General features: G+C 68.1%; 53 protein-coding genes and 2 pseudogenes (1 of these 55 running past the window's edge). 29 read left to right on the plus strand and 26 right to left on the minus strand.

Translation table 11 applies throughout. The features are described from left to right. Positions 1–97: 97 nt before the first annotated feature. The gene (locus ACLQ2W_RS00040; protein ID WP_425784697.1) at positions 98–2,368 is read right to left on the minus strand and encodes a glycoside hydrolase family 44 protein; all 2,271 of its coding nucleotides are present in this window, start codon (positions 2,366–2,368) and stop codon (positions 98–100) included. A gap of 207 nt (positions 2,369–2,575) precedes the next feature. Here ACLQ2W_RS00040 and ACLQ2W_RS00045 point away from each other — a divergent pair, with 207 nt between their 5' ends. The 5 genes from ACLQ2W_RS00045 to ACLQ2W_RS00065 all read left to right on the plus strand — a co-directional run bounded on the left by ACLQ2W_RS00045 (position 2,576) and on the right by ACLQ2W_RS00065 (position 6,203). Beyond that, positions 2,576–3,295 (plus strand): VanZ family protein, encoded by a 720-nt coding sequence (locus tag ACLQ2W_RS00045; protein WP_425784698.1) that lies wholly within the window; start codon positions 2,576–2,578, stop codon positions 3,293–3,295. Positions 3,296–3,300: 5 nt separating this feature from the next. Continuing rightward, entirely contained in the window at positions 3,301–3,987 is a 687-nt protein-coding gene (locus ACLQ2W_RS00050; protein WP_405091631.1) for a response regulator transcription factor, read from the plus strand. Continuing rightward, entirely contained in the window at positions 3,980–5,086 is a 1,107-nt protein-coding gene (locus ACLQ2W_RS00055) for a sensor histidine kinase (protein ID WP_425784699.1), read from the plus strand. Before ACLQ2W_RS00050 ends, ACLQ2W_RS00055 begins: the two co-directional genes overlap by 8 nt. 158 nt (positions 5,087–5,244) lie before the next feature. Further along, entirely contained in the window at positions 5,245–5,811 is a 567-nt protein-coding gene (locus tag ACLQ2W_RS00060; protein WP_425784700.1) for a hypothetical protein, read from the plus strand. Continuing rightward, positions 5,715–6,203: a helix-turn-helix transcriptional regulator gene (locus tag ACLQ2W_RS00065; RefSeq protein ID WP_425784701.1), complete on the plus strand. Its 489-nt coding sequence runs from the start codon at positions 5,715–5,717 to the stop codon at positions 6,201–6,203. The genes ACLQ2W_RS00060 and ACLQ2W_RS00065 overlap by 97 nt, the downstream gene beginning before the upstream one ends. A gap of 78 nt (positions 6,204–6,281) precedes the next feature. Here the strand turns inward: ACLQ2W_RS00065 and ACLQ2W_RS00070 are convergent, their stop codons facing one another. Both ACLQ2W_RS00070 and ACLQ2W_RS00075 read right to left on the minus strand, forming a co-directional pair. Beyond that, positions 6,282–7,955 carry a cellulose-binding protein gene (locus ACLQ2W_RS00070; protein WP_425784702.1) on the minus strand — a complete coding sequence of 558 codons (1,674 nt, stop codon included), beginning with the start codon at positions 7,953–7,955 and terminating at the stop codon, positions 6,282–6,284. 431 nt (positions 7,956–8,386) lie between these two features. After that, positions 8,387–8,797 (minus strand): annotated as a pseudogene (locus ACLQ2W_RS00075) (helix-turn-helix domain-containing protein); the annotation flags it as partial. A gap of 306 nt (positions 8,798–9,103) precedes the next feature. Here ACLQ2W_RS00075 and ACLQ2W_RS00080 point away from each other — a divergent pair. Both ACLQ2W_RS00080 and ACLQ2W_RS00085 read left to right on the plus strand, forming a co-directional pair. Further along, positions 9,104–11,071, plus strand: a complete 1,968-nt coding sequence (locus tag ACLQ2W_RS00080) for an ATP-binding cassette domain-containing protein (RefSeq protein ID WP_425784703.1) — start codon at positions 9,104–9,106, stop codon at positions 11,069–11,071. A 390-nt stretch (positions 11,072–11,461) separates the two neighbouring features. After that, positions 11,462–12,442: an alpha/beta fold hydrolase gene (locus ACLQ2W_RS00085; protein WP_405091636.1), complete on the plus strand. Its 981-nt coding sequence runs from the start codon at positions 11,462–11,464 to the stop codon at positions 12,440–12,442. A gap of 74 nt (positions 12,443–12,516) precedes the next feature. Here the strand turns inward: ACLQ2W_RS00085 and ACLQ2W_RS00090 are convergent, their stop codons facing one another. Together ACLQ2W_RS00090 and ACLQ2W_RS00095 are read right to left on the minus strand one after the other, a co-directional pair. Next, complete coding sequence (locus ACLQ2W_RS00090) at positions 12,517–14,016, minus strand: cellulase family glycosylhydrolase (RefSeq protein ID WP_425784704.1); 1,500 nt, start codon at positions 14,014–14,016, stop codon at positions 12,517–12,519. A gap of 361 nt (positions 14,017–14,377) precedes the next feature. After that, a complete protein-coding gene (locus tag ACLQ2W_RS00095; RefSeq protein ID WP_425784705.1) occupies positions 14,378–15,430 on the minus strand; it encodes a polysaccharide deacetylase family protein in 1,053 nt (350 codons plus the stop codon). A gap of 529 nt (positions 15,431–15,959) precedes the next feature. Between ACLQ2W_RS00095 and ACLQ2W_RS00100 the strand changes: the two genes are divergently transcribed. The 5 genes from ACLQ2W_RS00100 to ACLQ2W_RS00120 all read left to right on the plus strand — a co-directional run bounded on the left by ACLQ2W_RS00100 (position 15,960) and on the right by ACLQ2W_RS00120 (position 18,986). Then, on the plus strand, positions 15,960–16,754 hold the full coding sequence (locus ACLQ2W_RS00100; protein ID WP_425784706.1) for a hypothetical protein: 795 nt from the start codon (positions 15,960–15,962) through the stop codon (positions 16,752–16,754). 54 nt (positions 16,755–16,808) lie between these two features. Then, a complete protein-coding gene (locus ACLQ2W_RS00105) occupies positions 16,809–17,030 on the plus strand; it encodes a hypothetical protein (RefSeq protein ID WP_425784707.1) in 222 nt (73 codons plus the stop codon). 69 nt (positions 17,031–17,099) lie between these two features. After that, positions 17,100–17,312, plus strand: a complete 213-nt coding sequence (locus ACLQ2W_RS00110) for a TIGR02391 family protein (RefSeq protein ID WP_425784708.1) — start codon at positions 17,100–17,102, stop codon at positions 17,310–17,312. Between the two features lie 118 nt (positions 17,313–17,430). Further along, positions 17,431–18,030 (plus strand): RNA polymerase sigma factor, encoded by a 600-nt coding sequence (locus ACLQ2W_RS00115; RefSeq protein ID WP_425784709.1) that lies wholly within the window; start codon positions 17,431–17,433, stop codon positions 18,028–18,030. Next, a complete protein-coding gene (locus tag ACLQ2W_RS00120) occupies positions 18,027–18,986 on the plus strand; it encodes a CU044_5270 family protein (protein ID WP_425784710.1) in 960 nt (319 codons plus the stop codon). The genes ACLQ2W_RS00115 and ACLQ2W_RS00120 overlap by 4 nt, the downstream gene beginning before the upstream one ends. A 61-nt stretch (positions 18,987–19,047) precedes the next feature. On the opposite strand, the gene ACLQ2W_RS00125 is transcribed toward ACLQ2W_RS00120, so the two are convergent. Together ACLQ2W_RS00125 and ACLQ2W_RS00130 are read right to left on the minus strand one after the other, a co-directional pair. Further along, the gene (locus ACLQ2W_RS00125) at positions 19,048–19,560 is read right to left on the minus strand and encodes a hypothetical protein (RefSeq protein ID WP_425784711.1); all 513 of its coding nucleotides are present in this window, start codon (positions 19,558–19,560) and stop codon (positions 19,048–19,050) included. Positions 19,561–20,414: 854 nt separating this feature from the next. Then, positions 20,415–20,945 carry a hypothetical protein gene (locus ACLQ2W_RS00130; RefSeq protein WP_425784712.1) on the minus strand — a complete coding sequence of 177 codons (531 nt, stop codon included), beginning with the start codon at positions 20,943–20,945 and terminating at the stop codon, positions 20,415–20,417. Positions 20,946–21,150: 205 nt separating this feature from the next. Here ACLQ2W_RS00130 and ACLQ2W_RS00135 point away from each other — a divergent pair. After that, positions 21,151–21,759 (plus strand): annotated as a pseudogene (locus ACLQ2W_RS00135) (IS256 family transposase); the annotation flags it as partial. 115 nt (positions 21,760–21,874) lie between these two features. Here ACLQ2W_RS00135 and ACLQ2W_RS00140 read toward each other — a convergent pair. From ACLQ2W_RS00140 to ACLQ2W_RS00155, 4 genes are all read right to left on the minus strand, one after another. Further along, a complete protein-coding gene (locus ACLQ2W_RS00140; RefSeq protein WP_425784713.1) occupies positions 21,875–22,201 on the minus strand; it encodes a YrhB domain-containing protein in 327 nt (108 codons plus the stop codon). Positions 22,202–22,477: 276 nt separating this feature from the next. Continuing rightward, positions 22,478–23,314, minus strand: coding sequence for a hypothetical protein (locus ACLQ2W_RS00145; RefSeq protein ID WP_425784714.1), 837 nt, complete (start codon positions 23,312–23,314; stop codon positions 22,478–22,480). 684 nt (positions 23,315–23,998) lie between these two features. Further along, the gene (locus ACLQ2W_RS00150) at positions 23,999–24,289 is read right to left on the minus strand and encodes a hypothetical protein (RefSeq protein WP_425784715.1); all 291 of its coding nucleotides are present in this window, start codon (positions 24,287–24,289) and stop codon (positions 23,999–24,001) included. Next, complete coding sequence (locus tag ACLQ2W_RS00155) at positions 24,286–24,606, minus strand: hypothetical protein (protein WP_425784716.1); 321 nt, start codon at positions 24,604–24,606, stop codon at positions 24,286–24,288. Before ACLQ2W_RS00155 ends, ACLQ2W_RS00150 begins: the two co-directional genes overlap by 4 nt. 878 nt (positions 24,607–25,484) lie before the next feature. On the opposite strand from ACLQ2W_RS00155, the gene ACLQ2W_RS00160 reads away from it, so the two are divergent. From ACLQ2W_RS00160 to ACLQ2W_RS00170, 3 genes are all read left to right on the plus strand, one after another. Beyond that, complete coding sequence (locus tag ACLQ2W_RS00160; RefSeq protein WP_425784717.1) at positions 25,485–26,249, plus strand: hypothetical protein; 765 nt, start codon at positions 25,485–25,487, stop codon at positions 26,247–26,249. Then, positions 26,239–29,742, plus strand: a complete 3,504-nt coding sequence (locus tag ACLQ2W_RS00165; protein ID WP_425784718.1) for a DEAD/DEAH box helicase — start codon at positions 26,239–26,241, stop codon at positions 29,740–29,742. The genes ACLQ2W_RS00160 and ACLQ2W_RS00165 overlap by 11 nt, the downstream gene beginning before the upstream one ends. Positions 29,743–29,852: 110 nt before the next feature. Further along, entirely contained in the window at positions 29,853–31,616 is a 1,764-nt protein-coding gene (locus ACLQ2W_RS00170; RefSeq protein WP_425784719.1) for a hypothetical protein, read from the plus strand. 596 nt (positions 31,617–32,212) lie between these two features. On the opposite strand, the gene ACLQ2W_RS00175 is transcribed toward ACLQ2W_RS00170, so the two are convergent. Continuing rightward, positions 32,213–33,124: a hypothetical protein gene (locus ACLQ2W_RS00175; protein WP_425784720.1), complete on the minus strand. Its 912-nt coding sequence runs from the start codon at positions 33,122–33,124 to the stop codon at positions 32,213–32,215. A 762-nt stretch (positions 33,125–33,886) separates the two neighbouring features. Between ACLQ2W_RS00175 and ACLQ2W_RS00180 the strand changes: the two genes are divergently transcribed. The 4 genes from ACLQ2W_RS00180 to ACLQ2W_RS00195 all read left to right on the plus strand — a co-directional run bounded on the left by ACLQ2W_RS00180 (position 33,887) and on the right by ACLQ2W_RS00195 (position 36,101). Then, entirely contained in the window at positions 33,887–34,285 is a 399-nt protein-coding gene (locus tag ACLQ2W_RS00180) for a tetratricopeptide repeat protein (protein ID WP_425784721.1), read from the plus strand. A 132-nt stretch (positions 34,286–34,417) separates the two neighbouring features. Next, positions 34,418–34,717, plus strand: coding sequence for a hypothetical protein (locus ACLQ2W_RS00185; RefSeq protein ID WP_425784722.1), 300 nt, complete (start codon positions 34,418–34,420; stop codon positions 34,715–34,717). Continuing rightward, complete coding sequence (locus tag ACLQ2W_RS00190) at positions 34,717–35,229, plus strand: hypothetical protein (RefSeq protein ID WP_425784723.1); 513 nt, start codon at positions 34,717–34,719, stop codon at positions 35,227–35,229. The genes ACLQ2W_RS00185 and ACLQ2W_RS00190 overlap by 1 nt, the downstream gene beginning before the upstream one ends. A gap of 371 nt (positions 35,230–35,600) precedes the next feature. Further along, positions 35,601–36,101 (plus strand): GNAT family N-acetyltransferase, encoded by a 501-nt coding sequence (locus tag ACLQ2W_RS00195; protein WP_425784724.1) that lies wholly within the window; start codon positions 35,601–35,603, stop codon positions 36,099–36,101. Between the two features lie 416 nt (positions 36,102–36,517). Here the strand turns inward: ACLQ2W_RS00195 and ACLQ2W_RS00200 are convergent, their stop codons facing one another. From ACLQ2W_RS00200 to ACLQ2W_RS00210, 3 genes are all read right to left on the minus strand, one after another. Beyond that, a complete protein-coding gene (locus tag ACLQ2W_RS00200) occupies positions 36,518–36,694 on the minus strand; it encodes a hypothetical protein (RefSeq protein WP_425784725.1) in 177 nt (58 codons plus the stop codon). Between the two features lie 43 nt (positions 36,695–36,737). Further along, entirely contained in the window at positions 36,738–37,127 is a 390-nt protein-coding gene (locus ACLQ2W_RS00205; protein ID WP_425784726.1) for a hypothetical protein, read from the minus strand. Between the two features lie 79 nt (positions 37,128–37,206). After that, positions 37,207–40,149, minus strand: coding sequence for a tetratricopeptide repeat protein (locus ACLQ2W_RS00210; protein ID WP_425784727.1), 2,943 nt, complete (start codon positions 40,147–40,149; stop codon positions 37,207–37,209). 519 nt (positions 40,150–40,668) lie between these two features. Here ACLQ2W_RS00210 and ACLQ2W_RS00215 point away from each other — a divergent pair. Further along, positions 40,669–41,160: a hypothetical protein gene (locus ACLQ2W_RS00215; RefSeq protein WP_425784728.1), complete on the plus strand. Its 492-nt coding sequence runs from the start codon at positions 40,669–40,671 to the stop codon at positions 41,158–41,160. A 51-nt stretch (positions 41,161–41,211) separates the two neighbouring features. On the opposite strand, the gene ACLQ2W_RS00220 is transcribed toward ACLQ2W_RS00215, so the two are convergent. The 3 genes from ACLQ2W_RS00220 to ACLQ2W_RS00230 form a co-directional block, all read right to left on the minus strand. Continuing rightward, positions 41,212–41,643 (minus strand): hypothetical protein, encoded by a 432-nt coding sequence (locus ACLQ2W_RS00220; protein WP_425784729.1) that lies wholly within the window; start codon positions 41,641–41,643, stop codon positions 41,212–41,214. Continuing rightward, positions 41,640–43,712 carry a GNAT family N-acetyltransferase gene (locus tag ACLQ2W_RS00225; protein WP_425784730.1) on the minus strand — a complete coding sequence of 691 codons (2,073 nt, stop codon included), beginning with the start codon at positions 43,710–43,712 and terminating at the stop codon, positions 41,640–41,642. Before ACLQ2W_RS00225 ends, ACLQ2W_RS00220 begins: the two co-directional genes overlap by 4 nt. Before the next feature lie 158 nt (positions 43,713–43,870). Beyond that, complete coding sequence (locus ACLQ2W_RS00230; protein ID WP_425784731.1) at positions 43,871–44,362, minus strand: GbsR/MarR family transcriptional regulator; 492 nt, start codon at positions 44,360–44,362, stop codon at positions 43,871–43,873. A 45-nt stretch (positions 44,363–44,407) separates the two neighbouring features. Between ACLQ2W_RS00230 and ACLQ2W_RS00235 the strand changes: the two genes are divergently transcribed. The 3 genes from ACLQ2W_RS00235 (at position 44,408) to ACLQ2W_RS00245 (ending at position 47,913) form a co-directional block, all read left to right on the plus strand. Further along, positions 44,408–45,322: an ABC transporter ATP-binding protein gene (locus ACLQ2W_RS00235; protein WP_425784732.1), complete on the plus strand. Its 915-nt coding sequence runs from the start codon at positions 44,408–44,410 to the stop codon at positions 45,320–45,322. Beyond that, entirely contained in the window at positions 45,315–46,103 is a 789-nt protein-coding gene (locus ACLQ2W_RS00240; protein ID WP_425784733.1) for an ABC transporter permease subunit, read from the plus strand. Before ACLQ2W_RS00235 ends, ACLQ2W_RS00240 begins: the two co-directional genes overlap by 8 nt. 310 nt (positions 46,104–46,413) lie before the next feature. Further along, complete coding sequence (locus ACLQ2W_RS00245) at positions 46,414–47,913, plus strand: tyrosine-type recombinase/integrase (protein ID WP_425785974.1); 1,500 nt, start codon at positions 46,414–46,416, stop codon at positions 47,911–47,913. 288 nt (positions 47,914–48,201) lie between these two features. On the opposite strand, the gene ACLQ2W_RS00250 is transcribed toward ACLQ2W_RS00245, so the two are convergent. Next, positions 48,202–48,573, minus strand: coding sequence for an ArsR/SmtB family transcription factor (locus ACLQ2W_RS00250; RefSeq protein ID WP_425784734.1), 372 nt, complete (start codon positions 48,571–48,573; stop codon positions 48,202–48,204). Here ACLQ2W_RS00250 and ACLQ2W_RS00255 point away from each other — a divergent pair. Then, complete coding sequence (locus ACLQ2W_RS00255) at positions 48,533–48,823, plus strand: FAD-dependent oxidoreductase (RefSeq protein WP_425784735.1); 291 nt, start codon at positions 48,533–48,535, stop codon at positions 48,821–48,823. The genes ACLQ2W_RS00250 and ACLQ2W_RS00255 overlap by 41 nt on opposite strands. Positions 48,824–49,002: 179 nt before the next feature. Here ACLQ2W_RS00255 and ACLQ2W_RS00260 read toward each other — a convergent pair whose 3' ends face one another. The 4 genes from ACLQ2W_RS00260 to ACLQ2W_RS00275 form a co-directional block, all read right to left on the minus strand. Further along, positions 49,003–49,725: a cation transporter gene (locus tag ACLQ2W_RS00260; RefSeq protein ID WP_425784736.1), complete on the minus strand. Its 723-nt coding sequence runs from the start codon at positions 49,723–49,725 to the stop codon at positions 49,003–49,005. Beyond that, positions 49,725–50,054: an ArsR/SmtB family transcription factor gene (locus ACLQ2W_RS00265; RefSeq protein ID WP_425784737.1), complete on the minus strand. Its 330-nt coding sequence runs from the start codon at positions 50,052–50,054 to the stop codon at positions 49,725–49,727. Before ACLQ2W_RS00265 ends, ACLQ2W_RS00260 begins: the two co-directional genes overlap by 1 nt. 208 nt (positions 50,055–50,262) lie before the next feature. After that, positions 50,263–50,544, minus strand: a complete 282-nt coding sequence (locus tag ACLQ2W_RS00270; RefSeq protein WP_425784738.1) for a hypothetical protein — start codon at positions 50,542–50,544, stop codon at positions 50,263–50,265. Between the two features lie 69 nt (positions 50,545–50,613). Next, positions 50,614–50,991 carry an ArsR/SmtB family transcription factor gene (locus ACLQ2W_RS00275; RefSeq protein WP_425784739.1) on the minus strand — a complete coding sequence of 126 codons (378 nt, stop codon included), beginning with the start codon at positions 50,989–50,991 and terminating at the stop codon, positions 50,614–50,616. Between the two features lie 57 nt (positions 50,992–51,048). Between ACLQ2W_RS00275 and ACLQ2W_RS00280 the strand changes: the two genes are divergently transcribed. After that, entirely contained in the window at positions 51,049–51,951 is a 903-nt protein-coding gene (locus tag ACLQ2W_RS00280; protein ID WP_425784740.1) for an HAD-IC family P-type ATPase, read from the plus strand. A gap of 2 nt (positions 51,952–51,953) precedes the next feature. On the opposite strand, the gene ACLQ2W_RS00285 is transcribed toward ACLQ2W_RS00280, so the two are convergent. Further along, positions 51,954–52,685: a sulfite exporter TauE/SafE family protein gene (locus ACLQ2W_RS00285; RefSeq protein WP_425784741.1), complete on the minus strand. Its 732-nt coding sequence runs from the start codon at positions 52,683–52,685 to the stop codon at positions 51,954–51,956. Between the two features lie 224 nt (positions 52,686–52,909). On the opposite strand from ACLQ2W_RS00285, the gene ACLQ2W_RS00290 reads away from it, so the two are divergent. Together ACLQ2W_RS00290 and ACLQ2W_RS00295 are read left to right on the plus strand one after the other, a co-directional pair. After that, a complete protein-coding gene (locus ACLQ2W_RS00290) occupies positions 52,910–53,239 on the plus strand; it encodes a hypothetical protein (protein ID WP_425784742.1) in 330 nt (109 codons plus the stop codon). Beyond that, positions 53,170–53,622 (plus strand): ZIP family metal transporter, encoded by a 453-nt coding sequence (locus tag ACLQ2W_RS00295; RefSeq protein ID WP_425784743.1) that lies wholly within the window; start codon positions 53,170–53,172, stop codon positions 53,620–53,622. The genes ACLQ2W_RS00290 and ACLQ2W_RS00295 overlap by 70 nt, the downstream gene beginning before the upstream one ends. A gap of 164 nt (positions 53,623–53,786) precedes the next feature. Here the strand turns inward: ACLQ2W_RS00295 and ACLQ2W_RS00300 are convergent, their stop codons facing one another. Then, positions 53,787–54,146 carry an ArsR/SmtB family transcription factor gene (locus ACLQ2W_RS00300; RefSeq protein WP_425784744.1) on the minus strand — a complete coding sequence of 120 codons (360 nt, stop codon included), beginning with the start codon at positions 54,144–54,146 and terminating at the stop codon, positions 53,787–53,789. 28 nt (positions 54,147–54,174) lie between these two features. Between ACLQ2W_RS00300 and ACLQ2W_RS00305 the strand changes: the two genes are divergently transcribed. Beyond that, positions 54,175–55,272: a cation diffusion facilitator family transporter gene (locus ACLQ2W_RS00305; protein ID WP_425785975.1), complete on the plus strand. Its 1,098-nt coding sequence runs from the start codon at positions 54,175–54,177 to the stop codon at positions 55,270–55,272. Positions 55,273–55,552: 280 nt separating this feature from the next. Here the strand turns inward: ACLQ2W_RS00305 and ACLQ2W_RS00310 are convergent, their stop codons facing one another. Then, a protein-coding gene (locus ACLQ2W_RS00310) for an IS701 family transposase (protein ID WP_425785976.1) crosses the window boundary here: on the minus strand, positions 55,553–56,028 show its end. The gene runs 661 nt beyond the window's last position; only the last 476 of its 1,137 coding nucleotides appear in the window; its start codon lies off the right edge, out of view — the gene reads right to left on this strand; its stop codon occupies positions 55,553–55,555.

Consider the following 56,028-nt stretch of genomic DNA (forward strand, 5'->3'; position numbering starts at 1 on the left):
TTTCTTTTTTTCATCCCCCCCCCCCCCCCCCCCCCCCCGGGCGGCGCCGCCCCCCCCCCCCCCCCCCCCCCCGGCCCTCGCTCGGAAGGTGGCGCGGTCAGCCGCAGCGTTGACCGTTGAGCGTGAAGGCGGTCGGCGCCGGGTTGGTGCCGCTCCAGGTGCCGTTGAAGCCGATGCTGGTGGACGCGCCGGGGGCGAGTCTGCCGTTCCAGCCCAGGTTCTCGGCGGTGACGCCCGTTCCGCTCTGCTTCCAGGTGGCCGACCAGCCCTGGCCGACCTTCTGGCCGGTGGTGGGGAAGTCGAAGGCGAGCTTCCAGCCGTCGATCGCGGTGGTGCCGGTGTTCTTGACGGTGACGGTGGCGGTGAAGCCGCCCGGCCAACTGTTCGCCGCGTAGCCGACCGTGCAGCCGCCGGTCGGGGTGGTGGGCGCGGTCCGCACGGCCAGGCCGGGCGAGGCCGCCGAGACGTTGCCCGCCGCGTCCCGGGCGGTCACCACGAAGGTGTACGGGGTGTCCGGCGTCAACCCGGTCACCGTGTACGCGGTGCTCGTGGTGCTGCCCACCTTCACGGTGCCGGTGGTGTCGACCCGGTGCACGTCGTAGCCGGTGACGCCGACGTTGTCGGTGGACGGCGTCCAGCTCAGCGCCACGCTGGCGCCGGTGACCGTGCCGGCGACCGGCTTGCCCGGGGCGGTCGGCGGCTGGGTGTCGCCGGGCGTGGTGCCGCGCGGCAGCACCAGGTGGGTGATCGAGTTGGCCGGGAAGGTGGCGGTGAAGCCGCCGGCGGTCACCGGCTGGTCGGCCTCCCGGACCACACCGGCGAGGTTCGCCCCGCTGTAGCGGTAGACCTGGGCGCTACCGGCGGTGGCACCGGTCAGGGCCACCGGGCTGGTCAGGTCGTCGCCGGTCTTGTTGACCACGACCAGGGTCAGCGCCTTGTCGGCGGTCCGCTCGGCCGCGTACACGGCCAGCTTGTCCTGGTCGGCGCTGGTGGCCCGGACGGACGTCTCGCCGAACGCGCCACCCTTGCCGTCATAGTTGCGGTAGATCCGGAACGCGTCGGCCACCGGCTGGTCGGCGGTCGGCGCGGTCCAGAGGCTGGCCAGGTCGAGCCCCTCCCGGCCGAAGATGCCGAGCACGTCCGCCTGGGCCAGCGCGCCGTTCAGCGAGCCGTACCCGCCCCAGCTGTACTCGGTCATCGCGATCTTCGTGCCCGGGTAGTGCTTGTCGACCAGCTCGCGCATCCGCGGGATGAACCGGACCGGCTGGTTGATCCAGCTCTCGTCCACGTACGTCGGGTCCCAGAGCTGGCGGGTCGAGCGCAGTCGCAGCGCCTGGGTGGCGGCGTCCCCGGCACCGGACCCGCTGACGCCGGACTGCTGCGGGTAGAGGTGCACGTCGAAGTAGTCGAGGACGCGGGTGCCGTGCTGCTGCTCGTACTCCCGCATCCGGTCCAGGTACCACGGGCCGAGGTCCTGGCCGCCGTGGGCGGCCTTGTCCGGCGGGTTCGACCAGCAGCCGGTCCGGGAGCAGGTGTCCTGGTCCAGCCCCGAGTAGAAGATCGAGTTCAGGCCCCAGCCGACCGGGCCCAGCGTCTTCGCCCCCGGGTCGGCCGCCTTGATCGCCGCGCCGTACGCGTAGGTGCGGTCGCGCAGCTCGTCGTAGCCGAGCCCGACCGGGCGGACGTCGCGGTGGGTCGAGTGCCACAGGTCCGGCTCGTTGTCCAGGTTGTAGAACCGCACCCCGCCGCTGCCGGCGGCGCCGAACCGCTCCTTGAGATGGGTGACGAAGTCGGTGGCGTACTCCGGACCGACGGCGACGCTGGTGTCCTCCGGGTCGTTGCCGGTGATCAGGCTGCCGTCCGGCTTCTTGCCGTTGCCGCAGTCGGGCGCCCACTGGTCGGTGGACTCCTGCGGGCCGTACTTCGCCACGCTGAAGCCGCACGCCTTGGCCCGATCCTTGGCGATCCAGCCGATCATCGGCATCGTCATGATCGTGTCGGTGCCGGTGGCCTTGTTCCGTGCCACGAACCGGTCGCTCTCCGAGCCGTCGGGCAGGCTGTCCGGATCGGTGTTGTCGTTCGGGATGTTCTCGAAGTACCAGTCCGCGGCCCGGTTGGTGGTGTCGGCGCGGAAGTTGTAGCGGGTGGTGGCGTTGCCGCCGTACCGGTGCACCGGTAGCCGCAGCTCCCGGGCGAGCGCCTCGTCGGCGAAGTTCATCCCGTAGACGTACGGGCTGATCGCGTGCCGGTCGGCGGTGGTGTCGACGGCCAGCGCCGGGCCGGCGGCGGCCTGGGCGGGCCCTGGTAGGGCCAGGCCGCCGAGCGTGGCGGCCAGCACGACCGGGAGCAGTGCTGTGGTGGGACGCACGAGCTTTTCCTTCCTGAGGAAATCGAAGCTCGCCGTTGGGAGCGCCCCCACAGCCTGGCCCGGTTCGCCGCCCGCGTCAACACGTCGGCGTCCGGCGGATCAACGCCGCAGGGAAACGCATACGCCCGCGCAACAGCCCGGCGTCTTCACTTCGGGGGACGGGCCGGGAGGCCGTCCGCCCGGTCCGCCACCGGAGAGGAGCACGGCATGGGTTCGACACGGGGCATCGACCGGCGAGGAGAGGTGGGGGTCGCGCCACCCCGGCGTACGCGAAGGGTCGTGCTCGTCGGCGCGGCGGTCCTCGGCCTGGCGGTCGCCGCGTCCGTGGTGCGGCGCCCGCTGCTGATGGCCGCTCCGGCGTGCCGGGCCGGGCGATGGCACGGCTGTTACGACACGGAGAACGGCGTCCTGCTCATGACGCTGGTCGGGCTGCCGGTGGCCGCGCTGGTGGTGGGCGCCCTGGTGGTGGGCGCCCTGGTGGTGGGTCGACGGGCCGCCGGTGCGTGGCGGCTGTCGCTGGCCGAGGTGGGCATGGTCTACGGAACAGTGCCGTTCGTCTGGATGACGCTGATGCCGGGCCCGGGGGCCGGCGTCGTGCCGGGCCGGGTGAGCCTGGTGCCGCTGCGGGACCTGGCCACGATGGGGCCGCTCGGGATCGGTGGCAACCTGCTGGTCCTCGCGGCACTGGGTTTCTTCGCGCCGATGCGGTTCGCGGCGCTGGCGTCCGTGCCGCGGCTCCTGGCGCTCGGGGCGGGCTGCTCGGCCGTGATCGAGACCCTTCAGTACGCGCTGCGGCTGGACCGGGTGTCGTCGGTGGACGACGTGCTGGTCAACGCCGCCGGCGCGGTGCTGTTCGGGCTGGCGTCCCGCCGCTGGTGGCGTGCCCCGGCGCAACGACGTCATCCGGTGCCGGCGGCGGCAGACTGAGTCGCATGCGGGTACTGATCGTGGAGGACGAGCCCTACCTGGCCGAAGCCGTCCGGGACGGTCTGCGGCTGGCGGCGATCGCCGCCGACGTCGCCGGCGACGGTGACACGGCTCTGGAACTGCTCGGCGTCAACGCCTACGACCTGGCGGTGCTCGACCGGGACATCCCCGGGCCCTCCGGCGACGAGGTCGCCCGGCACATCGTCGCCTCCGGCAGCGGCATCCCGATCCTCATGCTCACCGCCGCCGACCGGATCGACGACAAGGCGTCCGGGTTCGAGCTGGGCGCCGACGACTACCTCACCAAGCCGTTCGAGATGCGCGAGCTGGTTCTGCGGCTGCGGTCGCTGGACCGCCGGCGCGGGCACGCCCGGCCCCCGGTGCGCCGGATCGCGGGCCTCCGGCTCGACCCGTTCCGCCGGGAGGTCTTCCGCGACGGGCGCTACGTCCCGCTGACCCGCAAGCAGTTCGCCGTGCTGGAGGTGCTCGTCGCCGCCGAGGGTGGCGTGGTCAGCGCCGAGGAACTCCTGGAACGGGCCTGGGACGCGCACGCGGACCCGTTCACCAACGCGGTGCGCATCACCGTCTCCGCGCTGCGCAAGCGGCTCGGCGAACCCTGGGTCATCGCCACCGTGCCCGGGGTCGGCTACCGCATCGGGACGCCGCCGGTGACCGGGGACGAGCGTGGGTAGGAAACCGGGGCTGAGCGTGCGCGCCAAGCTCACCCTCAGCTACGCCGGGTTCCTCGTGCTGGCCGGCGCCCTGCTGCTCACCGCCATGTGGGTGTTCCTCCTGCGGTACGTCCCCGACCGGGCCATGCTGATCGTCCCCGGTTCCGCCGACACGCTCACGCCCGGCGTCTTTCCGGTCCGGTCCAACCTGCTGCGCGTCTTCGCGCCGCGGGCGGCCGAGACACTGGCGTTCCTGCTGGCGTTCGGGCTCCTCGGCGGCTGGATCCTCGCCGGCCGGATGCTCGCGCCGCTGACCCGGATCACGGAGGCGGCCCGGACGGCCGGGACCGGTTCGCTGTCCCGACGGATCCGCATGCCGGGCCGGCGGGACGAGCTGCGGGAGCTGTCCGACGCGTTCGACACGATGCTCGACCAGCTCGAGTCCCACGTCGCCGAGCAGCAGAGGTTCGCCGCGAACGCCTCGCACGAGCTGCGTACCCCGTTGGCGATCTCGCGGGCGCTGCTCGACGTCGCCCGCGACGACCCGACGCGGGACCGGGACGAACTCGTCGCCCGTTTGCACGAGGTCAACCGGCGGGCGATCGACCTCACCGAGGCCCTGCTGCTGCTCAGTCGCGGCGACCGCGCCGTGGTGACCCGCGAGCGGGTCGACCTCTCCCTGCTCGCCGAGGAGGCCGCCGAGACGCTGCTCCCGGTCGCCGAGCGACGCCGGGTCACGCTCGACGTCACCGGCGGCGCGGCCCCGACCAGCGGCTCCGCCGAGCTGCTGCGGCGGATGGTGACCAACCTCGTCCAGAACGCCGTCGTCCACAACCTGCCCGAGGGCGGCACGGTGACGGTCCGTACCGCGACGTCCGGTGGGGCCAGCGTGCTGCGGGTGGCGAACACCGGGCCTCCGCTCCCACCGGACCTGGTCCCGACGCTCACCGAGCCGTTCCGGCGCGGGACGCAACGGGTACGCGTCGACGAGCACGCCGGCGCCGGCCTCGGCCTGGCCATCGTGCGCAGCGTCGTCCGCGCCCACGGCGGGACGCTCACCCTGGTCCCCGGGCCGGACGGCGGACTCGTCGTCACGGTGCGCCTCCCCGGCCCGCCCTGACGACGTGCACCGGGCCATGCCGCTCGCACGCCACACCGAGGAAACGCTCCCGGCCGGCGAATGCCCCCGTCTGCCGCATAATGGATTCGGGTCGCCACGGGAAAAGGGCGTGCCGTCGTCGCTGAGCGCCGCATGCCGGGTGCCCCTGAGGAGCACGCATGAGCCAGGTCTTCAAGACGACGGACGTCAATCTCGCCGCGCAGATCCTCCACGACAACTACGGCGGAAACATCTGCATCGACGCCGGCAGTTCTTTCGACTCCCTGCGGCTGGAAGCCACCGTGATCACTCCGTCGGCACGACTCGACCAGATCACCTTCGGCCTCAGCTTCCACGTACAGGCCGATGCGCTCGGCCGGCTGGTCGTCTGCCGCATGAGCTCCGGCGGGCTGGCGTACCACCCGGCGGGCGGGGTCGCCACCGCCTACGGCCCGGGTGACGCGTTCATTCCGATCCGGCCGGAGCGTGGCTTCACCGCCGACTGCGCGGAGGCCGACTTCCGCACGACGGTCCTCGACCCGGTCCTGCTGGGGAGCGTCGCGGAGACCGCGCCCGGCCGTCGCCCCGAGCCGGTCCGGTTCACCAGCCACCAGCCGTCTCCGCAGCCGCCGCCGAGAGGTGGGACACGGTGTACGGATACGCCCGCGAGGCGATCGACCTCGGGGTGGCCGGCGAGCCGCTGCTGGCCGGGAGCGTGGCCCGGCTGCTGGCCGCCACCGCCCTGACCGTCTTCCCGAACAACACGCTCAGCGATCCGACGTTCTCCGACCGCCGCGACGCCCATCCCCGGACGCTGCGTCGCGCGATCACGTTCATCGAGGAGAACGCGGACCGGGACATCACGCTCGCCGACATCGCTGCCGCGGCCCACGTGACCATCCGCGCCGTGCAGTTGGCGTTCCGCAGGCATCTCGACAGCACCCCGATCGCCTACCTGCGATGGGTCCGGCTCGAACACGCCGATCAGGAGTTGCGCCGGGCGGATGCGACCGACGACGGCACCGTCACCGAGACGGCCCGGCGCTGGGGGTGGGCCGACGCCGACCGGTTCACCGCCGCCTACCGGAAACGCTTCGGTTCGCCACCGACCGGGCCGCCGCACGACCGCGCGCCGTGAGCGCCGGGACGCGTACCCGATCGCTGACCGGCGGACGCCGGTGTCACCGTCGCGGGTGACACCGGCGTCGCCCGGTCGTTACGGGGTGACCACCTTGCCGCCGAACGTCACGACGAGGCGGCCGTCGGAGGCGAAGGACCAGCCGAGGGCGCCCGAGTACTGGGCGCAGCGGGACCCGTTGCTGCCGGAGAAGAACTGGTTCGAGCTGTCGGAGTTGCCGACGATCCGGTCGTTCGTGCCACCGTCGCACGAGGTGTTGTTCCGGAACACCGAGGAGCCGCCGTCGAAGTTGAAGTTGCGCTCGGTGTTGCCGATGCCGGCGTTGTTCGACACCGTCATCGAGCCGACGTTGCGGTTGTAGGTGAACCCGTGCTGGCCGTTGTCGTACGCGATGTTGCCGCGCACGACGTGGTTCACGCCGATGTCCTCGCCGCCGAGCTTGAAGCCGTTGCGGTCGCCGTTGCCGGCCTGGCCGCCGTTGCTCAGCGTGCCGTTGCCGTAGGCCAGGGAGGACTCGATGGTCACCGGACCGATGGGCCCGGTGTCGCTCTTGGTGTAGAGGTCGTACCCGTCGTCGATGTTGTTGTGGGACACGGTGTAGCGGAAGACGTTGCCGGTGCCGACCGTCAGCTTCGGGGCGAAGCCGTCGGCGTCCTCACCGTCGGAGTCGGCGTTGTCGTGCGACTCGGTGCTCACCACCAGGTTGTTCGCGGGCCACTGGTCGCGGGGCGCGTTGGCGACCAGCCGCGAGAGCTGGAGCCCGGAGTCCCGGTTGAAGCGGGTCACCACGCGCTCGATGATGTTGTTGTTGCCGGCGAGCAGGATGCCGTTGTCCCCGGCCCGCTCGACGACGATGCCACGGATGTGCCAGTACGACCCGCCGACCTGGAGCCCGCGGTTCGCCGGGTCCTCGCTCTGCGCCGAGAAGTTCAGCACCGGCGTCTCGCCCGGGTAGGCGAAGATGTTCTTACGCGCGCTCGACGTGCCGTTGTTGCCCTGGCCGATGGTGACGGTCTGCGTGTAACGGTAGGTGCCGCCGCGCAGGTAGATGGTGCCCCCGGCCGCGACCCGGGTGATCGCCGAGGCGAGCGTGGTCGGGTTCGCCTGCGTGCCGGCCGCGCCGTCGGTGCCGGTCGGCGCCACGTACAGCGTGCCGCTCGACGGTGGCGGGGTGGTCGGTGGCGGCGTGGTCGGCCCGGTGGTGGGCGGCGGGGTGGTGGGCCCGGTGGTCGGCGGCGGCGTGGTCGCGCCCGAGGCGTACGTCTCGAACTCGGCGATCCGCGGGGTGGCGGTCGAGCTGGTGATCTCAAAATTGATCTTACGAAGCGAGGTGGCCGCGAACGTGACGGCGCCCGCCCCGGTGCCGCTGGCCAGCGTGGCGCCGGTGTCGTTGTTGACCACCCGCCAGGAGCCGACCGCCCCGACCGCGCCGGCCGCCTCCCGGATGTTGATCGAGGCGACCGTGGTGGCGGAACCCCACTTCACCGAGATGCGGCCGGTCGAGCCGGCCGGCGACCAGTAGGTGCTCATGTCGCCGTCGATCGCGCTTCCGTAGCTGGTGCCGTCGGCCTTGCTGGAACCGTCCGCGCCGGCCCCGAGACTGAGGTTTGTGGCATTGGCGTTGATCGATGTTAAATCGAGGTCGCCGAATGCCCCTGACGCCTGGCTCACCGGTATCGTCGCGACGACCGCCACGGCGGCGACCACGGCGATCCCGCCGGTAAGGAGCTTGTGTCGCACTGCGGTTCTCACAGGTGGACTCCTCGGGAGTAGACACGGTGCGGGCACGACTCTCACCGCCCCGACACCGCATGTGGCTTCGTGTGCGCACCCTCAGCCCGGATCGAAACATCGATGAAACACAGGCTAAGAAAGCGCTTACCGGCGAGGCAATAGCAAAGACGTGCAGGTTTGTTGCATACGGGAAGGGCGTCCCGTCCGCCGTCGGCCGCTCAGGTCGGTGGGCGTGCGCCCGACCGGGACGCGCCGCCGGCCGGCCGCCGGTCGTCGGGCGAGGCCGCGACGGGCCACGGCCCCCAGTGGTGACCGGAGGGTCCCGCCGCGCCGAGGAACTGTCGGGCGCGCCGACGCACCGACTCGACGCCGCAGTCGGCGGCCAGCGCGAGCGCCCGGACGGCCAACCCGGTGGCCTGTTCGAGATCGCCGACGCGCAGGTGGGCGGTGGCCAGGTCGAACGCCTCGGCGGCGTACGCCCGGGCGATGCGCAAGGCCCGCAGGTCCGGGGCGAGCGTGGCGAGCAGGCCCGACAGGTGGACGGCGACGCGTCCGCCGGGCTCCCCGCGCCCCGCACCATCGGGCCGGTCGATGCCCACACGTCGGCGGCGCAGGCCCAGCTCGGCGATGCGGTCGTAGTCGGCGGTCAGCGTGCCGCCGGTGCGCAGCACGGTGTCGCACCGGCACCAGAACGCCCGGTCGGGGTGCTGCCGGCCGGTTTCCGTGCTGGCGATGGAGCTGCGGGCGTACCGCACGAGCGGGGCGAGGCGGTGCTGGGTGAGGCCGGCGGCCCGGCGCAGGTGGGCGAGCCGACGGCCGAGCGCGCGGCGCGCGGCGACGATCTCGTCGCGGTCGTCCATCAGCCACCACCCCGGCGTCGAGCGGTCACGGTGAGGGGTGACCCTAGCGACCCGCTGTGACATTTTCCGCGTCGGGGCACCGGCGGGCAGCGACCACCGGTGGTTGCCGGCCCGGGTGGCGGTGTCGGAGGCGATGTCGGCAGAGACCGACATTGTCGGCGGGCGGTGTCACGGGCGTGTCGGCCGGTCGGAGTCCTACGGTGCCTGCATACGCGCCGACCGGCCCTGATCCCGACCCGCCGGTCTCCCGCGCCGCCGCACGTCCACGCCACCGGCCCCGCCCGCCCGTCGTTGGGAGGATCCGTCATGCCCGAAACCGACCGTTCCGATTCCGCGTCGCCCGCTCCCGCGTCGGGGGTCGACCCGGTGTTGCCGGAACTGCGGGAGATGTGGTGGGAGACCGGCGTCCGCGCCCGCGCCCAGGCCGGGCTGTTCGCCGTGTTCACCGAGCTGCCCCGCCTGGTCCGGGCCGCCCTCGTGGTGAGCTGGCGCGCCGATCGGCTGCGCACGTCCATCGTGGCGGCCTCGACCGTGGGCGCGGGGGTGATGGCGGCGTTCGGGCTCCTCGCCACGCAGCGGGTGCTCGTGGAGCTGTTCGCCGGCGGACCCACCGGCGACAAGGTACGCGCCGCGCTGCCCGCGCTGACCGCGCTCGCGGCGGCGACCGCGCTGCGCGCCGGGATGGCCACCGCGATGGGGTACGCGCAGAACGGGCTGACCCCCAAGGTGGACCGGGAGGTGGAACGCGGCCTGTTCGAGGTCTCCACGGCGGTCCGGCTGGAAGCCTTCGACGCCGACGCGTTCGCCGACGACATGGAGCGCGCCTCCCGGGGCGCGGACTCGACCACCGGGTTGGTGCAGGCGGCGATGAACCTGCTCGCCGGGCTCGCCGGCGTGGTGGCCGTCGCGGTCGCCGTCGTGGTGGTCCACCCGTTGCTGCTGCTCGCGTTGCTGGTCGCGACCGTGCCGAACGGGTGGGCGTCGCTGCGCGCCGGGCACCTCCGCTACCAGACGTACGCCGCCGGCTCGGTGCGACGGCGACGGTTGTGGCTGCTGCACCGGCTGATGGCCGAACGCGACTCCGCCCCCGAGCTGCGCTCCTACGGCCTGCGGCAGTTCCTGCTCGACCAGTACGACCGGGTGATGGCGGTGGAGACCCGCATCCAGCTCGCGCTCGCCCGCCGGGTCACCACGACCACCACCGTCGGGGCGATGATCGGCGGGATCGCCACCACGGCGGTCTACGTCCTGCTCGGGTTGCTGCTGGTCGACGGGCAGATCCCCCTCGCCGCGGCGGCCACCTGCGTCATCGCCGTGCAGGCCGCGCAGCGGTCGCTGGCCGTGGTCACCTTCCAGGTCGACCGGGTCTACACCGAGGGACAGCACTTCCGCGACTACAGCGGCTTCATGACGCGAGCCGCCGACCACCTCCCCGCGCCCCGGGACCCGGCCGCGCCTCCCACCGCACCGCGACGACTGCGGACGATAAGCGTCGAGAAGGTCAGCCTGCGCTACCCCGACCGCGACACCGCCGCCGTCGACGAGGTGACCCTGAGCATCGGGTCCGGCGAGACGGTGGCGTTCGTCGGGGAGAACGGCTCCGGCAAGTCCACCCTCGCCACCATGATCGCCACTCTGCGTACGCCCACCGCCGGCACCATCCGCTACGACGACCGGCCGCGCGACGACTGGGACACCGACGCGCTGCGGTCCCGGATCGCGGTCGTCACGCAGGAGTACCACAAGTGGCCGTTCACCGCCGCCACGAACATCGCCATCGGCGACGTCACCACCGCCGCGGACCAGGACCGCATCACCGCCGCCGCGGCCCGGGCCGTCGCCCACGACATGATCAGCGAGCTGCCCCACGGGTACGAGACGCTGCTCGACCGTACGTTCGCCGGCGGGCAGGACCTCTCCGGCGGGCAGTGGCAGCGCATCACCGCCGCGCGCGGGTTCCTGCGCGACGCCGACGTGCTCATCATGGACGAGCCGTCCTCCGCGCTCGACCCCCGCGCCGAGGACGCGTTGTTCCAGGCCATCCGCGACCGGCAGGGACACGCCATCACCATCCTGATCACCCACCGGCTGGCCAACGTCCGGCATGCCGACCGCATCTACGTCCTGCACCACGGGCGCCTCGTCGAGGCCGGTACGCACCGGGACCTGATGACCGCCGGTGGACGCTACGCCGAGCTGTTCAGCCTCCAGGCCGCCGGTTACGACACCACCACGCCGGCCACGACGCTGCCCCGCCAGCCCTCCTCCGCCTGACGGGTCCCGCCGACGCGACGTGGCACGGAATGGGCCTGACCCGCCTCCACCACAATCGCCGACCCGGGAAGTGACCACTTACGCACTGACCTGCGCCGATGCTTGGTTTACCCAACGGCGGGCCGGCTACAACCGAACAACATCAACTCGGTGAATCACGAGATCAACTCGAAGCACGTCCACGGATGTGGTTAAGATCGTCGTCTGTCCCGTTGACGGCATTCCCGTTGATGGCAGTCCCGACCATCGGACGCAGGCGCAGGAAATTAGGTCTCATCGGTCATTTCCCATCGACCATCGGGCATGAGTGGCGTTGTCACGAGCCTGCATTTACCGAAGTCGGTAAAGATCCTTGGCACCGTCTAGAGAACTGGAGCATGCGTGTCTTCCATGAACAGAAGGAAGCTGATCGCGCTCGGGGCCGGCGCGGTCGCCGCGGCGGCGACCGGCACCGCGGCACAGGCCGCACCGTCCACCGACGGTGCGCGGATCGCCGCTCCGTCCGCCGCCGACCTCGCAGCCTCCCTTCCCGGGGGGTTCACGAGCAGGTACGCGGACGTCAACGGAATCCGGCTGCACTACGTCGCCGGCGGGCGCGGGGAACCCCTGATCCTGCTGCACGGCTGGCCGCAGACGTGGTGGGAGTACCACAAGGTGATGCCCGCGCTGGCCACCCGGTACCGCGTGATCGCCGTCGACCTGCGCGGCGCCGGCAATTCCAGCAAGCCCGCGTCCGGGTACGACAAGAAGACCATGGCGGCGGACATCGCGGCGCTGGCCGGGGCCCTGGGCTACGCCAAGGTGAACGTCGTGGGTCACGACATGGGCTCGATGGTCGCCTACAGCATGGCGGCGAACCACCCCTCGGTCATCAACAAGATCGCCATGCTGGACGTGGACCACCCGAACAGCAGCTACTACGAGTTCCGCATGCTGCCGGCACCGGGCGCCCCGTTCCACCCCTGGTGGTTCGCCTTCAACCAGGTGTCGCAACTGCCGGAGCAGCTCATCACCGGCCGGTCCCGGTTCCTCGTCGACTGGATGTTCGACAATCTCCTGGTCAACAAGGCCGCGATCAACGATTTCGACCGGGCCGTCTACGCCCTGGCCTATTCGACCCCGGACGCCATTCGGGGCGGCAACGGCTGGTACAAGGCGCTGGGTCAGGACATCCTCGACAACGAGACGTACGCGCCGATCACCGTTCCGGTCCTGGGCATCGCCCACCCCATCTTCTACCCGAGCTTCGCTGCGACGCTGACCCAGCAGGCCACCAACGTGCAGCTGGTCCAGATCGACAACACCGGGCACTACTTCGTGGACGAGCAGCCCCAGGTGCTCGTCCAGCACCTGCGGGCGTTCTTCGGCTGAGCAGGTCGAGCTGAGCCGGGCTGAGGCTCCGGACGGGTGGGCGACGGACAGCGTGCCGTCGCCCACCCGGCCTGTCAGCTCGCCGCGCAGGTCAACGACGGTACGCCGTTGGTGCCGCTCGACGAGCCCAGGAACCCGAAGGTCGTGCTACCGCCGGCACTGAGCGAGCCGTTGTAGCTGACGTTGCGGGCGGTGACGGTCGAGCCGCTGCTGGTCACCGTCGCGCTCCACGCCTGCGTCACCTGCTGCCCGTTCGCGAACGTCCAGGTCACCGTCCAACCGCTGATCGCCGAGCCACCGGCGGTCACCCGCACCTCGGCCTGGAAGCCGCCCTGCCACGAACCGGTCACCGTGTACGACGCCGCACAGGACCGTCCGTTCGACGGCGGCGGGGTCGTCGGCGGCGCGGTCGTCGGCGGCGTCGTGGTCGGCGGCGTCGTCGGGGTGGTACCGACAGCGCTCATGATGGCGTCGATGATGCCCTGCTGGGTGACCGCACCGCTGCTGCGGTTGAACAGCCCGAACCCGTACGCGCCGTTGTAGCCGTTGTCCCAGTAGGCGGTGGCCGCACCGTACTTCTTGGCGGTGGACACCAGCGTGCGCGCGTAGTCCGCGCGGTACCTGTTGTTCGTCGAGTCGGCCGACGTCTTGTCGACCGAACCGTATTCACCGACGAACACCGGGTACCCACGCGCGACGAACGTGTCGCGCATCTTCTTCAGCTGGGTGTCCATGAAGTCCTGCTGGCCCCAGGTCGACTTCCGGGCCGGATTGGTGGCGGCCGGCCCCCACTGCGTGATGGTGCCGTTCTCCTCGCCGGCGAAGTCCCAGGGGTCGTAGTAGTGCACCGAGATCATGAGCCGCTGCTCGTTGGCGGGCACGGACGACGACCGGTACTGGTCCGTCGGCAGCACGAAGCCGTAGTTGCCCGCGGTGTAGTCGATGTTGGTGTTCCAGCCGGGGACGAGCAGCCAGCGCGAGGTGTTGTTCCCACCGGTCCGACGGACCGTGTCCACGAAGATCTGGTTGTAGGCGTTGATGTTCGAGTAGCACGGCTGGGTGGGATTGCCGTACTGGCCGTCGAACTCCTCGTTCATGGACTCGAGGACGAGGCGCTCACCGTAGCTCTGGAACCTGGTCGCGACCTGCTGCCAGACCTTCTGGTACTTCTCCCTGATCGTCGTCTGGTTCGACGAGTCGCAGATAAACCACGAGCCGGTGACGGTCTTGTAGCCGTCGCCGTGCATGTTGATCAGCACGTACAGGCCGCGACCGTAGGCGTAGTCGACGATCTCCTGGATCCGGTTCAGCCAGGCGGAGCTGATCGTGTAGTTCGGGGCGGCCCCGATGTTCCCCAGGTAGGAGACCGGGATGCGGATCGTCTTGAATCCGGCCGCCTTCACCCGGTCGATGAAGGCCTGCGTCACGACCGGGTTGCCCCAGGCCGTCTCGCTGGGGATCCCGTTGGCGTTGGCCTCCAGGGTGTTCCCCAGGTTCCAGCCCGCCCCCATGTCGGCGACGAGTTGGGTGGCGTTCAGCTGGGCGATGTTGTCCGCCGACGCGGAACTCGTCATCACGGCTGCGGATCCGGCCAGCGCCAGTACGCCGGATACCAGGGCGAACTGAACCTTTCTGAATGTGGATTTCACGAGAATCTCCTGTCTTCGAATCAACCGTCACGCTGGGTTGTCGAAGCGATTCGACGATATTCGATTGCCTACGCTGGCAGTCGATGGGCCGCCAAAGGATAGATGCATGTGCATGGATGGAGCAAGGACTCAGCCAGCCATGAGGCCGTCCCCCCTGCTTCGCCCTCTCCTGACGGACACATCGACTCAGCCGGTGGAACCGCGCCCGGGACGAGGGGCGCGGTTCCACCGGCTGGTCGACCACGTCTGTCGCAGCCGTTTTCGGTGGCCTGGGAGACCTTCGGGATCAGCCCGTGGTGCAGGAGCGGATCTGGGCTCTGGCGCCGCTGTTGCCGTTCATCATCGTGGTGAAGCCGAAGGTGTTGCCGCTGCCGTTGGACCGCATCGTCATCACGTAACCGGTGCTGTCCCAACTGGGGGAGCCGTTCCAGGTAGTGGAGATCCGCTGCGGCGCGGTCACCGCCACGACCACGGTCCAGTTGCTGGCCCCCTGAACCGTCACCGAGGTGTTGTACCGGTCACCCCAGACATTGGGGGTCGTCGCCGTTGCGGTGCACCCGCCGGTGGGCGGTGGAGTGGTCGGCGTGCCGGTCGGCGGCGGAGTGGTCGGCGGCGGAGTGCCGTCCGGGGCCACCGCTCGGCCGGTGCTCGGCGAGATCATGCCCGGACAGAGGTTACGGCTGCTCAGGTTGGCCACGATCTGCGGAATCGCGTCGCGGGTGTTCTGAATGCCGTCATGCATCAGGATCACCTGGCCGGCCTGGAGGCGACTGGCGTTGGAGACGATCTGGCTGACGCTGGCGCCGTTCCAGTCCTGGGAGTCGACGTCCCAGATCACCTGGCGCAGGCCAAGCGACGAGGCGACCGACTGGAGGGTCGAGTTGGTCTCCCCGTAGGGCGGGCGGAACAACTGCGGCCGGACGCCGGTCGCCGACTGGATCGCCGAGTTGGTCTGGGAGAGGTCCGACTGCATCTGGCTCTGGCTCATCGAGGTCATGTGCGCGTGGTTCCAACTGTGGTTGCCCACCCACATGCCGGCGTCGACCTGGGCCCGCGCGGCGGACTGATTGCTCTGCACGTTCTGCCCGACGTTGAACATGGTCGCCCGTACGCCGTTCGCGCGCAGCACGGACAGCAGTGCGCTGGTGTTGCCGGTCGGCCCGTCATCGAAGGTCAGGCCGACGTACCCGTTGCAGGTGGCGGCGCTGGACGGGGTGGCGGCGACCGCGAGACCGACGGCACTCAGCGCCACGGTGGAGGCGAGCACGGCCAACCGGACGGTGAGACGCGATGTTCGGGGGGCGGACGGACGGCGGGAGCCGCCGATGCTGGCGTTCATGCGCAGGTCCTCCTTGAACGGGTGACACCTGACGACGCATGACTTCAATCGACAGAGACAAATGCCACCGCGATCGGAGTATTGCAGCGGCGTTTCGAACAGGTCAATGATTTTTCCGGAAGTTTTCCGGAGACTTTCCGGAAGACCGGCTGGTCGACCGCCACCACCCCGACCGGCACGCGTTCGGTGGTGTTGACGCGGTCCTACAGCGCCATCGGGTCTGAGCAGTTGGCGACCAGCGAGCCGGCCGGGTGCGGCGCCGCCGCTGGCCGCGAGCACAGCGGCGGGTAGCGGTTGGTGGGCCAGGTGCGCGAATTAGCTGGCCGTCGCTGGGCTGGCATCTCGGGGTCAGTCCCCGCATCGGTCTGGCCGACCAGCCGGACGCGTCTGCGCGGTGGGCATGAAATCGACCTCGACCAAGAGACGATCGACGGCTTTGCCGCAACAGAACTCGTGACCGAGGCCGGGATGTCGGGTCGTCCGGTGTGGCGCGTCGGGGCAGGTGCAGCTGTGGCCCATCCTGCTATCCATGAGTACGGTCTCCACCCTGCTGTCCGGTGTCGTCGATGTGCTGCCCCAGATCGTCACCGGCGGGTGCACCCTCGGCGCGGCGTGGCTGACCTACCGGTTCGGTGAACGGCAGCGCGCCCGCGAGCGTGCCCGCGACCAGATCGCGAGCACGAACAAGAAGATCGAGGAGCTGGGCCAGGAGCTGTTCGAGGCGGTAGGCGCCCTGCACCTGGCGCTGAAGGCCTACGTGCCGGCGCACAACTCGTGGCAGCCGAAGCTAATGACGCTGGGCAGTGCGTTCCTCGAGTACATGGCGGCGAAGACCACCAGCGGTCACGCGCTCGGCGCGGCCCAACTCGGCCGGGTGGCAACCGAGGCCAACCAACGGGAGCTGGCCGCCGCGATGGGTCTGCAGGCGCCGCTGCAGCGGGTCCTCGCGGTCGCCGGCCGGGCGGCGATGCTGGCCGATGGCGAGGTCCGCGAAGCCGCGTTGAAGCTCGGGCAGGTCGCGGCCGAATCCGGCCAGGCGTACGGCCAGGACAATCTGTGGCGGCCGAAAAAGGCCAAGGCCGCCCGGGACCAGGCCGACACCGAGCTGTACGAGGCGATGGACGTTCTGTTGACCGCAGTGAAAGCCCACCTGTCCCCAGCGGTCGAGACACCGCGGCGATCGTGGCGTCCGCGGCTGCGCCGCCCGGCCGTGGTCGCACCCGCGGCCGCCGCCATCCAGGCGACAGTGCCCCAGCCCCGTGCCGGTGACCACTACGAACACGCGACATCGTCGCTGCCTACCAGGCACGCTGACCCGCGATGACCTGAGCTGGTTCTGTCGTCCGGAGGGAACCCGCCACGCTCATAGACTCACCCAATGGACGCAACCCGGGCTGCCGATCAACTCAACGAATTCGCTCGAGTAATCGACCGGCTGTCCGAGTTGGAGATGAGGTCGCGCAGCGACACCCAAGAGGAGCGCGACGACCTTGACCGCGAGGTACGGCGCCTAGAGCCGCTCATGCAGCTGGCCGAGAACGCGATCCGACCGGGCTTGGGTAACTACTCGTCGGAGTACGACGAGTGGCGTGCGCGGTGATGGAACGCACGCCATGCGGCGCTGCAGGCCGCGGGGCTATACCAGTATGGCGAGGAAGCTTGCCGCCGCTTGCGGCCCGACGCACCAGACCTGGTCGCCGACCAGTCCCATCCGTGGGTCTGGGGGGCCGCGCGTCCGTTCTGGGTGAGCGATAACCGGACCGAGGCCGTTTGGGTAGCCGCGCGGGCCGTCAATGGCCGGCTTCAGCAGAAGCTCGGCCGGCACGACCTCGGGGAAACGAGGCTTTTCCGCAGCGGGGTCTTCGAGAGCGGCTCGGTATGAGGGAGTCGCAGGCATGGCCAGCCGTGAACTCGTGGCGGCGCTGGTGGCGATACATGGATGAGGACGAGGTGTCGATCTACGAGGATCTCGTGCAGGGTGTCTAGGTTGCGGAGTGGGAATGCTGGTTGACCAGCAGGTTGCTGTCGAGAGGCGGGTCGACGCCTGGTTCGTGGCGGCGTCGGTGTCGGATCATGCGATGTTCTCGGTGCTGTACGACCGGCACGCCGCCGTTCTGTACCGGTATGCGTGTGCCCGAGTGGGCGCTGAGTTCGCAGATGACGTGGTGTCCGAGACGTTCCTCGCCGCCTTCCGTAGGCGCCGGCGCTACGACACCTCCCGCCCTGACGCCAGACCCTGGCTCTTCGGGATTCTGACAAAGGAGATTTCGCATCACCGGCGTCGGGAGCGAGCGCATTACCGGGCCGTAGCTCGTTCCTGTACCAGTGACGCTGATCAGGACTCGTCCGAGCGGGCGCTGGCCCGAGCCTCGGCACACGAGATCCGCGTCCCCTTGGCGAAGGCACTGGCGACGCTAGCGGCAAGAGACCGCGACGTGCTGCTTCTCATCGCTTGGGGCGAGCTCAGCTACGAGGAAACCGCTCAAGCTGTCGGGATACCTGTAGGAACAGTTCGATCCCGTCTTCACCGCGCCCGCCGCAAGCTAGCTGCCGAACTGGGCGGCGAGGATCCGACACGAGTGACCGAGGGAGCGTCATGAACGAGCAAAGGATGATCGAGGAGGTTCGGACTTTGCTGGACCCGGTTGCGCCGCCACCGGGTCTACGCCGGCAGGTTACCTCGACGATTGCTGCCGCCGCGCAGGGTCCTATTCGGTCCCTGTGGGCTCGCCATTGGCGTATCGCCACGGTCGGCGCTACCGCTGCTGCGGGTGCGTTGGCGCTTGTTGTCGGTCAGGTAGTCAGCATCGGAGGTCAGCCTCCGGCCACCAGCGCACAAGCGGCGGAGATTTTGCATCACGCCGCCGAGTCCGCCCTTAGCAACGGTGAACGAGTCCCACGCGCTGACCAGTTCGTGTTCACCGAGACCAAGACACTCGTTCCGGTCGTCGGACAGGCACAGCCGAGAAACGAGATCTCGCGGTCGTGGAGATCCATTGATGGTACTCGCGATGGTTTGCTGTGGTTCAGCGCCCCGAAGGAGGGCGGTCGACAGACGGTCGTCGTTCCGGGGTGCCGAGATGGACGCGCCGCGCAGTGGACCTCCGACGGTGGCTTGCGGACCGACGAGACACAGCCCTGCATCCCTTCGCCGGCGTACCTGCCGGGTCTGCCCGGCAACGCCGGTGACATGCTCACCCACCTGAAGAAGATGAGCGGAAACACTAATCCTGGGCCTGACGAGATGTTCGGCAACATCGGTAACTTGATCCGTAGCGGCTATCTGCCGCCGCGAGCTCGCGCCGCCCTGTACGAGGCTGCTGCCAAGATCCCCGGGGTGGTGGCCTCCGTGGGCCTCACCGACGCTGCGGGCCGCACGGGCGCTGCGGTTTCCTTGTCTGGCGAACTAGCTCGTTACGACTTGCTCTTCGAGCCGAAGACCTACGAATTCCTGGGCTGGCAGGTTCAGTCGACGCCCGCCGCGCCGGCAGAGCAGGTACGGCGCGAGGTCGTTCTCAACGTCGTGGTTGTTGACCGGTCGGGGCAGCTGCCTTAGGCGGTCAGCCGTGGGGGGAGGTGACGCCGGAGCGTTCGTCACCTCCGCTCACGTCAGGCCGTCACGGCCAGTACTGGTAAGGGCTGTCGGCGCTCATGATGAGACTCCCACTCGAGTTGTAGAAGTCCACCGTCGTGTAGCCGAGCCCGCTGCCCGACGTGCCGTCGTACGCCACAGGGTAGTGGCCGGTGTGGTCAGTCACAGCGGTGTACTTGTAGTGGTAGCCACCCGTGACGCTGTTGTAGATGAACACACGCGCTGTCCCGGTGCTGGAGATTCCGTAGAAGGAGTTTACGTAGAAGTCGCCGGCCAGCCGGTTGTTGGACTTTTGCCAACTGATGCAGACGCCAGCACCCTGAGTGTTGGCGCACCCACCGCCACTTGCCATTGGCGTGACGTCACCTTCCGGGATGCGCTTGCGCGTCAGCGCCGAAGGTGCTGGAGGGTTCTTCTCCACCCAGATCTTCGCCTTCGGCGTCGGCGTCGCGTTGCTAGCGGTGGCGTTCCCTGGCGCTACCGCCAGAGATAGCGCTGCGGTCAACGTCAGAACCAGGAACGTACGTACTTTGCGCAAGATGAAGCCTCCCGTGAGTTGATCAGCGCTCCGGCGCGTACAACATATCGAAACCTCTCCCTCCGCGCCGACCCGACTACCTAGAGTGGGGAGTGTTGCGGTTGTCTATCCTTCCGGGGGTGTTGGCGTAGCGGATCCGCGGGTGACACGCCGGCAAGTACTCGCGTCTGCTGCAACCTGATAGGTGACATCTGAGATGGCTTGCCCTATGGACGGGCTGAAAGGGGGTGCCGACCTGGCAGCCTTCGCCGACCATCGGCAGCACGCCGACGCGGCACGCTGCTGTGTTGCCTCCACCACTACGAGGGGCGTTCCCGTGAAGGCATGAAGATCGCCATGGTCCGTGGACCTTGGTCCGGTTCGAGGGAAGCGGCGCTCTGGCGGATCGGGCCTAGAAGATGGCCTGTCGGCTGGCCAAGGGGCTAACCTAGCGTATGCCAGTTATTGACCTGGATGCGCCGCCGCCCAGCTCGCCGCCTCTTCGACGCCCGCCGGCTCGGTTTGTCGTTGCCGCCGGCGTAATACTGGGTCTTGGCTTTCTCACCGGCGAGCCGGCGGACCGACCCTTGCAGGTTGATACGTTCTCGGCTTGCGGGCCTCCTACGGTTCAAGCAGACACCACGGGAACTTCAACAATCCTGTGGCCGAGCGCCGAGATCACCATCGATTCTGGCCGCATCTCTTCGGTGCAGTGCGGCACTCCGTAGCGTGCTTCGACACAACCCGCGCATGCGGGGAAGCCTTGGGACCACTCCGGTGGACCGTCATCGACAGGTCGCGTGGCCGGCAGGACCCGGACACCCCGGCAGGACCCGGACACCCGGGCCCTGCCGGCCTCCGCTCATTGGATGAGTTCAGTATCGAGCGATGTAGGTGATCGTCTCGGGGGTCGGGAGGTTCACGGTCGTGTTGGGGTTATGCGTCCAGTCGACACCGTTGAAGCGAAACGTACCGACCCTGTCGCCGGTCATGTACCGGTAGACGCTCGACCACGTGCCATTCAGGGAACCAGTGCCAATGTAGCCGTTCGGGACGCTGTTTAGCATGCAGAGACTGGTCGTCGAACATCCCGGGCCGAGGCGGGTGAGCGCGGTCGGAGTGAACGTGCTCTCGGTGTCGATTGCCGCGAGGATCTTGCCGGCCTTGGGGTCGAGAAGCAACTGGACCTTGTGACCGGAATTCGCGATCCTGTCGATCTGCTCCTCACTCTGCGACCCAACGAGAGACCACAAAATCTCCGTGTAGTCGGGCACAATGATCACCTTGCTGGATGGGCGAAGGCCGCTGTCGGCGCTTGCGCCGGTAGCGCCGAGCCCGAGAGTGAGGGCGATTGCAGCCAGGGCTGTCATCAGCATTCGGCTGGGCGAGAGGAAGGTGCGCTTCATGCCGCCTCCTGTTCGGGGGCAGGCAGATTTTAGCTACACCCATGGCCCCCGTAGTCATCATGAGTTAGCTCAGCGATACTCTCAGCAACCGAACGCCCTGTCTATCTATACATGGAAGTGTGTGATGCCCCACTCTGTGGCGTAAGCCTATGGTCAGACCGCTCAACGGTTCGTCCTGGCTGACCCGGGCGTGGTGACGGCCCGGTTGGCGTTCCTGCGCAGCCTGACCGCCCGGGGCCTGTCCGGTGTCCGCCTGGTCATCTCCGACGCGCACGCCGGCCTGGTGCAGGCCATCGGGGCGGCCCTGCCCGGCGCATCCTGGCAGCGGTGCCGCACCCACTACCTGCGCAACCTGCTGACGAAGGTGCTGAAATCCGCGCAGCCGTGGATCGGCACCCTCGTGCGCACGATCTTCGACCAGCCTGATGCCGACGCAGTCCGGGCCCAGTTCGACCGGGTCGTGGCCACGATCGAGGCGAAGTTCCCGGCCGCGGCCGAACATCTCGACGCCGCCCGCGACGACCTGCTCGCCTTCACCGGCTTCCCGCGCGAGATCTGGCGCCAGATCTGGTCAAACAGCCCGCAGGAACGCCTGAACAAGGAGATCCGCCGCCGCACCGACGTCGTCGGGATCTTCCCCAACCGGCCGGCGATCATCCGTCTCGTCGGCGCTGTCCTGGCCGAGCAGACCGACGAGTGGACCGAAGGACGCCGCTACATGGGCCTGGAACTACTGGCCAAAGCCCGCCTGATCACCGTCGACACCAGCCAACACGACACCGACCAGCCCGACGCGGCACCGATCACCGCATAGCATCAGACCGGATCACGCGATGGCCGTCTCTTACACCACCAGCGCGGACGTGACCCTCAGGGGTGGGGCGGTTGCTGTACTCCGTTGCTGTACCAGCAAGGACTGAACCCTGCACCTAGAACTGCGGCGTGAAGCTCGGCGGGCGACAGAGTTCGCACGTGTGCCGGCCCTCCGCAAGCTCCGCGAGGTAGTACGCCGTCGACCGGGCGGTTCCGGTCACATGAGGCTGCCCCGTGTTCCGATCGACGATGATCGGCGCGTTACCCGCGACCGAGTCGAGGAAGGACCCGGTCTGGAGGTAACGGGCCGACTGGTAGTAGAAGACCCAACAGCCAGGGCGTTCCTCCACCTCCGTGATCGCGAGCGGGGGTACACCAGACACCGAGGACATCGTCCGAAGCGCCCCTTCCGCCACTCCACGGGCCTCATGCTGGTTGATCACTCGCACATCATGCCCGTCGTCGGGCAGTCGTGATAGCCCGGCTTTGCAAAGATCAAGCCGACTGTCGGCCAGCGTCGGAAACTGCCGTTGACCTGCTCATCATGTTGGCTTCCGTAGCCCTCGGACGGCGTCCATCGGTCGGCTTGGCTGTACCGATGGCTGTACAGCTACCAGCCCTCGTCGATGATGAGGAGCTTCGAGGCGTCGGGCGTTCGTTCACCCGTTAGCTTGTTCTCCCGTTATACGACCGGGCCGACAGACACGGCGAAAGTTGTCTCAAGGGGTCGGGGCGGGGAAGTTGCGTTGCGGGCAGTTCGTCGGGGTGCTGGGGTCGACCCGGTGCAGGGCGTATGCCGTGCCCTGGGGTGGGGTGTGCGTCGTCGGCGCCCGGTTGCCGATCATGACGAGCGCGTGCCAGCCGGTGCGCTGTGCGGTGTAGAGCGTGCAGCCGTCGAGCACCTGGGTGTGCTGGCGTGCGGTCGCGGTGGCCCGGCCCTGGGCGAAGGTGGTCGGGACCGACAGGTCGCTCTCGATCAGGAGCAGCGTGGACCAGGCGGTGGTCGTGTTGGCCCAGAACTGCTCACCGGCACTCAGGTGGATGTCGGCGATCGAGACGACGTCGTTGTCGGCGAGGCTGACGAATGCCAGGTCCGGATCGCTCGGGCCGGTGACGCCGTGGTGGGTGATGGCGGGGATGGTGATCGTGTCGGCGCCGGTGCGCTGTTGGATCCAGTAGACGCCGGGCGTGTACTGGGTCACCGTTGCCGTGTAGGAGCCGAACGGGCGGCGTCCGATGTTGGAGTCGACCGCGACGAAGTCGGTCTGACCGACACCGTACAGGCTGCTCGCCACGGTCGTGCCGGAGCTGTCGCGCAGGGCAAGGTCCCAGTCGGCTGTTGCGGCTGGCTGGACCGCGACGACCGACCAGTGCCGGTTGTAGGTGCGGTAGCTGAAGTCCTGGGCGGTCCGGGCGATCTGCACGTCGCCGTCGCCCAGACCGGTGCTTGCCCGAGCGGTGCCCGGATTCAGCATGGCACCGAGGATGACGACGGTGACGGCGGCGGCGATGCGCAGCATCGCAGTCCGCCGCTTGGTGAGGCTACGGCAGATCACGATTCCTGCTCCGGCGAAGTAGTAGTGGTAACTAGTTCCACACAAGGCGGTTCCTAGCGAAGTCGGGTACCCGAACCCTAAGTGCCCTGTGCCAGTCGAGCGGCTGGTGCCCGGCGCCGCCGGGAAGAAGCGGCCCTGGGTGGCCGCTTCCCGGCAGGCGGAAGCCCAGACCCCTCGACCGTGTCCGTCCAGCCGGCACGGCCACTCGTGGCCATCGATAAATCTGGTCGAAGACCGGATCGTGATGATCAACGGGTCAGGTGCCGTCGGACCTCGCCGAGGGTGATGAGTCATCGTCAAATTCGGCGCTGCCGTGTCGGTCCCGGCGAGGTAGGCGTGGGTGCACGCGTGCGCGATCGCCGGCCTGCTGTCGGACCACCAACACACCGACCGCACCGAGAACGCCACCAAGCCAATCAAAGCGCTACCAGCCGCACCTCACCGCCGATGAGGCGGCCGGCCCTCCCGACAACCGTGCACGAGGTCGTTAGGGGGAGCAGATTTAGCGCCCTGAGGGCTTCGGCTGGCAGGGCCCAGGGGCTATCGGCTTCGTGTTCATGGCCGAGCTCGATCGCGGCGGCGAGTGCTCCCGCGATGAGGGGTAGTCCGAACCGGAAGGCATCGCCAGTGACGGTGATCGCTCACGGCCCGATCAGGACACCCCTGACCCGTCAGCAGGTACGGTCAGCAGAACCAGCCGTCCTGCACCCAGCCGCGCCGGTTGATGTGACCGTAGGCAAACCCGTAGACGTAGCCGCCGCTGCGGGGACCCTCGACCAGGAACGTCTGACCCTGATAGAGGGTGCCCATCCAGGCGCCGACGGGCTGAGTGCGGACGAACAGGTCACTCGCGCACACCGTTTCCCGCTCCCCGATCGTGCCGTTGGCGGCCTGCGCCGGGGTCGGCATGGCGAGTGTCGCGGCGACGACTGCGACCAGCAGGCCGGCGGCCACCCGGGTGCTACGTCGGCTCACCACGAGTCGTACCCACCGATGCACTCGGCGCGCAGGTAGCCCCAGTCGTTGGGGCCGAAGTCGAAGGAAGCCGCCCACCCGTTGTAGACCGGGTGCGCCCCCGGCGTGTGGCCGATCTTGTTGCCGTAGGCCAGGGTGCGCTTCAGGCCGGTCGGACCGCCGGCGGAGTCGTAGTTGGCGTAGAAGCTGGCGCTCTGGCAGATCACGATGGCGTGCCGTGGCACCACCGGGTCGGCCTGGGCCGGCGTGGCGCCCAGGGCGATCGTTGTCGCTCCGATGGCCAACGCGGCGGCAATCGCGCGCTTTCGTCGGGGCATGCCCACCTCCCGTACGGCGAAACTTTCCTACCGAAGACCCTATCGACGGGGTCGATAAATGTCGATGGGGAGGTGGTGGTCGAGCGGGCTCCCGAGGACGCCACCGCCGCCCACCGGACGGGACCGGACGCGAGGGACGCTCGTCGCACGAGCACCCACCGAGCACCCAACCGACCACAAGGGACAGATGCAATGAGGGGCCTGACGGCCGTTACGGCAGGTCAGACCCCTCATGATCTTGTGCGCCCGAAGGGACTCGAACCCCTAACCTTCTGATCCGTAGTCCGATGCCCTTACGCAGAGCGATGGAGTACGGCTGCGTCCGGCCCTGTCCGCGTCAATCCCGCCACATCCCGCCAGGTCTGGTATTTGATCGAAGCCCATCTATGACTGACCAAGGGTCCGTCGAGGCCGGGAATCCCGCTGGGTCCCGGAACGTCCGCGTCAGTTCCCCGACGTCCGAGCACCCACGGAGCACCCAGGAGCATCGCCGGCTCGCTATCACCCGCAGCACATTGTCACTCAGAGTTACCGTCGCTACATCTTTAGGCATGCGAAATCTGGTCTGCAGAGACGCCGAGTCGTCAGGCGGCCGGGTCGCGGAACGCGGCGATCAAGGCGCCGCTGGTTACGTGTAAGCAAGGGTCCGGCGGATGCTCACGGCGATCGGGCTTCGCGCTTGCGGGCCGGGCGGGTGCCCGGCTGGCCACATCGTTGGGTACGCCGACCGGCCGCGATCGCCTGTGCGGCCCGCTGTGGGAGGCGCATGCCAGGGCAGTCGCAATACGTACAGCCACAAGGGGACACGGCGCCCCGTCGGCTCGATACAGTCTGTCCCCTGAAGCTTGGAGACGGACAGGATGCGTGAACGTCGAGACATGTCGGATTTTCGGCGATGGTGCACGGTTAGTGCACCGGTACCAACCGGCGGCCACCTTGCCGGCCTCATCGAGTCCCACGACGACGCCACGGGTGTCACCACGATCGCAGCCGGTCTACCCGACACGTACGCCAAGTCCGGCTCGCTCGCGCGCATCGCCGAGCGCTTGGGCAAGAACGCCGTCGCAGAGTTCCTTCGCAAGAAACTTCCTACCTCGGCCAGCGCCCGATCCGGCGACATGGGCGAGATCCTTGCGACGGCCTACCTTCACGAGGAGCGAGGGTGCGTGGTCGGGCCGAGCCGGCTCATCGACCGAGACCACCAGGAATGGGCCATGAGGGGTGACGACGCGCTCGGAGCCAAGTTCGGTTCTGACGGCAAGCTACGCATCATCAAGGCGGAGGCCAAGAGCCGCGCCAGGCTGTATAAGGACACAGTCGCCGAGGCGCGCGACGGTTTGTCGCGCAACGGAGAGTTGCCGTCACCGCAGTCTCTCGCCCAGTTTGCCGAACGGCTACTGTCCACGGCCGACAGCGACGTCGGGGACGCTGTGCTCGCGTTGCAGTTGGGCGAGGGCGTCCGCCCCGAGGACGTCGATCATCTGATGTTCCTCTTCACGAGCAACAACCCGGGCGAGTACGTGACGGCGGACCTCGAATCCTACCGGGGTTCCGTGTCGCAGCTGACGATTACGTTCCGGGTTCAGGGCCACCAGCAGTTCATCCGGGAAGCCTACGAGAAGGTGTCCGCCGGTGGCTCGTGAGGCGCAGGAACTGGTAGAAATCCTGACCTCGGCCACCGATGCCGGCTTCCGTAACCGGCTTTTGGCTCAAGGCCAGGCCCAGTCGATGATCCGCCGTGACGGCATCCTGCCCCCGGATGCACCGAACTTCAGTTCCTTTCTGGACGCCGACCTTCTCAACTACGGGTACGCGCTGCTATCGACCAGCCTTGAGCTGCTGGAGATCGCGCAGAACGACTCGCCCGAGCAGGTTGCCCTCGCGCAGCAGGGATTCCGCCAGAGTTCCTATGCCCTGGAAGCAGCGATCCGGAACGCGGCCTCTGGGGCAGATCTAGCGTTTCATGGTCTTGTTGCTGGCGCGGCCAGTCACCTTGGTGGCTTCGCCGCGCGAGCGTTCTCGCTGATCCAGAAGAGCCGGCAGTCGGAACGGCTGACTCAGATGGAGGAGACGCTGGCGGACCTGCTCATGCGCAACCTGGGCTCCATCGAGCGGCGGACGCTGTCACTGCGATCGTCGGATCAAGTTTCCGACGGGGCGTTGCTGGCAGCTCTGAACCCGGTGGGTAGCGAGGTGGATGACGAGACACCACCCGAGCAGATCGGCCCCGTTGTCCTCCTACTGAGCGAGAACTACCTGTCGGCAGTCGCGGCCGGGCTCTTCGCGATCGAGATCGGCAACCGAGCCCTGCTGGAGAATGCTCTCGCCGAGTTACGAGACGGTGAGCAGGCGTCCTCGGACGTGAGCGCCCCCGGGCCATGGTGGGTTTACCGGCTCACCCGGCATCTAATGGGTGGCCTGTTCGATACCAGCCTAGAGACGAACATTCCGAGCGATCCGCCGCCTGGGGCTGCTGACCGTGTCGAGCGGTGGCGGTATCTGCGTCGGACCTTCGTTGCGTCGTTGCTGGCACGGGAGCGCGCAGAGATCGACTTATGGCCCTCGCAACTGCACGTCGTCGACCGGCTCTTCCAGGACGTACGGGATCTCGTCGTCTCGCTGCCGACCAGCGCGGGCAAGACCCGCATCGCGGAGCTGTCGATCTTGGCGTGTCTCGCGCAACAGCGGCGTACGGTCTACGTCACCCCGCTGCGAGCGCTCTCCGCGCAAACTGAGCAAATCCTCGCCCGGACGTTTACTCCGCTGGGCATCCGGGTCTCGTCTCTCTACGGGAGCATGGGAACCAGCGACGTCGACGAGGACACCCTGCGCTCCAGCGAGATCGTCGTGGCGACCCCCGAGAAGCTAGACTTCGCCCTTCGATCGGACCCATCCTTGCTCGACGACATCGGCCTGGTCGTGTTGGACGAGGGGCACATGATTGGGGCCTCCGAGCGTGAGGTCCGCTACGAAGCCCAGATCCAACGGCTGCTGCGCCGCCCAGACGCCTCAGAACGTCGCATTCTCTGCCTATCGGCCGTATTTCCCTCCGGGCCCGAGCTGGACGACTTCGTTGCGTGGATCACCGACGACGAGGCGGACGGTCTGCACCACGAGTTGTGGCGCCCAACGCAGCAGCGCTTCGGCCTTGTCGAGTGGCGCAGAGACCATGCACGGCTGTCCATCACTCTCGGCACGGAGCAGCCGTTCATCGAACACTACTTCGAGGAGAAAAAGCCAAGCGGGCGGCGCAGGAAGATGTTCCCGAGCGACCAGCGTGAACACGTCATCGCCACCGGGTGGCGGCTGGTCGAGGAAGGGCAGACCGTCCTGGTCTTCTGTCCCCTGCGTAAATCCGTCGAGCCCTACGCCCGCGCGATCGTCGATCTTCACGCACGGGGCCTCGTGAGGTCCATGCTGCCGCCCGACGTCGACCTGAGCGATGCGCTAGCCGTGGGCGCCGAGTGGTTCGGCGGCGACCACCCCATCCTGAAGTGTCTTGAGCTCGGCGTGGCCGTTCACCACGGCGCGTTGCCCGGCCCCTTCCGCCGCGAGATCGAACGTCTCTTGCAGCGCGGCATCCTGAAGGTCACCATCGCCTCGCCCACTCTCGCCCAAGGACTCAACCTGTCCGCCTCCGCAGTGCTCTTTCACGGGCTACACCGCGGCCAGGATCTGATCAGAAGCTCCGAGTTCGCGAACGTGATCGGCCGCGCCGGCCGCGCGTTCGTCGATACGGAAGGACTCGTCCTCTACCCGATCTTCGCTCCGACACCGGGACGCCGCCGTGAGTGGTTCCGACTGACGCAAGGGGACGGCGAAAAGGATCTCCAGTCAGGACTGATCACAATCGGTCGCGCCCTGCTGAGCAGGATGTACCGCTCGCAAGGGCTAACCGCGGTTGAGCCTTTACTCGAATACCTCACCGGCGGCCCCGACTGGGCTCTGCCCGTAGTGACGAACGAGACCGCTGACATGCAGGAGACCGCAGCCGCAAGCTGGCGAGAAGACCTCAAACTTCTCGACATCGGAATCCTCAGCATCGTCGGGGACGGCGACCAGGACGTTATCGCCGACGCCGCGACCCAGATCGTCGCCGACGCACTCCGCGACTCATTATGGGACCGCCAACTCCGCCGCAACGAGAACCCCACCACGGCAGCCGTGCGTGAGCTCGTCTACAGCCGGACCAGGCACCTATGGCGGACAGCCACACCGTCCCAGCGCCGCGGATGGTTCTTGGCGGGATTGGGGGCAGAGGGCGGTTCCGAACTCTCCCAGGTATCCGGTCGCATCATCGCCCTCGCGGGCCGGACCGAAACCGCCATCCTCGAAAAAGATCATGCAACAGCCGCTGACCTGATCGTGCTGATCGCCGACACCGTATTCGCGATCGAGGTCTTCGAGCCGAAGACGAATCTCGCCAACTGGGACGACGTACTACGGCACTGGGTACGCGGATCGGCCCTGAGCGAGGTTCGCGGCGACCGTGTCGAGGTGGCCCAGTTCATCGAGGACGACGTCATCTACCGGTTGGTCTGGGGAATGGAGGCCGCCAAGGTGTACGAAGCGGCCCAGAGTAACGCCGATGCCGACATCTTGTCGGGCTCGGCGGTGGCCACGATCGAGACGGGAACCTTCAACCAGGCCGCCTCGATCCTCATCCGCACGGGCTTCGACCACCGTCTCGCAGCCATATCGGCGGTCACGAGCACCGAAGCCACGTTCGATTCGACGGACGGCATGCGCCGGTGGATCGATAACCTCGACCCAGAGCACGCTCTCAACCCGGATTGGCCAACACCCGAGTCACGGTCAGCATGGGAAGCATTCGTCAATCCCTCGCGAACACGCGGCGCCCGCCGCTGGAGTCAGCAGACCAAGGACGTGCAGGAAGTCACCTGGTACGGGGCAGCCCCCGAGCCAGACACATGGCTGCGGATTACCGACGCCACCCCAGGAAAGATCAACATTTGGTCTACAGGCTTCGACCTCCTCGGCGAAGCAACCATTTTCCTCGATCACGAACGGCAAGGCGTCCTGCGCGCCCGCCGGCGCCGCACTGACACTGGCATCCGTCTGCGCTATCGTGGCCCAGGAGATCTATTGCCGAAGGCACCCAGCACTGGCGCATAAACAGGCGCCGCGTCGGGCCTGCCTGACGGCCGGAACCGGCGACATCTCCGCTGGCGCGTTCGGACGTGGGGTGTTGTGACCCCTCGAACGCTTGAGTCCATGATGGTCTGGTGATGCACGAGTTGAACCGGCTGGGCGAGCGTCCCTTCGAGGCGATGTGCCGCGCGCTGGCTTTCCATGTCCTCGGAGTCGGTATCCAGGCGTTCGGGGACGGCCCGGACGGAGGGCGCGAGGCCACTTTCGAGGGCCCACTCGCCTACACCGGAGCGAGCGGTCCGTGGAGCGGGTACGGCGTGCTGCAGGCGAAGTATCGCCGTAGCGGGATCGGTGTCAAGGACGCCGAGTGGCTCCGCCAGCAGGTCGCATCTGAGCTCGACGCATGGCTCGACCCGGGTCGCCAGCGCGTGATCGCGGGTCGGCGACCGGAATATTTGATCATTGCCACGAACGTGCGGCTGTCGAGCGTGCCTTCCACGGGCGGCATCGACCGTGTGAACACGGTGCTGCGCGGGTACGCCGATCGGCTCGGCCTCGAGGACATCGCCCTGTGGGACGGCAACTCACTGTCGATGTACCTCGATGCCTACCCCGAGGTGCGGCAGGGCTTCTCCCATCTCATCTCGTCAGCGGACGTGCTCGCGAAGACCTTCAGCACCTTGGATCGCATCGATGATGCCCTCCGCTTGCCCACCATTCAGGTCGGCCAGGGGCCGCCGGGCAATCAGCGGGCGTTCCGTGCGGCCTACCAGGCAGCCGGCGGCCAGCAGGTTCTCGGCAATCCCACCAGTGAGGTCTACGACGACGGCCCCGGCTGGGTACAGCACTTTGAAGGCGGCCCCGGTCAGCCCGAGGCGGTGATCTGCGCCCAGGCAAGACACGACCCGGTCGCGATGGACGCGACCATCTGGGACGGGCTGCGGGCGTCGAGCCCGGGGCAGCTCACCGACGTTGGCTACCCGGTCCGGTCCGCGTCGGCTCCGTTCATCGACGCAGCTTCTCGCAACATCGTCCTCGACGGAGGCCAGTGGGGGCCGGGCGAACTGGTGCGCGGCGACGACGGGCTCTGGCGCTGGCAACCGCAGCTGCGCTTCAGCTTCGAGACGCGCGAGCTGGGCCGGTGGGCCTCCACCGGCGACCGTATGGACCTACGGCTGCGGTGCGCGGTGCGAATGCTATGGCAGCATGCCGAGCGTGCTATCGACGGAGCAGGCCGTAAGCGTCTGCTTGCTGCCCTGGCTGCCGGTCCGCTTCCCGCGCTCGCGACAGCGATGGCCCGGCGCATGGGCCTGTCCACCGACCCTGGGAGCTGGGAGCGCACCCCGGACGACGACGGTTACAACGACGGGCGCTTTGCCAACTACCGTCTTCGCTTCAACGGCGAGTCCGGACGCACCGCCCTCGGGCTGTGGGCACGGTTCCAGCTACCCGACGGCCTACAGCCCACCATCGTGGCTCTCGTCGACCTACGGATCGACGTCACCGCCTTGCCAACTTCAGGCGACGCGCCGACCGATGGGTTCACCCGGCTGGGTCTCCAAGACCTACACCGCTTCTACACCGCGGCCTGGACCACAGCGCACCATCACCTCCCGCTCGCCGTGACCGCGAACCCGCAGGACCAACTCCCCGCCGGACCAACCGTCACGGAACTCCACCTACAAGCCGAGCAGGCCAACACACCGACCAACGACCGCCCCCGTGACCTGCAGGAACTGATCGACCTGACCACCCTCGGCGAGCCCACCCGAGACTCGCTCCCCCGGATGTCGATCGCCGTCACCTCCGCGCCGGTACCGCCAACGCAGGTCGACGACCTCATCACCGATGCCCTGCGGCGCATGGCCGAGGGCTTCGGCTTCCTCGAAGGGCCGTGACAGTCGTAGCCGGCTCCAGCAGGAGCGCGAACCTGCTGGTCCAGGGTCTGTGATTGCCGGGACCGCCAGCGCGATCGGCACCGCCACACGCTCATACGTAGCGGCCGGCTGCGGTATTTGTCACGGCTCCTGCCTTACCGTCTCCTGCTCAGTTTGGGTCGCGGAAGCTCAGGAGGAATGAATGCCCTGTCCTCAAGGGCAGCCTCGACGGCAGGCTGGAACTGCTTACGCCGCGGCTCACCACCATCCAGCTCAGACCCGAAGCCGACTTGCCACCACTCCACCGTCGCCGGTAGATCCTCGTCCTCCTCCGCTCCCGGGTCGGGCCGTTCTACGCTGCGACCGCCCCCGATCACCTGGCCTGCCCCCCTCCCCAAGCCCGCCGCAACAAGCAGGTTGCGGAGGAGCAGTTCGCAGCGGGCCGTGTCGAACAACTCCGTCCCTTGGTTCGCAAGCTCCATCCCGACGAAACCACGGTCGAGTTCTCGCAGTATCGGTCGCATCGCGGCGGGAACCCGAGCGACTACCCAGTCCAACTCTCCCACCTCGATCGACACGTGTGGAAGCACTCGCCATAGGTCCGAGGCCCCGCCGAATTAGTGGAAGACGGCAACGATGTCTCCTGGGTATTCCCCGGCCAGCTTTGTGAGCAGGGATTCCCAGGCACGACCGACGCTCGTCCAGACCTTTTTGGTCACGGCTGCCGGAACATCGTGGCTGGCTCGCACGTCGGCTGAGCCAACGACCTGGCCTACCAGCCTGGCTGTGGCGTTGGCTGGTGCTGTCCCGGTGCTGACATCGACCAGCCAGTCCGGTAGCCACGTGTTCGCAATCTGGCGGTCCGCGCCACCTTGAGCGAGTCGATGCCGTTCAAGGCGTTCTACGGCGAGTTCAAGAAACTCTGTGTAACGGGGCTGATGCTCCCGACGGGTACGGCCACTCCGCACCCAGTCCGCCAACACCATGACGGCCAGCCGCTCGGATCCCGAATCGGCTGCGTCTCGCAGCGCTACGAGAAGTCCGTTCCTGCGTTGCCGTACCACCGCCCAGACAGCCGCCAGTTCACCGGACGCCAGCACCGCTTCGAGATCGTGGTCGCCGTGCTGTAGCCGCTCGTCCAGCAGCCCGAGGCTGAGGCCCCCCGCGGCGAGGCGATCCTCCGCGCCGCAGGTCTCAGCGTCGTACTCAAGCAACCTGTTGGCGGCTCGCCGGTAGGCCCCCAACTCGCCAGGAGGATTGCAATGAAGGTTCTCCGGCAGGACAAGGTCCTGCAGACTCCCCGTGTCGGGTTGACGGTAGGAGCTGGTCTCGACGCGGGCTGGCCGTTGCGAACAGTCCGGGTCGGCGTGCCACACTCGTCCCGACTTCCGAACCACCGCCTCCACTACCGCGCCCGCCCATGGTCCCAACGGCAAGTCGGCCATCCCCACCCTATGGCTGCTGCCGATCGGCGAGGCCGCCACCTGCTCGTCGGAGTCGAATGCGCGTTGGCCTGCCGACCCCACCATCCACCATCCTCAGAGTCTCGGAACACCGAAACTCATCCTACGGTCGGTACCGGTTCACAAATGGCGTAGCCGCACAGGGCGGGTCATACGGTGTAGCACAGCAAGCATGAGTCCGGCGTTAGAACTCCTCAGACCCCCGCCGTCCGCATCGGGCCGATAGCGGGCCGACATCCGGCTGAGCAGACGGTAACGCCTCACCATCCTGTCCTCCAGAGCAACAGCGGGGTCGTCCTCCACATCACTGCGCAATCGGTCGCACAACTCGCTCTCGATGAACGAAAGCACTCGGGCGAGGTGATGATCAACCTCGGCCGCGCGAAGTACCCGGACGGTATCGGCCGACGGAGCCAGCTCAGGCATGCCAGCTCGCTCACGCAGGGTCTCGTCGCCGGAACTCATCCCGCAACGGTAGTGCGACCTGCAGTCAGCGGACAGGGCCCTGCCGTCGGCTTGTGCCTGCCCGGATGTTTGCGGAGGTCATCGATCGGCCGACAGAACCTTCGTCCGGTAGGTTCATGAGGTCTTGGACGCCTCCCGGTGGGTTGCCTCGGTGAAGTCAAGGGCAAGCGTCTCCGCGGTGAGCATGTCGATCAGCCAGCCGTGGCCGCCGATGACATCGTGGGCGTGCATCGCCCATAGGCTTGAGCCATGACTGGCCCAGCTCCCATCATCGAAGGTATCAACGGCCACCGCGAGTTCCTTCTGACTGGCGAGGGCCGGCCGCCGTACGTCGAGTCGAGGTCTGGGCCGTTCCCTGGCGCTGTGTCCATCGAGATCGTGCTGAACGCCTGCCGCAAGGTGGACGACTGGCAGGAGCAGTACGGCACCGCGCGTACCGCGAACAATCTAGCGGCGGTCTACATCTGCACCGGCGATCTTGAGGCAGCGTTGGCGGCCTGCCAGGAGGCGGAGTCGAAACTGGTCGACATGCTCCAGGAAGGCAACCCGCACCCCGAGCCGCTGACGTTCGCTGGGTTGGCGATGGTGAAGTACAACGCGGCTGTCCTGTTCTGGGCGGCGGGCGACTTTGAGAACAACTGGACGTTCGCGGACGACAACCGGCTGGGTGCGCACGAGGCGCTCATGGAGGTTGGGGAAGACGCGGATGAGGACGTCGAGTTCATCCGGTCGGCGCTGGTGGCGTTCCCCGCGTTGAGGTAGCCGGTTAATCGGTGCGGGCCCGGAGGAAGATCAGACCGGTCCTGTTAGGACTACAGAGACGAATGCGTCGACGCGGGGCCACACACCCGATAGTCTTGATCATCAGCCCATCCCCAGGAAGGACGTGCCGGCGTGAGCGAATCTGAGGTGCACTGCCCGAGTTGTGGCAGCGCCGACACGATGCGCACGCGGCTGCTCGGAGTCGAGGACGAGGAGACGCACGAGCAGGCGGCAGCCGTGCCGGTCCAGGACGACACCTGGTCGTGCCTTCGTTGTGACCACTCCTTCACACCCTTTCCCTGCCCCGCGTGCGGCTCGTACGAGATCGATGGTGCGCGTGGCGTTTCCGGGGCGGACTATCTCCGTCCGCTGGCTGTGGTGTCCTGTCGGCGCTGTCAGGAAGTGTTCGCGCCGCATACCTCTGTCGCCTGATGAGTAGCAGGCTGAGCACCTCCGAGCTACCCGAGCCGGACGAGATCGACGATCTGATCAGGGTGATACACGAGGTCACGCTGACGGGAGCGACGAGGCGTTTGCTTTGGCTATCCGATCGGGGTGACAACTGCATCAGCCACCTGTCATTCTTCCTCGACGTCCCTCCCAATTTCCCGGTGCGTCCGGGGTACGTGCACGACATGGTGACAGCCGAAGGCTTTCAGAAGCGCGGCCTGCTCCGACGACTGATCGCTGCGGCTCAGGAGCACCTGCCGAAGAACCAGCGGTTGTACTGCGAAGATCGAGGACTCACCGTCGACGGCGGCCCAGTAGCAGTGCACCTCGGTCTGATCTCCGCCGACGAGTACCGGGACGACTGGCCGGAGCGCCAGACCTACGAAAAGTTGCGGGGTAGCGATCACCTAGGTCATCCAAAAGGACCTGGTTCATCGATTATTGCCCTGCCCTCACCAAGGCCCGACCAGACGCCCGCCGCAGACACACTGTAGGCCAGAAGGCGCTGTAGCTGCGGAAATGTCAGGGTCGTGCTCGATGATGACCCAATGGCGTACGACCAGCGTAGTGGCTCCAAGCGACTTCTAGGACCTGGCACTGGCGCTCGCATGCGGCGACCCTCGGGACTGTGCTGAAGGCCACGGAAGCGGTCCTGACGGCGGACGGGACGCTACCTTCCACGGTCGCGTGAACTACCCGAGCGAGGCCCATGCGGCGCCGACGGCGATCTTCCGCCGCGGTTGACGCGGAACCACCGACGCCCGGGCCGCTCGCACACCTCGGGTGCGACGCGCGAGCGAGTGGCCCGACCACCTTGGCTCGGCGCGGTAGGAACTGAGGAGTCCCGACTACGTACGCTTCCACTGTGTTCACCGTTCGACCGGCCGTCCCGGCCGACTACCCGGCCATGATCGACCTCCTCGAAGCGGAGGAATTCCACGCGCATGCCCGTGAGTGCTGGCTCGCACTCGATGGCGGTCACTCACTACACGGGTGCTGGCTGGTGGCAGTCACCGACGCTCGTGATGGGATGGCGCTGGTCGGCGTTGCCCACGCTGACCTAACCATCGACTATGGTGACCTCCTCCTCAACCGAGGCGTCGAGCCCCCGCACACCTACGTCTCGGCGATCGTGATCGACCGTGGCCGCCGTGGGCGCGGGATCGGCCGGCAGCTACTCAGCGGCATCGCCGCAGCGGCTGTCGAAGCGAGAGCCAACTTCCTCGTCCTGGTGCCACAGGACGGTGACGGCGCACCCGTCGCGTTCTTCGAAGCTTGCGGCCTGATTGCGCTGGAGGCACACACCGATGGCGTGCCCACCCGATACGGGGCACCACTGGACAACACCGTGCTACCGACGCGGTGATGAGTGGCTCGCTCCCCGCAGCCGGTGGGCTACGAGGCGTTCGGTCCGGAACTTGTAGCGCCCTGAGGCAGGTCGCCCGCTCACGGACAGCTCAGCCAGGACTGGTACGAGACCGCCTGGCACACCCCCGGGAATGCGGGTACCCCCGGCTGGCCCGACCGGTGGCCGATATGCCCGCCGCATCCGGCCTGAAGGATCGGGCCACACCAGGGTGGCCGGCAGCACCGGTATCTGGGGTGCCCGTGCGGGGAGCCAAATCGGCCTGGCGCGATCCTCCGCACCCCTGGTCAAGGGCTCACCGCCGACCTCAACGTCGCCGGGGGTGGCTAGCTATTTCGACGAGCGGCCCGGCGACCAGCGGGGGATCTGCGACCATGGCGGCCTCCCGGCGCTGGCGCGTCCCGCTCGCCGAGGACCTACAGGGCCAGCGCGCGGAACTCCAGCAGATCGAGCTTGCCCGCTGTTGCCGCCCGCTCGACGACCAGCTGCCACTCCGGCCAGCTCATTACCTGGGACCAGCGCAGGCCGGACCCGTCCGCCGTGGTCACCGTCACCAAGCCGCGGTGCTCGTCCCACTCATATACGCAGTACATGCGACCACCGTGCCCGCAAGACGTTGCGTCCGCAGCCCACCAATTACACCCTGTGGATAACTCGGCACGCCTGTGGACAACGGTCCCAGTCGCTGTCGACGGCGGCGTCGGGGACGGGTTCCTCGGGGTCGGTCAGGTCCGCGGCGGAGTCGTTGATCACGAGCACGTACCGAGGGCTGGTGGACCTGTCCAGGTCCACGGTGAGGTGCTGCTCCTCGACCATGTACGGCAGCTGCTCCTCGGCGAGATCCCGCTCGCGCCGATCCCTGACCTCACCGACGAAGCGCGCGGTGGCGGCGGTCGGGAAGTCGTGGAGCGGGTCCCGCTCGTCGTACCAGTCGGTACGTAGCTGGTCGCCCGGGTTGAAGCCTTGGAGGCGCCAGTCGCCAGGCCCACCGAGATCAAGGCCGTAGGCGAGCATGGAACGGAGCATGCGTCAAATCCTCCCCATAAAGATTCGGCCCACCTTGCCGAATGACGCCGCAGCGCAACAGGGTCTCAGGGCTCGACAGTCAGGCCGGACGTCCGCCTATCGCGCCTCGCAGTTGGTCGAGGAACTCGTGGGTGGCCTTCGTGTGTGGGTGTTCCGCGCCGAGGGCGATGGTCCGTCCGGTGAGCGTGTTCTGCAGCCACCCGACGGCGTCATCCGGGTATCCGGCATACGCGAGCCACTCACCGAAGTTGTGCATGCTGTTTAACGTTTCGGGAGCATATTGGCCGAGAATGCGCTCACTCTCATCGATGAGATCCATCCAGGCGTTCGCCGCCTCGTCCGCGTCCATCTCGAGAGACACGCCGAGCAGATAGTTATTTCGCGCGGTTAATGTTTGCGGATGGTCCGAGCCCATTATACGCACATGGTCAGCCCGCACGGCATTAAGCTCTTCGGCCGCTTCCCGAACCTCTCCGGCCGCTCGGAGTGCTTGGGCGAGGTTGCTTCGAGTCGCAAGTGTGTCGGGATCATCGGGGCCGAACTTCTGCAAACGAGCGCTGAGCACACGTCGCAGAAGTGGGATGGCCGCCCTCGGTTTGCCGCATTCCATGATCCAGCGAGCGTGCGAACCCTGCGCAGTGAGAGTGTCCCGGTGGTCCGGGCCGAAGAATTCGAGCAGGTCGGCGGCCAGCTGGGCGAACATCACGCGGGCCTTCTCGTACTCCCCGACCTTCCCGTACATTCCGGCAATGTGCCCCCGTGCGTCGAGCGTGTGGATGTTTCGCGGCCCGAAAACCCGCTCGCAGTCGACCAGAATCTGCTTCATCTCTTGGACGCCTCGGGCCAGGGCGCCGGCGTTAGCTCGGCAGATGGCTAGGTTGGCGCGAGCCACGATGGTGCCAGGGTCGTCGGGTCCTTTGTGGCGCTCGAAGTCATCGACGAGTTCCTCGTGGATCGCGATGGCGCTGAGGGGATCTCCGGCTGCTGCCCGCCATCGGGCGGCAAGACCGCGGATCTCCAAGATTGTCGGAGGATGGGGCGGCAGATGCTGCATCGCTGAGGCCAGCAGATCGTCGAAGTACTCGGCGGCACCCAGCGGATCTCCGCGTTCGCCTTGACGGACGCCGGCCAGGGTCAGTACCGGGTGCACGACTGATCCGATGAGCTCGCCGTGGTCATGACGCCGCAGCGCGTCGACGTTGGCCCGCATCGTCAGCGCGAGTTCCGAACCATGCCCGCCGTTGAGCCAGTACTCAAGCAGCAGATCAGCCGCCGCCCAGACCACCGACGAATGACGGTCGACGTCGAGTTCCTCGCGGGTGACACGCTGCACGAGCGCATGGACCCGGACGATGTCACCGTCGTGGCGCAGCAGGCTCAGCCGGTGCAGCGTCAACAGTCCGTCCTGAAGTGTGTCGATGTCGATCGACGTGAGGGCACCAGTAGTCCCGGCATCCGAGTGAACCGCGTAGGAAAGCCAATTGCGGGCAGCGTGCCCGGTCACGAGGCCGGCCAGGATGCTGTCGGAGTCCAGAACGCTGAGGAGCTCCATCAACGGCCGGGCGACACCGGCCGGCGGAAGCCGATCTGCGACGTCCATTGACAGCGACCAAGTGGTTGCGACCGTGTGACGGTGCTCGTCGGGTAGCGCGTCCGGTTCGGGGAGCAGTTCGATCAGGCTCCTGCGTCGGTCCGCGAATCGGTGCCGGTACTGGCTGCACCGTAGCTGCCGATCAAGCATGAACGCTGCGGCCTGAGCAAGTGCGAGCGGCAGTCTTTGCAGGTCGTCGACAACGCCGTCGATGTCGTCAGCAAGGGCATGGCGTTGCTGGAGTGCCGAACGCAAGTAGTCGACTGCCTGTTCAGCGCTGAAGACATCTACGTCGACGATCCGTCGCTGGGATCCGGTAAGGGCGGCGTCACGACGTCTGGTCGTGACGGCGACTCTTCCGGCAGGTCCTCGCGGCCAGAGACCGCGTAGGTCGGCGGTCGTCTGCAGATCATCGAGAACGACAATCCATCCATCCTGCGTGGTTGCCAGCCGGGCAAGGAACCGCTCGGCTGCTAGTTCGACACTGTCCTGCGGGCCAAGCACCTCACGAGCTGCCTCCGCGTAGGTCGTCAGTACCTGGTCCCGAGACGACGCGGTCACCCAGACGATCACGGCAGAGGCTGGGCCGTAGGCGCGGACGAAGTCTGCGGCGAGTTGTGTCTTACCGACGCCACCCAGACCCGTTAGGACAACTGCCTCCCCGGGGCGGACATCATCGTGCAACCCGTCACGCGGCTGAAATGACGCCGCGAGGGCAGGCACGAGTCCGACACGGCGTGGTACCGCAACCCGTTGGCCCACAGGGCGCTGTGTCACCGCGACCGCTGGATCCAAGCCATACGGCTCAGGAGAAAGTGCGCGCGTCAGGGTTTCGGTAAGGGCCTGGGCTGTCTCCTGGCCGCAGAAGCGTCCGACCCATGCCCGCCCGAAGAAGTCGTCGACCAGAAGCGGCTGGTCCTTCAGAAGCGTGGAGACTTCCTGCAGACCCCACGGGACGAAGGCAATCCTGAGCCCGGCCAACCGTTCGGTCTGCTCCCGGATCGTGGTGTCGAACTTCTTGTCCCGAAGATCGAATGATGTGGCGAAGTAGAAGGCCACCGTCCGATCGGCCCATTCACCCTTCAACAGGTCATCGACAGCCTTCCTAATCTTGGCGGGGGTCAGCGACCTAACCCTGCGGGACTGCAGGGCGATGTAGTCCCGACCGCCATTCCCATCCGGAGTCAGGTCCATCGGGAGCCGGGCGTAGGCATCGATCCCCGCTTGGGCCTGCCCTCGAACGCCAAAAAGCTTGACGAACTGCAGCGGCTGGACCGTATCCAACAGCCTGACAAACAGACGCTCGGCGTCAGCCCACTGCAGGTCACCTATCGGCAGCACCTGAGCCCGGGTATCAAGCGGCGGCGCCGGAAGGGGTCCTGCAGGGGCAGCGGCCCACGAGAGCGCCTCGGCCCGGTTCGCAACCTTCACCTCGTCAGCGTGAACCATATCGGCCTTCCCTCGCCGTGACCTATCGATGGCCCCGACTGTGCCGGGTACCGACCAGCCGCTGGCCAATCTGCAGCATCATGCCCGGAATAACAACGCCTTGGCGACCCTGCCAGATACCGCGTTCAGGGTAACTACCTCTTTGCCCACCGGTGCAAGTGCGTCGATCGACGCCACCGCCACCACGTGCTTATACATGCTGAAACGGACGACCGCGTGTCTGCTGGTCAGGGCGATGACGGGAGCGGGGTTCCAATCTTCCGCCACCGGAGATTGGCCATGCGGGACGTGCTGTGCTGGTCCTGTTCCGAGCGTGCTGGTCAGGTTCCGAACATCCGAGCACCAACGGAGCGCCACCACGGCTGGTAACCACCGGCGCGAAGACCCTTACTGGTCGTCGCTGCGAGCGCGTAGCGAGTGCCGGAAGGCAGCGGTCGACGAGCCTGCGTGAGACGCTCACGTTCCGAGGCTAGTTGATCGCCTGCTGTAGATTGCAGTGTCGTGCTTCTCGTGGCAGCGAATCCGGAGCCCGTCGCGCAGCCCACGTTCTGGGAGAACGTCGTCTGCATTCTGTTCTTCTCGTCGGCAGTCGTGCTGTACATCTGCTACTACTTCGGCTTCAGGATCGACGCCAAGTGCCTCGTCCTCACCAAGACCACCCGCAAGCCCTGCATGAAGGACGGCAAGGTTCTCGTGGGCTGCCCGAAGCACAAGCGACAGAAGATCGTGGCCTGGGTTCGCCATCTCGGCGCTGCAAGTTGGCTGGATCCTTGGCTTCACCGGATACACATCGTTCCGCCGTCGTTCGCGGCTGTGCCGTCACCTCCGACGCCGGCAGCCGTCCAGGAGGTTGCGTCGCCGGTGGTGACCCAGACGCCTGGCAGACGGATGGCGTTCGAAGCCCGGATCGCGTTGTGGGCGTTGGGCTTTGGCGCGCTCCAGGCGGTCACGGCCCTTGTCGCGCTCGCTGTCGATGTCGCCGCTGGCAAGTAGCGGCTGGCCTTTCCCCGGGGGTAGGGCGGACGCATGCGTCGACCGGTGTGCTCAGGTGGTGACGAGGTCCCGTAGGCCGGCGGGGTCGCCTGCCGCAATGTAGCGGAAGCTCTGTGGAGGGCGGAAGGGTGCCTGCTCGCGTAGGTGGTGCAGCGGTAGCGGCTCGTTGAGGCGGTTGACGGCGGTGAGGTGCAGAAGGTGTGCGTTCACAGCGCCGTCGAGGTAGGTGTCGTATTCGTCGCGGTTGAGGCCGAACTGCTGGTGAAATCGTCGCCATCCGTCGTCCGGCGGGCAGATGGTGGTGGCGCCGAGTCGGGCGGTGCCGACGACGGCCATCTGTGGGGAGCTGGCGTAGAGGATGATCGGTGTGCCCGGGACGGCGTTGACCGCGCGTCGTCGAATCTCGACGTTTTTGGTGCCGTCCAGGATGGCGGTGGCAAAGCGGGGGCGAAGCGAGAGCAGCAGAGTGCGCTGGTGGTTCATCGGGCTCGGCCTTCCTGGTAGAGGGCGGCGAACAGCGCGGCGGTGATCCGCGTGGGTTGTTGTGGCGCGGTGGCCGGGCCGCCGTGTGTGGCGGCGAGTCGGCGGAACGTCTGCCGGGAGATCGGCCGCGGGAAGATCTCGGTGTTGGTGAACCGTAGAGCCTGGGCGTGGCCTTTCCGGGCGGCTCGGTGCACGGTGCTTCTGTCCCAGACGCCGAGGTGCTGGAACCGGTCGTAGAGGTCGTCCGGTGGGGCGGTGACGACGGCGTCGAGTTGCGAGCAGGCGATGATGGCCGCTGGTTGTTGGGTAGTGGTGCCGCCCTTGCTCATGTACCACAGCAGCCGTGCGGGGGCCTGCGGCCTGGTGCCGCCGGGGCTGCGGTAGTAGACGTGTTCCCGGCTGATGCCTAGGGCGTCGTGTCGGGGGAAGATGCTGGCGGGCACGCCGAGCAACTGGCTTGAGAAGGGCTGCTGGATGGGGATGAGGTAGGTCGGCAGCTCACTGTCGACGATCTTGGCCGGCCACCAGATGCGTTCGAGTTCGGCGACGGCGACGGCGGGCATACCAGATCGTAGCGGTGCGGGTGCGGGTAGTCCGGCTATCTTGGCAGCGGAGATCGCGGCCCGTTCGACCTCTGCGGCGAGACCCACTGCGGCGATGGCGTAGCCGTAGAGGGTGCCGTCGGTTTCCTGGAAACCGTCGTCGACCGCAGCAAGTCGCGCCTGGGGTGACATGTGCGGATCAGTTATCTGGATCATGGGGAGCGCTGCGACTCGTGCTGACTGCCTTAGGCGGAACAGCAACTGCCGGGCGAGGGTGTCGGCGAGCGGCTGGTTCGCCACGCGCAGTAGCGGCACTCGCAGGACGCCGGACGACTCGGTGGTGGCGTAGGCGGCGACGAGTTCACCCGTGGGTTGAAAGATGCCCAACCGTTGGGCGCCGCTGACGGCGAGCTTGTTCAAGGCGGCTTGGAGTTGGCGTGGTCGTTCCCCCGAGGGGTGGTTGCGCAGCGCTTCGATCGCCTGATTATCGCCGCTGCGCAGGCGTCGCTCGACGTAGCCGGTGTCGAGGAGGCTGGCGGGCCGGTAGGACTCGGCGTACGCCAGTTCGTCGATGTGGATGACCACGTCGGCGGGTCGCATGATGCGCAGGCCGTGCCGCTCGGCGACCTCGCCGTAGATCCTGGTGAGGTTCTGGTCGTTGGTGACGAGGATGTTCAGGTCGGCGGCGATGGCGTCGCCGACGTGCTGCAGGTCCAGCAGGTCCTGTGTGTCTTTCGGGTTTGCGGGATCCAGCGGGCGCGTGTGTCGCTGCAGTTCGTCGATGATGTGGGCACGCGCGGCGGGATCGGAGCGCACCGAGGGGAACGTCTGCACCCGGTCGGTGCATTTGGCGCGAAGATCGCTGTCCAGCCGGTCGATCTCGGTGTTCAGCGCCGCGGTGCGGACGATCTCCAAGAGCCCGACCATGTGCGGTGCGAGCAGGGCGTGCGACTCGTCGGCGTTGGTGCGACCGGCTTCGGTCAGATCGCGCACCACGTTCATGTCGATCGCGGCGCGGACCAGGACGGTGTCGGCGTCCGTGGAGAGCAGGTTGGGGTGGTCGTGGTCCCGCCACCAGTCGACCAACGGCTCTTTGCTACTGCCGCGGCCCGGGCGTTCTCCGCGCTGGGCGAAGCCGAGGCGTATCCACATCTCGCCGAGTCGGTAGTCGCGCCGGCAGCGCGCGGCGATGCCGAGGTGGTCGTGATGAAGATCGCTGATGTGCTCGACGAGGAGCCGGGCGATTCCCTTACCGCGCCAATCTGGGTCGACGCAGAGGTGGCTGAGCCGTACCCGTCGACGCGCCAGTGCGTAGAGGGCGTAACCCACGACGTGGTCGTCGGCGTAGGCCATGAGCAGGGTGCCTTTGGCCGCCGCGTCGTCATAGGCCGAGAACGGCATGTGACCGAGGGTTGCCCGGGCGGTATTACCGAGCTGGATGGCCGCCTTGATGGCCTCCCGATCATCCTGACCGGGTGTGACTAGACGGATTGATGGAGAACTGTCGGCATCCCCCTTTGCCAGCATCTACGCAGTGTGCACGATCCACTGTGATGTGTGAAGGCCTTCGTTGGTACGTCGTTACGCGGTGCGCATCCCGACCCGATGGAGAGCGTTGCTGCCCTGATGGTCCTGGCCGGGATCCGGCATTGACACCGACCTGATCACTGAGCCGTCGAGACGTCTCAGTGATCACGCTCTCCCTTACGCCACCGTTCGATTAATACCGGTAGTTCGCGCCAGAGGTAGTCGTAGAAGTCGCGCATCTCGGTAAGGCGGCCTCCGGCGAGGCTGCCCTCGCCGGCCACCGTGATGCCTTCTTCGGCGGCTTCTCGCATGCTTCCGATCATCGCGTTCTGGCCGGACATCAGGGTCGCCCACGCGCCATCACGGAGCCGGAAGTGCTCCCGGCGACTGCCCGGAGCGGGTACCCGCTCGATCAACCCGACGGTGCCGAGGGACTTGATGGCGGTGGACACGCTGCCGGAACTGATGGCCAGGGTCTCAGCGATCTCGCCGGCGGTCATCGTCTCCTGCTCGGTGAACAGCAACGCCGCCAGCACTCGCGCCGTCATCCGTTGCAACCCGCCCTCGGCGAGGGTCAGTGCCAGCTTCTCCGCCGGACCACTCAAAGCCATCCGCACCCTCCCGCGCTCGTTCGACCAGAAGCCTAACATCTTGCAATCTTCAGAAATCTCTGAACATTCGATACTCTGCAAGCCATGGCTGATGTGATCGAGCTGGAGAAGCTGACCAAGACCTACGGCCGCCGCAGGGGTCTGCGGGACCTCGACCTGTCCGTCGCCGAGGGTGAGGTGTTCGGCTACCTGGGCCCGAACGGGGCCGGCAAGTCGACCACCATCCGCGTGCTGCTGGACCTGATCCGACCGACCAGCGGACGCGCGTTGGTGTTCGGGCACGACCCGCGCCGCGACGCGGTGGCGCTGCACCGGCGGATCGGGTATCTCGCCGGCGAGTTCGTGGTCAACCCCCGGCAGCGCGTCGGTGAGTGCCTGACGTTCCTGGCCGACCTGCGCGGAGGCGTACCGAAGGCCCGCATCGGCGAGCTGGCCGGGCGGTTGGAGCTAGATCTGACCGCACGGATCAAAACCCTGTCCAAGGGCAACCGGCAGAAGATCGGCCTGGTACAGGCATTCATGCACCACCCCGAGCTGTTGATCCTCGACGAGCCGACATCCGGTCTGGACCCCCTGGTGCAGCAGACCTTCCTCGACCTGGTCCGCGTAGCTAAAGCCGACGGGCAGACCGTGTTCATGTCCTCGCACATCATGAGCGAGGTCGAGGCGGTCGCCGACCGGGTCGGCATCATCCGCGACGGCCAGCTCGTCGCACTCGACACGGTGGCTCGGCTCCGCGACCGCAGCGTGCACGAGTTCCAGGTCACCTTCGCCGACCCGGTCGACGCAACCGCACTCGCCGCCCTGCCGGAGGTGACCGGCCTGACCGTCGACGGCCCGACCGCGAGGTTCCGCCTCGCCGGAAGCCCCGACGGGCTCATCCGCGTACTCGCCCGGCAGCGGGTCGCGAGCCTCCGCGCCACCGAACCCGACCTGGAACAGCTGTTCCTCACCTACTACCAGGCCGACCCTGCGAGCAAGGAGACCACGCATGCCTAACCTGCTGACCAAGACGCTGTGGGACGGCCGGCGGCCCCTGGCCGGTTTCACCGCCGGCACCGCCCTGCTCGGGGCCATGTATGCCGGCTTCTACCCCCAGGTCGCCGACGGCGCGATGGGACAAACCGTCCAAGGCTTCTCCCCCGGGCTGCGGCAGGCGCTGCGGATGGAAGACCTCTCCTCCGCGGCCGGCTACCTCGGTTCCAGCGTTTTCGGCATCATCGTGCCCCTGGTCGCCGTCATCTTCGCCATCGCCACCGGCACCCGCGCCATCGCCGGCGACGAGGAAGCCGGCTACCTCGATCTGCTCCTCGCCCACCCGGTCAGCCGCACCCGGCTACTCCTGCACCGCTTCGCCGCGCTCGCCGCCGGCGCCACGCTCATCGCGGTGGTGGTCCTGCTGGCCATGCTGGCCATCCGGCCCGGCGCACAACTCGACAGCATCACCGTCGGCCAGTTCACCGCCCAGTGTCTCGCCCTGGCCCTGCTGATCACCGTCTTCGGGACAATCGCGATGACCGTCGGCGCGGCAACCGGCAGCCGGCCCGCCGCGCTGGCCGCTACCGCGGGCATCGCCGTCCTCACCTACGCCGCCAGCACCCTCGCCAGCCAGATCGGCGCCGACGCCCTCCGCTACACCTCCCCATTCCACTACTACATCGGCGGAGAACCCCTGCGTAACGGCTTCCAATGGGCCGACCTGACCATCCTGACCGCCACCACAGCGGTCCTGCTGACCATCGCAGTAGCGGCATTCAACCGCCGCGACCTGACCAGCTGACCCACAGCTGCACTCAAGATCGCCGGAGCGTGTCTCTGGCGGTGCCGCTGCCCCACGGCACGCGCTACCCGGCCTTCGACGAGAGTCACACCCAGCCCCTGAGTTGGCCACCGCCCCACTGCTGCGTGGACCGCCGGAAGGCGCAGGTGGCGCGCGCCGGTCAACCTGCCCGTACCTGCAGGTGGGTCGACGTCGGTGGAACAGGTGAGTCCATCGAAAGGACGCACTCATGGTGACGACAGGTGTGATCTTCAAACGGTGCGGCTGCCGCGACGACCAGCGGCGGCGATTGGAGCAGTCCTGCCCACGACTGGGCGAACGCGGCCATGGCACCTGGTACTTCCACTGCTCGGCGACCAACCTCATCGGCCGCAAAGAACGGGTCCGTCGCGGCGGATACCCCTCGCAGGCCGCCGCCCGCCATGCCCGCGACGGATGGCTGACCACGACCGAGGCGGACCGGACGGCACAGGGCTGGACGGTCGAGCGATGGCTGCGGCACTGGCTCGACAACCGCACGAACATCCGACCCACCACCCGCTTCCACTACACCCGCGACGTCGACACCGTCCTCATCCCGCAACTCGGCCGCTACCGCCTGGGCGACCTCGACGCCCCACTCCTGCGCACCGTGTTCGCCAAGATCGCGGCGACGAGAAACAGCAAGGGCCGTCCGCAGTCCGCCTCGGCGATGCACCACCTGCGCACCACCCTGCGCGCCGCCCTCAACCTCGCCGTCAAGGAAGGAATCTTGGACCGCAACCCGGCCCGACACATCGAGATCACCGGCTACCAGCAACCCCACGCCAGAGTGTGGACCGACGCCCGCGTCGCGTCCTGGGAACAGACCGGCGCCCGCCCGCCGGTGGCGGTCTGGACCGCCGACCAACTCGCCGAGTTCCTCAGCGCCGTCAACGACGATCCCCTGTTCGCCCTCTGGTGGCTCGCCGGCCTACGCGGACTGCGCCGCGGTGAGCTGTGCGGGCTGCGATGGTCCGACATCGATCTCGACCGCCGCACGCTGACCATCGAACGCAACCGCACCACCGCCGGCTACCAGATCGTCGAAGGCGCACCCAAGACCCCGGCAGGACGGCGGACGATCGCCCTCGACAAACGCAGCGTGCAGATCCTGCGCGTGCACCGCCGCCACGAACAAGACCGCAAGGCGGAGGCGGCGGAAAACGGCACGCCCTGGACCGACAGCGGATACATGTTCACCCGCTCAGACGGCAAGCCGATCAACCCGAACTACGCCACTACCCGGTTCCGGATCCTCGTCCGCCGGGCCGGGTTGCCCCCAGTACGGCTGCACGACCTGCGCCACGGCGCCGCGTCCCTCGCCCACGAAGCCGGCGCCGACCTCAAAACCCTCCAAGACCTCCTCGGGCACTCCAGCATCGTGGTCACCGCCGACACCTACACCAGCGTCCTGCCGCAGATCCAGCGCCGCTGCGCCGACGCCACCGCCCAACTCGTGCTCAACGCCGCCCGCCGCACCCGCAAGAAGATCAAAGCCAGCGCCCGCAAGAACCGGCCGGATCGCGGCCCCAAAGCCGGCACCCCAGCGCCGACGAAACCGAAAACAGGTGCTCCGACCCAGCCGAAGCGCAAGCAGGCCGCAAAGCCGCAGGTCACGTCCCGACAAACCCGCGAGAACGCCGCCTCCGGGGCTGCACCCACATCGCACCCACGTGACACCCACCGTCCAGGTAGGCCAGACAGCACAAAGGGTCTGAACCGCGTTTCCGCAGGTCAGACCCTTCATGATCTTGTGCGCCCGAAGGGACTCGAACCCCTAACCTTCTGATCCGTAGCGCAGGTCCGGGCCATCCGTGCAGGGTAAATTCGCGGCTATCGATGGCTGCGGTTGCCGCCGAATCCGGGTGCGGTCCTGGCTGATCGGTGTCAGTTCCTCGGCGTCCGAGCACCCACGGAGCACCCGTCGCTAGCTAGCGGTTCCGGCCCGTGGTGTCGCGGGATCTCATGCCGGTTGAGTTCCGGCCGTGCTCACACGGTCCCGAACGTCCGAGCACCAACGGAGCACCACGCGGCGCCCGCCGGGCCGGGAGGTGCCGGTGGTCTTCGGTGCCGCCGGTCAGCGAGTCTTCTTCATCGCTCGCTTACGCGGTGGGGTCAGCAGGTCAGCAATCGTGGCGATGGCGGACGGCACGAGGCGGTAGTAGGCCCAGACGCCGCGCTTGTCGCGTTCGAGCAGCCCGGCTTCGGTGAGGATCCGCAGGTGGTGGCTGACGGTTGGTTGGGAGAGTCCGAGGGGCGCGGTGAGGTCGGTGACGGACGCCTCGCCCTGCGGGGCGGATTGGATCAGGCTGAGTAGTCGCAGCCGGGCCGGGTCGGCGAACGCCTTGAGCACGCCGGCTAGCCGTTCGGCGTCGGCGCGTTCGATCGGCTCTCCGGCGAGGGGCGAGATGGCAGGCGTCTCGGTCTTCACAGTTCCCACGTCTTGCATCGTTGCAGCCAACACCGTCGATCCGCTGGTGAACGAGGGCAGGATCACCGTGAGCTCGCATGACGGGCAGCCGCTTCCGTGGTCTGGGCATGATGATCGGCGGATTGAGGGGGTGTCGTGCGTGCCCGGGTCGTGTGATGTCGTGGTCGTCGGGGGTGGGCAGGCGGGTCTGGCGGCGGGATACTACCTGCGCAGGACCGGTCTGGATTACGTCATCCTCGACGCCCAGCCGCAGCCGGGTGGCGCGTAGCGGCATGGCTGGGAGTGGTTGCGGTTTTCTCGCCGGCGGAGCTCATCGTTGTACTTCTTCGGTGCCGGCATCGCTGGTATTCCTCCCAGGTTCCGATGTCTCCATCAAACCCGGTGCGGAACATACAGCCGACAGAACACCCGTACGGGCGCGTCTTGCGTCGTGTGCCCGGGCTTGCTCTACGTACACTCTGTCCTGCGAGGAGCCGGATCACCTAGCCCGCGCGTTGCTGTGCAATCGGTGCTGGTCTGACAGATCGGGGGAGCTGCGGCGCAACAGGCGTCCCCGCGCCACGCCTCTCGCCCCTCCTTGATCGCCACGGCGGCGATGACCAGCGCGGCCAACGGATCGGCCCATGTCCAGCCGAACAGGCTGTTGACGCCGAGGCCGACGAGCAAGACTGCCGACAGGTAGGTGCACAGTAAGGTCTGCTTGGAGTCGGCCACCGCCGACCGGGAACCCAGCTCACGCCCGGCCCGCCGCTGCGCGTAGGACAGCACCGGCATGATGAGCAGCGACAGGGCGGCCAGGACCAGTCCGGTCGTGGAGTGCTCGGCCTCTCCGTCTCCGGCGAGCGCGCGTACTGACTGGACGGTGACGTAGGTGGCCAGCGCGAAGAACGACACCGCGATGATCCGCAGCGCGATCTTTTCCCGCGCCTCGGGGTCGCGTCCGGCGAACTGCCAGGCCACCGCCGCAGCCGAGGACACCTCGATGACCGAGTCGAGACCGAAGCCGATCAGCGCGGTTGACGAGGCGGCGGCACCGGCGGTGATCGCCACCGCTGCCTCGATCACGTTGTAGGTGATCGTGGCGGCCACCAGCAGTCGTACCCGCCGAGCCAGCACCGCACGCCGGGCTGCGCGGCCGTCGGGTTGGATCTGGAGCAAAGGGGCGGACATCAGCAGCAGCCCTTCTCGTCGGCGTCCGTGCAGGCGGTCGGGTCGACCGTCAACACGAGGTTCAAGAGGTCACCGAGCGCGTGCGCGAGACGCGCGTCGGCCAACTCGTAGCGGGTCCGCCGGCCCTCCGGCACCGCCACGACCAGCCCGCAGCCACGCAGGCAGGCCAGGTGATTGGACAGGTTTTGCCGGGTGGCGCCGAGGAGGTCCGCCAGTTCCGCCGGATAGCCGGGGGCGTCCCGCAACGCCAGGAGCAGACGCGCCCGGATGGGGTCGGACAGCGCATGGCCGAACCGGGCGAGCACTTGCCCGTACGTCAACGTCTCCACGCGGACACAGTACATCACCTGCTGTATACAGCAGCAGCTGTATACAGCAGGCGATTCGATGGCGAGCACGCCCGCGCAACCGGTCGGCCGGCGGTGCGGGGCATGACCCCACCCCCCGACGCGTCAACGGCTCGCCGAACGACACCAGGTGTGGCGCCGTGATCGTCCGGGTTGCATCGGTCCGGCTGCCTGCCGCACGTCGCCTAACTCAACCCTGTCGCGCCGTCCCGGGTCCGGTGCCGATCGCCTGGCGCAGGGCAGCGCGAATGCGCTCGCCAGTGGGCAGATCAAGGCGACATACGGCCGAGCCGTCGCCGCTGCCGCCCATTACGTCCACGCCGTTGACCAGGATCGACGGCGATGGATAGTCCCCCACGACCTCGACGACCACGGTGCGGGGCAGACCGAGGTCGGCCAGCGCCGCGCGCAGCTCGCGCCGGGCCGGGGCGAGGTTCGGACAGTCGGGCACGGAACGAAGCTCGACAGCCACGAGGCCCTCCGCTGCGCGATCTGCTGCTGCCGTCATCACAGCGCTCCTAGTTAAGTGGGGTCTGTCGGGTCAGCGGCCAGAGGCGGCGGGGACGTGGGTGTACTCCGTCGCAGGATGGTCGGGCAGGTTCCGGTCGGTGTGGTCGGCATGGAACAGGGCCTCGGCGAGCAGCGCCCGGACGTGGGTGTCGGCGGCGGAGTAGTGCACGAAGGTGCCTTCGCGTCGACCGCGGACCAGGCCGGCGAGGCGGAGTTTGGCGAGGTGCTGGCTGACCGCGGTGGGGGCGGCGCCGACGATCTCGGCCAGGCAGGCGACGGACGACTCGCCCTGCAGCAGGGCCCAGAGGATCTTGATGCGGGTGGGGTCGGCCAGCAGCCGGAAGCTTTCGGCGGCGAGGTGGACCTGCTCGTCGTGGGGCATCTGGAAGTCCGGCAGCGACGTGTGCACCCGCTCATCCTAGCCTGGCCACCTACCTGCTCAGCTACCTGCGTGATCATGCAGGTAGTGTCTCTCGGCGTGCCCCTGATAACGACTTCACCCGGCGAGCCCCTGCCGGCGGTCAAGTCGGTCGGCGACGAGGTGTTCGCCGGCACCCTCAACGGCACCGGCACGCTGGTCGTCCAGGTGCATCGTGAAGCGGGCGAGTCGGTGATCGCCCGCATCGTCGCCCTGGTGGAGCAGGCGTCGGCGACCAAAGCGAAGACGCAGCTGCTCATCGAGAAGGTCGAACAGCGGTACTCGATCGCCGTGGTCTTCGCCACCCTGGCGCTGTTCGCCGTCCCCCTGCTCTTCGGCGCCGACCTGCGCTCGACGCTGCTCCGGGCGATGACCTTCATGATCGTGGCATCGCCGTGCGCGGTGGTCCTCGCCACGATGCCGCCGCTGCTGTCCGCGATCGCCCTCGCCGGCCGACACGGGGTCCTGGTCAAGTCCGCCGTGGTGATGGAACAACTCGCCGACACCGATGTGGTGGCGTTCGACAAGACCGGCACCCTCACCGAAGGACACCCCCGCGTCGTCGACATCCGCGCGATCGGAGACGCCCGCACCGAGGAGGTGCTGCGGCTGGCCGCCGGGGCCGAACACCCCAGCGAACACCCCGTCGGCACCGCGCGGTGGCCGACGTTGCGGTGGTACGGGTCAGCGACTGCCTCGACACCTGCGCGCACGCCAACATCATCGTCGTGCAACCCTCCCCCGCCGGCCGCCGCGCCGGCGGGCGACCGGTCTGGCTCGGCCTGGTCAACGACACCGACGCGAGCGACGACATCGCCGCCTGGATCCGCGCCGGCGGCCCCGGCCTGGCCGGCCGACCCGGCGTGCTCGACCTGTACGCGTTCACCCCGCCCCGCCGCGTCCGGCAACACCTCGCCTGAGCCGCGGATGAGGAGTAGCCGGCTCGGGTGACGTCAGACGCCGAGTAGAAACAGCACGCCGGCGGCGATCAGACCGACCTCCACGACGGCTACGAACAGTCGGTCACTGATCCGCCCCACGGTCTTCCTGCCTGCCCAGGCACCCAGCAGGGTCGCGGGAGTCAGTGCCACCCCGAACAGCAGTACGGTGCGGTCAAGGAGCGCACCGGCGCCGTAGGCGGCGATCTTCGAGGCGTGCATGACCAGCGCGCTGGCGGCTTCGGTGCCGACGTACGCGGCGCGGGTCAACCCGTACGCGAGGAAAAACGGCGCGGTCAGCGGCCCCACCGACCCGAGCAGCGCCGAGCCGAGCCCGGACCCCGCGCCCACGCCGGCGAACGCCGGGTCGGACGGCCGCCGCGGATGCGGATTGCGCCGCCGCCAGATGACCACGGCGATGAGGATCACCCCGAGCAGCCGTTTGAGTGGCCCCAGCGGGGCGCGGGCCAGCAGCAGTCCGCCCAGGACAGCGGTGGGCACCGCACCCAGGGCGAACCAGCGCACGAGCCGCCAGTTCACCTCCCGCCGGTTGAACCACACCCGCGAGCCGTTGCTCCACACCTGGGTCAAGGTCAGCATCGGCACCGCCATCCGGAGGCCGAACAGCGCGGTGAACACGGGCAGCAGCAGCACACCGCCGCCGAAGCCGGCTACCGCCGACAGCCAGGCAAGCGCGAACGCGGCCAACGACGCCACGGCGAGGGCGCCGACCAGATCCGTCGCCATGCCCCCACCTCCACCTGTGCCACACCACCAGCTACGGAACCGCCCATGCTCGCAGACACCACGACGGCAGCGATCACGACCGCCGCGTCACCGAGCGCGCCCGCCGAAACCGCTCAGCCTCGTCGGCCCGAGCCGTGCTGGTTTGGCCGACGAACCGCCGGGCACGAACACCGGGGCGCCCTGACGGCGCCCCCGTACTGGGTAGAGGACAGGAGAGGACGCCTGTGAACGTAGTCGGCACGGCAGCGATCCTGGTGGCCTTTCCCGTCGTGGCCACCGTGACAGGCGCGGTGATCGCCACGTTCAGAACTCCCGGCCCAGCGGTCTCCAGCGGAATCCAGCACTTCGCCGCCGGAGTGGTGTTCGCCGCGCTCGCCGGCGAACTGCTGCCCGAGCTGCGCCGAGAAGGCCACCTGCCGATCGTGGTGGGCGCATTCACCGCCGGTGTGGCTCTACTGCTGCTCTGGGGGCCTACTCCCGCCGAGTGGAGGCCACCCGCCCCACCGGCGTCCCCGCCGGGCTGCTGGCCGCGGTCGGTGTCGACCTGCTCGTAGACGGCCTGCTCGTCGGCTTGGGCGTCACCCTCGGCAGAAGCCAGGGCGTCATCCTCACGATCGCACTCACCCTGGAGGTCCTGTTCCTCGGCCTGTCGGTGAGCGCCGCACTGACCAAGCGAGGCGCCGGCCGGGTGCGCGCCGCCATGATTCCGAGTGCGCTCGGCCTGGCCACTGCTGTCGGAGCCATCGGCGGTGCGGCACTGCTCGGCGGCGCCAGCCGTGGAGTCCTGGCCGCAGTGCTGGCCTTCGGCGCCGCCGCACTGCTGTACCTGGTCACCGAGGAACTCCTGGTCGAAGCCCACGAACACCCCGAGACCCCGTGGACAGCCGCCCTGTTCTTCGTCGGGTTCCTCGGGCTCTACGCCCTCGCCGGGTTGTAGGCCTGCCGGCAAGGCACCAGGTCACCAACGCCAGTGCCACTGGCGGGCTTGTCCATGCCCGGCGGTGAGCGGCTGTCCCCGGCGCTGCTCAGCCGGAGCTGTCCCAGTGCGCACGTAGCTGCTGGCATCTCCGCCACGGGATCAGAGCCGCCGAGAATCGCCACTCAATCGTGCTCCGGGGTGCCGGTCATCCGGTGCGACGCCGCATGCATCACCTCGGTCACCAGCCGCCGCACATGTCCATTGCGGACACGGTAGAACGCCCGGCGGCCCTCTCGCCGCACCCCGACCAGCCCGGCCAGCCTCAGCTTGCCCAGGTGCTGGGACACGGCCGGCCGAGCCGTCCCCACCGCCGCGACGAGGGCGGTGACGTCGTACTCGCCGTCGCGGAGCAGCCACATCAGCCGTAATCGTGTGGGGTCGGCGAGCATCCGCAACATGTCGGTCGCCGCCTCGACCTGGTGCCCGCCAGGGAGTTGTTGTTGCAGGTCACCGGCATCTGCAACATTGTCGCGTGCGTACATGAGCACATATTATCGCCGTCGTCAGGGTATGGAGCGCCGGTGCGACCGGCAGAAGCCTGGGGGAACGGTGAACGACCACGAACACGGCCACGAACACAGCCATGACTATGCGCACGAGCACGGCGGCCCGCTCGCCGCCTGGTGGCACCGGCTGGCCCACGCCGTCGTACCGCACTCCCACGACTCCCACGCGAAGGTCGATCCCGCGTTGGAGACCTCCCGTGACGGGCTACGCGCGCTGTGGATCTCCCTGGTCGGCCTCGGCGCCACCGCGCTCGCCCAAGCGGTCATCGTGGTGCTCTCCGGATCGGTCGCCCTGCTCGGCGACACCCTGCACAACGTCGCCGACGCCCTGACCGCCGTGCCGCTGGGCATCGCCTTCCTACTCGGCCGCCGCGCCGCCACCCGCGCCTACACCTACGGCTACGGCCGCGCCGAAGACCTCGCCGGCATCATCATCGTCGTCGTCATCGCCGCCTCCGCCGTCGCCGCCGCCTGGACCGCCGTCGACCGGCTGCTGCACCCCGCCCAGATGACCCACCTGCCCTGGGTCGCCGCCGCCGGCCTCGTCGGCTTCATCGGCAACGAGCTGGTCGCCCAGTACCGCATCCGGGTCGGCCGGCGCATCGGCTCCGCCGCCCTGGTCGCCGACGGCCTGCACGCCCGCACCGACGGCTACACCTCCCTCGCCGTCCTCGCCGCCGCCGGCGGCACCGCCCTCGGCTGGCGCTGGGCCGACCCCGTCGTCGGCCTGGCCATCGCGGTCGCCATCACCTTCGTGCTCAAGGACGCCGCCCGCGAGGTCTACCGCCGACTCATGGACGCCGTCGACCCCGACCTCGTCGACCAGGCCGAAACCACCCTGCGGGCCATCGACGGCGTCCGCGACGTGGCCACGGTCCGGCTACGGTGGATCGGCCACCGCCTGCACGCCGAAGCCGACCTCGTCGTCGACGCCAACCTCAGCCTCGTCGCCGCCCACGAGATCGCCGCCGACGCCGAACACCAACTCACCCACGCAGTACCGCGGCTGACCACCGCGACCGTCCACACCGACCCCGACAGCCACCCCGGCGGACACCACCACACCGACCTGTCACACCACCGCCGGCACTTGCACGGCTAGTGGGGGTGTCCACCGGCGTTCAGCGAATTCATGCAGCGTTGTGAACCCTCGCCGTGCGGCAAGCGACACCCGGTGTTGGTGCGGCGGGCCGAGCGAGCGCGCTAGTACTGCAACGGCAGTTGTCAGGGGTAGCCACGTCGTCGGTAGTGGCAGGTTCGGGCTTGGTGTTGGCGTCGTCGGCGCCATCGGGACCAGGCCCAGACCTGCTCTGGTGGGTGGGTTGATCGCACTACGAGTGCGGTGAGCAGTCTTCGGATCTCCGGTACCGTGTAGCCGATCATCATGCCGTCGTCGGTGCTGGATCCCCTTTTGCGGTAAGGGATCGGGCAACGGACAGCCAGGCGTGGGCGGCCATCGCGAGGGTGATGTGGGCGTACCAGGCTCGCCAGTCGCGGACCTGGTACTCGTCGAGGCCGGCTTCGTTCTTGGCCTGTTGGAAGCACTCCTCGATCGCCCACCGGGCTCCGGCGATGCGGGCGAGGTCGAGCAGGCGGGTGCGGCGAGGTCCGTAGCAGACGTAGTAGGCGATCTCGCCGGTGCTGATGCTGCGGCGGGCGAGCAGCCAGTGCCCGCGTCCGGGCTGCCAGCCGATACGCACCGGCACCCGCGCCCACCAGTACTCACGAGGCCCGTGGGCGCCGGCGCCGGCGGACAGCCGGCACCATGCCCGAGCCGGCACAGCGGCGATCAGCTCGTCGGCCCGGGCGATGCCCATCGTGGTGGTGATCATGTCGTCGTTGCGGCGGGTCGCGACCA

The sequence above is a fragment of the Micromonospora sp. DT227 genome (assembly GCF_049841835.1).
Classification (GTDB): domain Bacteria; phylum Actinomycetota; class Actinomycetes; order Mycobacteriales; family Micromonosporaceae; genus Micromonospora.

Excerpts from the sequence above, each read along its gene's own strand:
- ACLQ2W_RS00080 (WP_425784703.1), top strand. The coding sequence starts at position 9,104 with ATGCCCGAAACCGACCGTTCCGATTCCGCGTCGCCCGCTCCCGCGTCG.
- ACLQ2W_RS00160 (WP_425784717.1), top strand. The coding sequence starts at position 25,485 with ATGTCGGATTTTCGGCGATGGTGCACGGTTAGTGCACCGGTACCAACC.
- ACLQ2W_RS00085 (WP_405091636.1), top strand. The coding sequence starts at position 11,462 with ATGAACAGAAGGAAGCTGATCGCGCTCGGGGCCGGCGCGGTCGCCGCG.
- ACLQ2W_RS00305 (WP_425785975.1), top strand. The coding sequence starts at position 54,175 with ATGGAGCGCCGGTGCGACCGGCAGAAGCCTGGGGGAACGGTGAACGAC.
- ACLQ2W_RS00285 (WP_425784741.1), bottom strand. The coding sequence starts at position 52,685 with ATGGCGACGGATCTGGTCGGCGCCCTCGCCGTGGCGTCGTTGGCCGCG.
- ACLQ2W_RS00200 (WP_425784725.1), bottom strand. The coding sequence starts at position 36,694 with ATGTACTGCGTATATGAGTGGGACGAGCACCGCGGCTTGGTGACGGTG.
- ACLQ2W_RS00115 (WP_425784709.1), top strand. The coding sequence starts at position 17,431 with ATGCTGGTTGACCAGCAGGTTGCTGTCGAGAGGCGGGTCGACGCCTGG.
- ACLQ2W_RS00045 (WP_425784698.1), top strand. The coding sequence starts at position 2,576 with ATGGGTTCGACACGGGGCATCGACCGGCGAGGAGAGGTGGGGGTCGCG.
- ACLQ2W_RS00100 (WP_425784706.1), top strand. The coding sequence starts at position 15,960 with ATGAGTACGGTCTCCACCCTGCTGTCCGGTGTCGTCGATGTGCTGCCC.
- ACLQ2W_RS00105 (WP_425784707.1), top strand. The coding sequence starts at position 16,809 with ATGGACGCAACCCGGGCTGCCGATCAACTCAACGAATTCGCTCGAGTA.
- ACLQ2W_RS00130 (WP_425784712.1), bottom strand. The coding sequence starts at position 20,945 with ATGAAGCGCACCTTCCTCTCGCCCAGCCGAATGCTGATGACAGCCCTG.
- ACLQ2W_RS00175 (WP_425784720.1), bottom strand. The coding sequence starts at position 33,124 with ATGGTGGGGTCGGCAGGCCAACGCGCATTCGACTCCGACGAGCAGGTG.
- ACLQ2W_RS00255 (WP_425784735.1), top strand. The coding sequence starts at position 48,533 with ATGGCAGGCGTCTCGGTCTTCACAGTTCCCACGTCTTGCATCGTTGCA.
- ACLQ2W_RS00250 (WP_425784734.1), bottom strand. The coding sequence starts at position 48,573 with ATGCAAGACGTGGGAACTGTGAAGACCGAGACGCCTGCCATCTCGCCC.
- ACLQ2W_RS00240 (WP_425784733.1), top strand. The coding sequence starts at position 45,315 with ATGCCTAACCTGCTGACCAAGACGCTGTGGGACGGCCGGCGGCCCCTG.
- ACLQ2W_RS00235 (WP_425784732.1), top strand. The coding sequence starts at position 44,408 with ATGGCTGATGTGATCGAGCTGGAGAAGCTGACCAAGACCTACGGCCGC.
- ACLQ2W_RS00090 (WP_425784704.1), bottom strand. The coding sequence starts at position 14,016 with ATGACGAGTTCCGCGTCGGCGGACAACATCGCCCAGCTGAACGCCACC.
- ACLQ2W_RS00220 (WP_425784729.1), bottom strand. The coding sequence starts at position 41,643 with ATGAACCACCAGCGCACTCTGCTGCTCTCGCTTCGCCCCCGCTTTGCC.
- ACLQ2W_RS00155 (WP_425784716.1), bottom strand. The coding sequence starts at position 24,606 with ATGCCCCGACGAAAGCGCGCGATTGCCGCCGCGTTGGCCATCGGAGCG.
- ACLQ2W_RS00050 (WP_405091631.1), top strand. The coding sequence starts at position 3,301 with ATGCGGGTACTGATCGTGGAGGACGAGCCCTACCTGGCCGAAGCCGTC.
- ACLQ2W_RS00095 (WP_425784705.1), bottom strand. The coding sequence starts at position 15,430 with ATGAACGCCAGCATCGGCGGCTCCCGCCGTCCGTCCGCCCCCCGAACA.
- ACLQ2W_RS00120 (WP_425784710.1), top strand. The coding sequence starts at position 18,027 with ATGAACGAGCAAAGGATGATCGAGGAGGTTCGGACTTTGCTGGACCCG.
- ACLQ2W_RS00230 (WP_425784731.1), bottom strand. The coding sequence starts at position 44,362 with ATGTTAGGCTTCTGGTCGAACGAGCGCGGGAGGGTGCGGATGGCTTTG.
- ACLQ2W_RS00225 (WP_425784730.1), bottom strand. The coding sequence starts at position 43,712 with ATGCTGGCAAAGGGGGATGCCGACAGTTCTCCATCAATCCGTCTAGTC.
- ACLQ2W_RS00060 (WP_425784700.1), top strand. The coding sequence starts at position 5,245 with ATGAGCCAGGTCTTCAAGACGACGGACGTCAATCTCGCCGCGCAGATC.
- ACLQ2W_RS00260 (WP_425784736.1), bottom strand. The coding sequence starts at position 49,725 with ATGTCCGCCCCTTTGCTCCAGATCCAACCCGACGGCCGCGCAGCCCGG.
- ACLQ2W_RS00190 (WP_425784723.1), top strand. The coding sequence starts at position 34,717 with ATGAGTAGCAGGCTGAGCACCTCCGAGCTACCCGAGCCGGACGAGATC.
- ACLQ2W_RS00300 (WP_425784744.1), bottom strand. The coding sequence starts at position 54,146 with ATGTACGCACGCGACAATGTTGCAGATGCCGGTGACCTGCAACAACAA.
- ACLQ2W_RS00205 (WP_425784726.1), bottom strand. The coding sequence starts at position 37,127 with ATGCTCCGTTCCATGCTCGCCTACGGCCTTGATCTCGGTGGGCCTGGC.